A 57,671-nucleotide genomic window follows, 5' to 3' on the forward strand; every position below is an offset into this window, starting at 1 on the left:
ACGAAACGGGAAACCGATATTGGGAACGGGCAGGCTGGTTGAAGAGAGAAGACATTCTGATTTATTCCAAAGGAACTTAGGAAATGAACATTCACCATGCATTTCAAAGACTCTATCATCGTTCATGACGGAGAAGACTACGGAGTATGCGGTATTCCTGCCGGGACAGGCAACATCGGCTTGGATCAACTGTTCCGGACCATTCAGGATATTGAAACACCTTCTGAAGAAGAACTTCTCGTACAGCAAGTTCGCAAACGTCTTATCCTCGAGCGGATCCTGTTCATTTATATGTAAAGAGACCCAATTAAGGAAAGAACCTAAATCTACGACGTATCGGCGGTCGGCTCGATTGGATTCATCGGACTCCTTGCCCCGCATATGGCACGAAGCCTTGTCGGCAGCCGGAACCAATGGCTGCTCCCGGTGGCCGCGGTCATTGGGGCTGATCTTATGCTCCTAGCAGATTGTATTGGCCGTATCATTATTATTCCGCGCGAGGTCCCCGTAGGAGTCATGACGGCCATCATCGGCGCTCCATATTTCATTTACTTACTTCAGAAGGAAAGGAAACGGAGCTTATCTTAACGGGGTGCGGCTTCAAGCCAGGCTTTCATAAAAGGCATTCGGGAAAGGGACGTTGTTTTATGCAACGTCCCTTTTTTGTTTAAGGATCGGTTCCCGTGAAAGCGGTGGCCCGCAGAGCTACCCGCGGTTAAGAACCGGTAGGGAACGAGGTGTTTTTCTTTTGGGCAGGAAATCCCGGGGGCATGCCCTGCATTTAAAGCGCTTACATATTGTGATAGACTACGATTCAAGCGAATGTATAGTGATAATTATGCTTTACATTTTTGAAGATGGAAGGTGAAATCCGTGTGGAAAATGCTTGTGGTAGACGATGACAAGTTTGAGCGGGAAGGCGTAAAGTTTCTGGTTAACAAGTTCGGTTTGGAGCTGGAAATGATTGAGGCGGACGACGGTGAAGCAGCGCTCAATTACATCACAAACCATGAGGTTGATATATTGTTTACGGACATTCGGATGAACGGGATGGATGGGCTTGAATTGGCTGAGAAGGGGAGAGCGCTGTCCAAAACGCTTAAAGTGATTTTTATGAGTGCCTATGGGGAATTTGAATATGCGCAGCGTGCTATTGATGTTAACGCGATCCGTTATATTTTGAAGCCGGTACAGACGGAAGAATTCCTCAGGGTAATATCCCAGGTCATTCAATTGTGCGAAGAGGAGCAGCTGGAGCAATGCCGGCAAGAGCGTATGGAGCATGCTTATCGCAGAGAGATCAGGCACGAAAGACGAAGAATGGTTACGGATCTTATTAACGGTGAAACGGAAGCTGCGGACGGACTTTATGAGCTGGCATGGCCGACGCTAACGCAATCCGGTGTTGATGAAGCCAGAATGATTTTGCTGGATAGCCGCAGTCGTTTTTTTTTGATTGGCTTGATCTTGAATTGGAGCATGATTTGAAGAATGTGATCGGGAGCGAATTTGGGATTATTGATCTGAACGAATTTCAGTGCCTGGTTTTAGTCCCGTTGAGAAACGGAAAAAAGGAAGATCTGCAGCGATTGGGCGAGCGGCTCATCAAGTGGTTCAAAGAGCATTATCTAAGGGAAGTAACGGTTGTTATAGGAGGGGTACTGGATAGGGGAAGCTTGTTTGGGCAGCAATTCAGCGAGATGGAAACGGTACTCGAGAACAAATTTTTCTATGATGACAGCACTGTCCTTTTCAGTCATCTGGCATCTTTCACAAACGAACGGGAAGCGGATTCCATGGACGAAGCTTTAATGGAATTGACAGAGGACATCAAGCGGCGCCGATATGATATTGCGAAGATGCGTCTTGCGCAGTTGTTTGAAATCATGCAAAACAGCGACCGTTTCACGGTTACGTATGTCAAATATTTGAGCACCGATATCGCCAAGACGCTTTTTGAGGCATCCGTGCAAAAGGATCCGGACCAATTTCAGCGGCACCTAGATATGGTCTACAAGACGTCCAAGTTAAGTGACCTGAAGTCGGTCATGCTTGACATCATTTGTTTTAGCGAGCCTGCCGGCGATAACTCCTCTGAAACTATTCGCAAAGCAATCGAAGATGTTGTCCATATCATTGAACATGAGTACAACACGGATCTTTCACTAGACATACTGGCGGAGAGGGTTTATTTGACGCCCAGTTATTTGAGTCATCTTTTCAAACGTAATAAGGGCATCAGCATCATTAAATATTTGACGGTGCATCGTATGGAACAGGCTCGCCGCCTCCTGCTTACGACTAATCGCAAGATTGCGCAGATCAGCCGTGATGTCGGTTATACGAACATTCCTTATTTCAGTTCACTGTTCAAAACACACTATGGCAAAACACCGACTCAGTTCCGGGAGGAAGCTGCTTTATGACACGGTTTATGGAGGCATTGTTTAACAGGCTTCGGTTCAATCAGAAGCTGTTTCTTTCCTACCTGGCTGTCATTATTATTCCGATTTTGGTTCTGGGGATCTATGCTTATCGCCAATCCGAGAAAATGTTAAGGATTCAGGCTGCCGAGAGCATAGAGAGAAACGTGGAGGCCATATCCCAAAGTATCAATAGCGACCTTGAGCAATACAACCATACAATCCGTTCCATTGTGAACAATCGAACCTTTCAGCGGATCGTCCGTAAAGACTATCTTGATCTGGTTAATCTGTCTCGCGATTTAAAGGAGTATCTAAGTCCATATCTATCGATGATGATGATGATGAACAGTGATATCAGCAGGATTACCTTTTATACTCAAAGCGACGTTCCGGAATATGGCGATTCAGTCTTGTCTTATGGACGGGTTAAAAATGAGCCATGGTATCCGGATGCGATCGAGAAAAAAGGCAACCGCTGGCATTTGGACGCCTCTGGAAATCTGTCCGTTACGGAATTGTTTCCTCGATTTTTCTCGGACCCATATAAGAACATATTTTATATGCAATTTCGCAGCGGAAGCTTGTTCAGGAATATTTCGGATCTGGCCAAAGGATATGGCATCACTATCGCTGATGAAAACGATAAGATGCTTTATGTGAACCCCATTGCAGAGGCGAGTCAAGTCGGAAATCTAAAAGGCGTTTCCCCCGAACCAAATACCATCATAGAAATTTCAGGCACTAAGCTATATGTGGTAACAAAGACAATTCCGCAGACGAACTGGACGGTTCGCTGCTTCGTCCCCGTTGACCAGGTGACTCCTAAAGCCGGAACGATTTTGGGAGCCACGCTGATTGTTATCGGTTCATGCATGATCATTTTATTGATCATGATATCGGTTTTCTCTAAAACGATGATCAGACGTATCTACAAGCTGAATTCACTTATGAGACGGGTCGAAAATGGAGAACTGTCTCTGCAGGTGCGGAGCGGCTCGAAAGATGAGATTGGAGAGCTGACAAACCGGTTCGGTAACATGCTTGTTCGCCTAAACGCCCTGATCGAGGAAGTATACGCCAACAAGCTCATTCAAAAGGAAGCGGAGTTAAGGGCATTGCAATCGCAAATCAATCCGCATTTTCTGTATAACACACTGTCTTTTATCAATTGGGAAGCGATTAAAAGCGAACAGTTTAAAATCAGTCATGTAGTGACAGCGCTGTCCCGCTTTTACCGGACATCTCTGAATAGGGGAGATAATATCATATCCGTACGTGACGAGATGGAAAATATCAAATCATATCTCGATATCATGCTTATGATGAGCGACTATGCTTTCGATGTTGTGTTTGATATTAACGAAGAAGTATACGGATACCGGATGCTGAATCTTATTTTGCAGCCACTGGTCGAGAATGCGGTGAAGCATGGAGTTGACTCGATGCAGGGTAGAAGAGGAGTGATCGCAGTCACGGCGAGAGTATTGTCTCGAACGATTGAGTTCACGGTTGAGGATAATGGGCCGGGCATGACGGAAGAAGAGATCGGCCGGCTTGTGAATATGCAATCGTCCGGTTACGGATTGAGAAATGTGAATGATCGGATAAAGTTGTTTTTCGGTGGAGAATACGGCGTTGGAATTGAAAGCGCATTCGGTAAAGGTACCATAATGAAAGTCACGATTCCTCAATTCATGAAAGAGTGAAAAAAAAATGAAGCATTTCAAAAATATCTAATAAATCTTTCCGAAAGGGGACGTGATAAAATCAAAAATATCTTAAATGTATGCGCATACATAAAGGGGGGACACCAATGGAGGAAACGGCTCCGTCAACACGGAGCGGCTTGGGCTTAAGGATTGAAACACGGCGCAAAGTCAAGCAATATCGGGTGCTCTTGCTGATGTTGATTCCCGGAATTCTTTATTACGTTATTTTTCACTATCTCCCTATGTACGGTGTCGTGCTTGCGTTTAAAGAATTCAAAATTACGAAGGGGATTTTGGACAGTCCGTGGGTCGGATTTGATGTTTTTATGAAGGTGTTTTCGGATGATTATTTTTTCACTGTATTGAAGAACACGCTGATCATCAGCCTTTATAAATTAATATTTGGTTTCCCTGTACCCATCCTCTTCGCGTTGCTGCTCAGTGAAATTGCCAGTGCAAGGTTTAAGAAGCTGGTCCAGACCGTCTCTTACTTGCCGCATTTTATTTCATGGGTAGTTATGGCCGGCATTTTTTTTCACGGTCTTCTCTTTAGAGGGACCCGTAAATACAATCATACAGTTTTTTGGAATGGAACCGGTACTATTCTTGGCGGATGATCGCTATTTCCGGTCGATTCTCGTATTAACCAGCATTTTTCAAGGTTTCGGCTGGGGCTCTATCATCTATTTTGCAGCCATTTCAAGCATTGATCCACAGATGTACGAAGCGGCCGTTATCGATGGTGCCGGGCGTTTTAAGCGAATGTTTTATATCTCGATTCCGATGCTTGTGCCAGTGATCGCGATCATGCTTATTTTGTCGATGTCCGGGATCCTGGATGCGGGATTTGACCAGATATTCAACATGTATAATCCAAGGGTAATGAATGTCTCCGATATTATTGATACCTATGTATACCGCAAAGGGCTGGTTGAAATGAATTACAGCTATGCTACCGCCGTAGGGCTGTTCAAATCCATTATCGCTCTCATTTTGATTATAGGCGTCAATCGTCTGGTGAAGATGATCGGTGGCCGGGACCATGCTCTATGGTAGAGGAAAGACGCTTGGGGGGTGTTTGACATCATCAACGTAAAAAAAATCTGCCGGCGACAAAGTGGTGGATGTGTTTCTTTACATTATTGCTGCGGCCATCATGTTTGCTACGATTTATCCATTCTGGACTCAAGTCGTTATTTCGCTGGATGGCGCCGGAGCGGACAGTGCAGCCTACTCCTCGGGTATCATACTGCTCCCGCAGCAATTGTCTTTCGAGAGCTATAAACTGGCCTTTGAGTTTGATGCACTATGGCAAGGATACTGGAACACGTTGGTTCGTACCTGTCTCGGCGTAGCGCTGTCGGTATTGTTCACGTCGTTGACAGCCTATCCATTATCCAAAAAGGACCTGCCTTGGAACCGGATCTTTACGGGGTTCATTCTTTTTACGATGTTGTTTGGCGGCGGCACCATTCCAAACTATCTGCTGATAAAAGAGCTGGGTTTGTACAACTCGGTGTGGGCGCTTGTCATCCCAGGAATGGTAGGTACTTTCAATGTTCTTATCATGCGTAACTTCTTTCGTGCGGTCCCCGAGGAACTTGAAGAGTCCGCCAGAGTCGACGGGGCCGGATATCTCCGCATTTTCACGCAAATCGTGCTGCCGCTATCCAAACCTGTTCTGGCAACTGTCGCTTTATGGGTTGGCGTAGCGCATTGGAATGCCTGGTTCGACAGCATGATTTATATGTCTGATCCGGATAAACAGGTGCTGCAGGTCGTGCTCCGCAAGATCGTTATTCAGAACAACATGACGGATATCAACACGGTTATTCAAAATATAGGAAGCAAGACCGAATTCTCCGGAAGGCGGCTTCAGGCAACCGTGATTATGTTCTCGATTATTCCAATGATCGCTGTCTATCCGTTCATTCAAAAGTATTTTGTCAAAGGGGTATTGGTTGGGGCCGTAAAAGGATAATAACGTCTTTCCGGATTCCTGTATTGAAAATGGGGGAGGGTGTGTATGAAAAATAAACGATTGATGACCGGTATGGTTGCATTTCTGGTGTCGTTTTCACTGTTGGCCGGTTGCGGCCCAAATAGCACCTTGAACGAATCTTCTGAGAAGTCTAACAATAACACAACTGTGGAGCAAGGTGAATCCGAGAAGATAAAGCTGACGTTTTGGGATCTGGATGGTAATGGCGATGGGGCACTCAATTCGGTCGGCATAACAGCGGTGAAGGAGAAATTCGACATTGATGTTGAATTCGTGGCTGCTACCCGCGAAACGTTCACGGAGAAGTTGAATCTGATGATCGCCTCTGGCGACATTCCTGATTGGTGGAAGGAACCATCGTTCTCGGAGTACGATAAATTTTTACAGCAGGAAGTAGCGGCTGAGATTCCACAGGAACTGATTGAAGAGCATATGCCGAGATATGTCAAGTGGTTAAAACGGTATTTGGGCGATGACCCGTACAAGTTCGTTCGACGAGACGGCAAGATCTACGGGCTTCCGGTGCTCTGGGATATCGGAATCGACGGCATGCAGCTTGGTTTTAGGGAAGACTGGCTAAAAAAAGCAGGCATTACAAAAACACCCGAGACAATCGAAGAGATGGAAGCGGCCTTGACAGCTTTCAGAAACGGAGATCCGGACGGAAACGGCAAAAAGGACACTTACGGCATTACGGCTACGGCTGAAAATGCTGCTTCAATGTTCAGCTCGGTATTCGGTGCATACGATGCTTACCCGGGTATTTTCCGTGAAAAGAATGGCAGGATTGTTCGGGGAGATATTGAGCCGGGTGCGAAGCAAGCGCTGGAAGTGTTGAACCGTTGGTATAAAAATGAGCTGATTGACCCGGAATTCGTGGTCAATAAAAGCAATAACGTGGAAGATAAGGTATTGACCGACAAAAATTGGTGCGATCGAGTTTTATTGGTGGGCATTCCTGCCGGGCGATGCGTTCCTTGGCGGGGAGCAATGGTACGACAAGCTGAAGAAAAAGAATCCCGATTTCAATTGGGCTATTACTGGGGGCGTTAAGGGTCCGGAAGGAAAATACGGCCTGTCCCAATACCATCCGAGCTATGCTTCAGGCGTCATGTTTGGCAAGCATTTGGAGAATGACCGCGAGAAGCTGATTAAATACTTGCAGGTGTTTGAAGCCACTCAGTTCGAACCCGAAATATATGAAAAGCTGAACTTCGGAGAAAAAGGAAAGACATACCAGATAAACGATAAGGGAACCATCGAATTCATTGCGCCTTATGATGACGAGAAAGAACGTAAGCGTGCCGGATTGGGAAACTACTCAATGGCGGGTTCGTTCAATGACTATGATTTTCAAACCTCATATACGACAGATAAAGATTTGCGCCAGCTGGCGAAAGACACGAGGGCGAAAGGGACGCGCAATATTGACATTTTGGCCCCGTTCAACAAGCCGGTCTTTAATGAAAATAAGGACAAATTGTCGCAGTTTACGCTCCAAAACTACATCGATTTTATTGCGGGACGGAAATCGCTTGACGAGTTCGATAAATTTGTTTCCGAATGGAGAACCATGGGCGGAGATAGTGTGCTGGAAGAAGCACAGCGCGTATATGACGAGAATTTGAAAAAATAAGGAGCAGGTGAAGGATGATTCAATTTTGCACGAAGAATCTGGAAGTGCGAATAGACGATCATAGCCGATTATCCGATTTACTATGTGCTGCTACGGGGAAATCGTATATTTCCGGTGAGGAATGCTCCCCTTTTATACGCATTGCCGTAGACGGTCATATCGAAGAGCCGGAATGCGTCACCTATAGCGAGCATACCGGCATCATGATTTTCGATTTTATGAATAGCGAAATACGCATTGAAGTGGCTTCCAAGGTGCAGGAAAGCTATCTGACATTTGAGGTTGTCCGAATTACGGGCGACGAACCGGATGTTTTGCTGTGGGGACCTTATGAGACGAGTATGGCCGAATCGATTGGGGAGTCGGTTGGCGTCGTTCTTGACGGGGATTATGCAATCGGCATCCAGGCGCTCAATGAAAAAACGATAGGCGGATTCCCGGTTGATTTAAGTTTAAACGCAATTTCTGAACATCCTTATCCGGATGCCAAGGTAGGCTATGATGTCAGCGCGGCGTGGCCGACTCCTGATGGCAGTTTGCTGCAGGCTTATTCAAGAAATCGGACAAAGGATGAGAGAAGAACGGTCTGGGGGACGCCTGATATCCCGGTCATGGCATTGTCGGGGCCGGATGCCCTGTTGACAGGGACGAAGATTGCGCTGTTCGGTTGTCCTGCAGGGCATGTTTTGGAGACCATCGAGTCGATAGAAATTGGCGAAAATCTGCCTCATCCAACGATTGACGGCGTCTGGGCGAAATTATCGCCGGATGCGAAGCAATCATACTTGATCACCGACTTTTCCGAATCAACCATAGTGGAAGCTATTGCTTTTGCGAAGCAATCCGGGCTAAAAGGCTTGTATCATCCTGATCCGTTTGGAAATTGGGGTCATTTTGAATTAAAGAAAGCCTCGTTTCCGAACGGGGATGCGGGTTTGAAAGCTTGCGTGGAAGAAGCGCAGCGAGAGGGTGTGATCGTAGGTGTTCATACGCTCACTAATTTTACCACCCTGAACGATCCTTATGTAACGCCTAAGCCGGATTTGCGTCTGCAATTGGCGGGAAGCGCGAAGCTGACAGCTCCAGCCGAAGCCGGCGATGTGGAGATTGAAGTGGAGGATCCGCGGCCTTTCTGCCTTCAATTATTCCGTAGGACGATTGTGATTGGTGACGAGCTGGTTGAGTATGACTCAGTGACAGAGCGTGCGCCATGGCGGCTTCTGGGCTGCCGTCGAGGCGTAAACGGCACGACGGCGTCTTCGCACGGGACTGGGACGATCGTCGGAAGGCTGTGGGACCATCCATACGATGTGTTTTTCCCGAATATAGAACTGCAAGACGTGTACTGCGATCGATTGGGTGAATTGTTCCGGTCAACGGGCTTACGGCAAATTTCGTTCGACGGACTGGAGGGGGTGTATGCGACAGGTCATGAAGGTTATGCCGTAAACCGGTTTATCAAGCGTTGTTATGATGGATGGGATCGCGAAGTCATCAACGATGCCAGCATCGTTGTGAGCAATTATGCCTGGCATGTGCATACCCGTTTTAATTGGGGGGAGCCATGGGGGGCTGCCACGCGCGAGGGCCAATTGGATCTTCGCCTGCATAATCAGCGCTATTTCGCCCGCAACTTCATCCCTGCTATGCTTGGCTGGTTTTTGATTCGATCCGCATCAGACAAATTTGAAGCGACGATGCCGGATGAGATTGAATGGGTTCTGTCAAAAGCGGCAGGGTTCGATGCCGGAATCGCCTTGGTTGCCGATATGGCGGTGTTGAAGCGCAACGGCAATGCCGGCGAGCTGCTCGCTGTCGTTCGCGAGTGGGAGCAGGCGAGAAGGGCTCGGGCGTTTAATCCTGAACAGCGGGAACGGATGAAAGATCCTGCTGGAGATTGGCATTTGGAGCCGGCGGGCGAAGACCGTTGGATGCTGTATCCGGTTGATATCTCGCAACCATTCATTTGCAGTCCGGTAGAACAGCAGCCCGGACAACCGGGCGGGGCGGATTGGGGGTTCTACAACCGCCATGGGGAACAGCGCTTGCGGTTCTCCATGCGCGTAGAGCCGTCCTATGGCAACATGCGGGGACTGGTCAAGCGGCCGACGTTCTACATGAACGGCAGTTATATGACGTTCGAGACGGAAGTTGAAGCGGGCCAGTATCTGGTCTGTGAAGGAGACCGAATCGGACGTATATTCGACTCGAACTGGAATCTTGTTAAAATGGTGGAGGCTGTGTCGGAACCTCCAATGTTAAAAAAGGGCGGGCAGACGGTATCATTCAACTGCAGGTTCGAGGGTGAACCGAAACCAAGCGTAGCTGTCAAGCTGTTTACGCGGGGAACCCCGGAAACCGCTCAGAGCGGACAGCTAGGGTAGATCCGGCAGCTGTACGACTGGTTTCATCAATTTATTAAACAGACTCATGTTAAACATATTATTTAGCCGACGAGGGTCGTTTCCTGAAAAGGGCGGCTCTCGTTCAGCAAATAGAGGGGACGTCCAGGGCCAATTGACCTTTGGGAGGTCCCCTCTATTTCATGATCGGTTAGCGATAAATAGGAGGAAATTGCCGTACGGAACTTTTGAACATGGCTTGTGAAACGGCCTATCTTCTCGGCCGGAGTAACAAATTTCTTGACAGCCCAAGCTGCAAACGCCTTGGAGACAAGCTCAAGACGGGAAACCGAACGATCGCAACTGTACGATAATCCAACAACTTCACACGAAAGTGTAATGATGATGAAATGGCAAATGCTATAATATATTTCACACCGATACCTGGAAAATAAGTGGTAAACAAAAGAAAACAGTGACCGGCGCGGGCTGCTGCGGATAATCTTTTTATACCTGAATCAATTTCACAACTCATGAAAACGATAAAATTGAAACTATATAGAGAAAAATTAAATTGTTTTGGTCTATATATAGTCTTGATTGAAACAGCTAAAGGTATTATGAAATTGATTCACCTTGGCATGAAAAAAAATTTATTTGTGCAAATTTTGAAAACGCTTTCTTTTGAGGGGGGTGATGGGCAGCTTTTTTTCGAACCAAACTGGGGGCTTGCCAAGAGTCAAACGGAAGCAAGTATTCTAATCAAAGAGAGGGGCTTGTGTAATGTTCAAAGAAAAAAAGTGGATGCCATTGTTCTCGATTTTATTGGCATTCGTCCTTTTGTTAACGGCTTGCGGTGGCGGCAGCAAAGAACCTGCCGGCGAACCGGAGCCCAATACATCCGTCAAGGAACCAGAGCCCAAACCAAAGACCGACGAAGAAAAGGAACCCGATCCCGAGCCGAAAGCGGCGATTGATATGAAGGGCAAGCCGGTTCGCGTCGTCTCTTGGGGTTATGCAGGAGGCGAGGAAGGAACCGAAGCGGGCGAGAAACGAATTGAGCTAGAGAAGGAGCTGGAGAAAAAAATACAACACGAAGTTTCAATTTGAACAGATACCTTGGGACGGCATCCAAGATAAAGTGACTGCCTCGATCATTGCCGGGGAGCCGATAGCGGACGTTTTCCTGCTTGACCGGTACCGGGCGATTCCGACGATGGTGCAGAAAGATTTCCTTCAGCCGGTGGATGATATTTTGGATCTCGATAGCGGCAGATGGCCGGAGAATCTCCCTGAACTAGGCGGGTTTGACGGTAAAATATACGGCTTTGCGACTTCTTTCGGAGGCGGAGGAGGCATCTATTACAACAAGAAGATTCTGAAAAATGAAGGTCTTCCCGACCCTCAGGAACTTCAAGAGAAAGGCGAATGGACCTGGGATGCCTTCCTCGATATAGCGAAAAAAGCGACGAAGGATACGAACGGGGACGGGAAGCTGGATCAATACGGCTTGGCGATCAATTCCTCTAACTTTGTTCCGGCATTTATCGCCTCCAATAACGCGGATGTAACCAAACTGGTTGATGGCAAGCTGACTTTTGACGGTGATAGCGAGAATGCCATGGAAGCGCTTCACTTTATAAGCGATTTGAGCAATGTCCACAAGATAGTCAAGCCGAACCAATCCGGCAGTTGGGACGATTATATTACCTCGTTCAATGAAGGAAACATTGCCCTGCGTTACGGCGAAGGCTGGGAAGGCGGGGGCATTCAGGAGCATTTGGGCAAAGATTACGGATTCGTCTTTATTCCGAAAGGCCCGAAAGCGACCGAACATTCCAACGTCACCTCCCTATCGCTATGGTTTGTCCCGAAAGGAGCCAACCCGGATGCCGTTCGCGTATACGTGGAGTACCTGTTCGGGTACATGGCTCCCGAAGGCGAAGTGGACGAATGGGTTGAGCAGCAGTTTGCCGATGAAAAGAGCCTCCGGAATTATATGGAGATGGGAAAATTCATGAAATCGAAAGATTATGACGGCATCCCGGATTTCGGGCCGAAAATCAGCGGAGCATGGGACAACATCATTGCGGGCAAGGAGACTCCGGAAACAGCCATGAAGAGTTTACGCCCGGTGTTGGAAGGGCTTCTGAACGCAGCTCAAAAGTAAAATTTTGTGCAAGTGAAGCCGGCGGCATAGGGGATCGATCCATAGCGATCTCCCATGCCGCCGGAAGATCAAGAGGGGAGATGCGGATGAGCAACAGATTCGATACAAGGCAGCGCATCAAGCTCATCGTATGCGCGGCCGTAGGGTTCATTGCCGTTGCGTTCTATATGATGTCCGGAGGCCAATCTTCATCGCAATCGGAAACGCATGGGCAGGGGAGAGCGGTCTCCGGGTTCATCGCCGCCGCAGATGAAAAAGGTTACGCCCGTTATCTCGAACGTCATGCCCGGGCGGAACTTCCCGCCGTCCATATCCGGGTTGAAGCGGAGCGTCATTTGGCCGGACGGAATCAGCCTGTTAAGCCGATAGCTTATGAGGGAGCGGACGGTTCCGCCGTTCTATCCGATGAGGCAGGGGACATCACTTGGGAGGTCGATGTCAAACACGGCGGGTTGTATAACATATCGGTTCGGTATTATCCCGTAGAAGGAAGGAGCGAAGCGATCGAGCGGTCGCTGCTCATCGATGGGAAGACGCCGTTTGCTGAAGCGGATAGACTTCTCTTCCCGCGAATATGGGGGAGTAAGAGCGATGCGATCCGCCAAGATGCCCAGGGAAACGATCTCAGGCCATCCCAGGTGGAGATCCCGTCTTGGCAGGAGCTTGTACTGACGGATATGGACGGCTATTACGATGAACCGTTCCGTTTTTATTTTTCAAAGGGAAAGCATACGATCACGATGAAATCGGTGCGCGAACCGATGCTGATCGATCATCTGGAACTGCAGCCGGTCCGGAAGGTGCTTTCGTATGAAGAGCAACGGGAGCTTTACAAGCAAAAAGGTCATGAAAGCCCGCCGGGCGCGATGATCAAAATTCAGGGGGAAGACGCCGACTTCAAGTCGAGTCCTACGCTTTATCCGCTGGCAGACCGGTCGGGCCCCGCCACCGAACCCTATGATCTGCGAAACATCCGGTTGAATACGATCGGCGGAAATAACTGGCGAATCCCCGGACAATCCATCACTTGGATGTTCGAAGCGCCGGAAGACGGCCTCTACAAGATGGGCATCAAATATAGGCAGAACTTGGTCCAATCGCTTGAAGTCACGCGAAAGCTGACCATTGACGGCCAGGTGCCTTTCGCGGAAGCCAATAAGGTATCCTTCAAGCCGGGAGGAGATTGGCAAATGCTGCAGCCCGGCAGTAAGGATAACGAGCCGTATTTGTTTTACCTGACCAAGGGCAAGCACCGGCTGACGCTCGAGGTCACGCTCGGCGAAATGACGCCGCTTCTAGCCGGCGTCGAAACGACCATATTGGAATTAAACCAGTTGTACCGCAAAATCATCATGATCACCGGAGCTTCCCCGGATCCGTACCGGGACTATGAACTGCAAAAACAGATCCCTGAACTGCAGCAGGTGTTTCAGGAGCAGAGCAGGCAGCTGCACGGCGTCATTGCCGGAATGGAGCAGTTATCCGGCGGAAAAAGCGAACGTACCGCCGTTCTGAACACGACGGCTTTCCAGCTGGATGACCTGGCTGCCAACCCGGAATCGATCGTAAAGCGACTGGAAGCTTTCAAATCCAATATTGTCGCTTTAGGGACATGGATGCTGACGGCGAAGGAGCAGCCGCTCGAAATCGATTATCTCGTCATTGCCTCGGAGAATCACTCTCTTCCGAAACCTGACGTATCTTGGCTAGCGAACGCGGGCCACGGGATCAAATCGTTCGGCACGTCCTTTTTCGTAGACTACGGCAGCGTCGGGACGGCCGAACGCAGCGAAGAAGCCGTCGAGGTATGGATTACGGGAGGCAGGGATCAGGCCCAGCTGGTCAAAACGATGATCGATACCTCGTTTACGCCGCAGACCGGCATCCCCGTCCACGTTCAGCTGGTTGACCCGGCGGTCCTGCTTCCGGCTACGCTGGCGGGGTCGGGACCGGATGTGGCGCTCCAATCCAGCAATGTCGTCAACTTTGCCATGCGGAATGCCCTTCAGGATTTGTCCGTATTCGATACGTTCCCGGAAGTGAAAAAAACGTTTCATGGACAGTGCGTTCGTGCCGTTCGAGTACGAAGGGGGCACTTATGCCATTCCGGAGCAGCAAACCTTTCCGATGTTGTTCTACCGCAAGGATATTTTGGAAGAAATCGGCGTAAAACCTCCCCAGACCTGGGAAGATCTGTACGCATTGATTCCGGTGCTGAACAAACGGCAGATGAACATTGCCCTGACGCCCAATTTGACGATGGACGTTTTGCTGTACCAAAACGGCGGTTCCTATTATAAGGATGGCGGCAAGTCATCGGCGCTCGACGCGGAGGAGGCCTTGTCGGCATTTAAGCGGTGGACGGATCTGTACACGAATTACAAGGCGCCGCAGCAGTTCGATTTCATCAACCGTTTCCGGATCGGCGAGATGCCTGTCGGGATCGCGGATTACACTACATATAATTCACTGGCTGTCTTTGCCCCGGAAATTCGCGGACTGTGGGAGTTTATTCCGGTTCCGGGCATGAAAGGCCCGGATGGGAACATTCATCGCGAGGCAACCTCCGTCACGCTGGGTTCCGTTATGTTCAAGACGGCGAAAAACAAGGAAAATGCCTGGGCATTTATCGATTGGTGGACCGGCAAAGAGGCTCAGCTGACGTACGGCCGCGAAATGGAAGCCCTGATGGGGGCGGCCGCCCGATACCCGACGGCAAATCTGGAAGCGCTGCGGGAGCTTCCGTGGCCGGAGAAGGATTACCGGCAACTGATTCAGCAGTTGGAATGGGTAAGAGGGGTTCCTGACGTACCCGGCGGATATTTCACGCAGCGCCATTTGAACAACGCGTTTTTCAAGGTGCTGAACGAAGGCGCCAACCCGCGCGAAACGTTAAAAGATTACGTCCGGACCATCAATCAGGAAATAACGGTGAAACGCCGCGAGTTTCAATTGCCGACAGACTAGAGAGGAGGGGGCGACATAGGCGTCCTGAATAAACAACCGGGGACGGCGGCAGGGGGGCTTGCACCGGAACGAAAGCCCCGCGCGGGCAGGTGGTTACGCGAGCTTCGAGCGAACCGGCAGGATTACTTCATGCTGGCGCCGTACTTTATCATCTTTTTCACGTTTACGGTCCTGCCCGTCGTCATGTCATTAACGCTCAGCCTGACGGATTTCAACATGCTGGAGTTTCCGAATTGGGTGGGTTTAAGCAATTATGCGCGCTTGTTTATAACGGATGAAGTATTTTTTGATCGCCGTCAAAAACACGATTTTGCTGGCGACGATCACCGGTCCGATCAGCTACATCGCCTGTTTCGTCCTGGCCTGGCTGATCAATGAAATGTCGCCGAAAATCCGCGCGTTCGTCACGCTCGTATTCTATGCCCCGTCATTGTCGGGCAATGCCTTCATCGTATGGAAGCTTCTGTTTGCAAACGATTCTTATGGCTATGTGAACGCCTTCTTGATGGAAAACCGCATCATTCTCGAGCCGATCCTTTGGCTCTCAAGTCCGAAATACATCTTGATCATATTGATACTTGTGCAGCTCTGGTTGAGCCTCGGAACGAGCTTTCTGGCTTTCATCGCGGGCTTGCAGGGACTGGACAAAACGCTGTTCGAAGCCGGCGCGATCGACGGCATCCGCAACCGTTGGCAGGAACTGTGGTACATCACGCTGCCGTCCATGCGGCCGCAGCTGATGTTCGGCGCGGTGATCCAAATTACGGCGTCGTTTGCGATTGCCGAGGTGTCCACGCAAATTGCCGGTTTTCCGAGCATTCAGTATGCGGGCCATACCATTGTCACCCACCTGGACGACTTTGGCGGCATTCGTTACGAAATGGGCTACGCGTCGGCCATTGCCACGGTCCTTTTTGTCATCATGCTCGGTTCCAACCTGCTCGTCCAAAAGCTTCTGAGGAAGGTGGGTGAATAAGGTGGCAACGATACGCTTGCATCGTAAAAGGATACGGAACCGTTCACGGATTGTCGACCTGCTGTTGTTTGTGGTCTTGGCGTCGGCCGGCGTATTCATGGCAATGCCGCTGGTGTTCGTCATCAGCAACGCTTTCAAGCCGTTGGATGAAATTTTTCTATTCCCTCCAAAATTCTTTGTACGTTATCCGACCCTGGATAACTTCGTAACCTTGTATCATTTAATGTCTTCTTTCTGGGTGCCGTATACGCGTTACATCTTCAACACGATATTCATTGCCGTTGTTGGAACCGCGGGCCATGTCATGCTGGCGTCCATGGCGGCATATCCGCTCGCCAAACGAAAGTTTCGGGGACGAAGCACCCTGTTTACGATCGTTGTGCTGTCCCTGATGTTTTCCGGCCATGTCACGGCCATTCCCAATTACATGACGATGTCCTGGCTGGGACTGCTCGACACCTACTGGGCCGTCATCATTCCTGCGCTCGGCTCATCGCTCGGCCTGTTTCTTATGAAGCAATTCATGGAGCAGATGGTGCCGGATACTTTGCTTGAGGCGGCCCGTATCGACGGCTGCAGCGAGTACCGGATATTCTGGGGCATCGCCATGCCGATCGTCAAGCCGGCATGGCTGACGTTGATCATCTTTTCCTTTCAGGGGCTTTGGGGTTCTGGCGGCACCGGCAAAATATATATCTACAGCGAGCAGCTCAAAACGATCGATTATGCGCTAGATCAAATATTGGCGGGCGGTATCGTGCGAACGGGACCTTCGATGGCGGCTTCATTGTTAATGATCTCGGTTCCGATTGCGATCTTCATCATTTCGCAGAGCAACGTCATCCAAACGATGTCGACTTCCGGCATGAAGGATTAGAGGGGGGCGAGAGAATGAAACGCTTATGGACGACCTTCATCGTCTTGCTTGCCATTTCCGTCGCAGGCTCGACCGCTTCAGCCGCCGCGGCCCCTTATTTCGGCTATAACTATTCCTCGACCGGAGAGGCTGTTCCGGCCCCTCTGCCATACCTGCCGGTAAAAACAATCTATGGCGGGGACGTTTCGGCGGGTGCGTTCAACAATCCGGAGGACGTGTTTGTTTCTGCGGACCGGCATATCTATGTTGCCGATACCGGCAACAACCGCATCGTGATCCTGAACGGCGATTGGCAGCTTGTTCGCATTATCGATTCGTTTCGCCGGGAAGGCAAGCGGGATGCGTTCAACGGCCCGAAAGGCGTATTTGTCGACAAAGACGGCCATCTTTATGTGGCCGATACGAACCATGCGCGCGTGGTGGAGCTGAATGAGCGGGACGAATTCGTCAGGCTGATCGGGCCTCCCAAGTCTGACGTAATCCGAAAGGATTTTAAATTCGTGCCGACGAAACTGGCGCTTGATCATGCCAAACGCCTGTTCGTGATCAGCCAAGGGGTTTTTGACGGGATCGTCGAGTTTGACGCTAAGGGAGGGTTTACCGGCTTTTTCGGTAAAAATCCCGTCCGCTTTACGGCTGCCGAGTTGTTCTGGAAGCAAATTTCTACGGAAGCGCAGCGTCAGCAGATGGCGCTCTTCGTTCCGATCGAATTCAATAATCTGGCGATCGACGGCGAGCAGTTTATCTATGCGACGGCCACAGAAAACAGTTTATCCATGGAACAAGTCAAACGCTTGAATCCTTCGGGCATCGACGTGCTGCGGCAGGATGGGCCGATGCCGGTCATGGGCGATCTGCGGGTGACCAAAATGGGCAGCTTTCGGGGCAGCTCAACGATGACTTCGATAACCGTGGACGACAACGGCGTTTACTTGGCCCTGGATTCCAAGCGAGGGAGGATATTCGCCTACGATCATGACGGCAACTTGCTGTTCCAGTTTGGTCAAATCGGTGACCGGGCCGGAACGTTCCGGGCTCCCGTCGAAGTGGAATGGTTGGGGCGAAACGTTGTCGTGCTGGACCGAGCGCTGAATAGGCTTACTCTGTTCAAGCCGACAAGATACGGTTCGTTGCTTCTTGACGCGGCAGCCTCCTACTACCACGGCAAAGAAGAGGAGGCTGCGCGTTTATGGGGCGAAGTGAACAAGCTTAATAACAACTTGGAGCTCGCGCATGTCGGCATCGGCAGGTCCCACTTGGAACAGGGGGAATACGAAACGGCGATGGCCAGCTTTAAGCTTGGAGATTCGCGTACCTATTATTCCAAGGCGTTTGAAGGATACCGGAAGACATTTTTATGGAATAATTTCACCTATTTATTTGTCGGATTAGCAGCTCTCGCAGCTATCATTGCGGCAAGCAGAAGATGGATGCCAAGAACGGCTACGGACGATTACGGTCCGGTTCGCACGGCTTTTGTCACGACGGTGAGGCCCTTCAAAATGTTCTGGGAATTGAAATATGAGGGAAAAGGGAAGTTGTGGATGGCGCTATCCATCGTCGGGCTGGCCGGTTTCCTGTTTGTGCTCAAGGCTTTTTACTCCGGTTATATCGTATCCGAGCCGGAAATCGACGAAATGAACAGCTTGAAGGAGTTGGCTTTCATCGTCATCCCGTTTTTCGTCTGGTGCATAGCCAATTGGTTCCTCACCACCCTGATGGACGGCGAAGGCAAGTTCCGCGAGATTGTGATCGCGAGCGGCTATGCCATGATGCCGCTGCTGATTGTATATGTGCCGCAGCTGGCGCTCAGCTGGGTCATCACCCGGCAGGAGTTTGCATTTTATGCGCTTCTCGAAACGGTTGGCATGCTGTGGTTTGTCGGGCTGCTGTTCGCAGCCACGATGACGGTGCACCAATACACGCCGTTCAAAACGGTGATTACGATGATTTTAACGGTCATCGTGATCGGCATCATTATATTTCTGGCGCTGCTGCTGTTCAGCCTGATTCAGCAGTTAGCCATTTTCGCGTCGACGGTATATCAGGAACTTACACTATGGTTGTAAAAAAGGGGGAGGAGCCGTGAGAATTTCGGGAAAACGGTTGGCCCTGCCTGCGGCAGCCGCAGCGCTGCTGCTCCTCGCTGCCGCAATATGGATGACGCTGCCGCCCGGCTCTGCCGATCCGGCGGCCGTCATCAGCGAAGCGGAAAGCCGCCTGAACGAAAGTATGGCGGCGATGGCAAGCGACAAGGCAAAGACGCCCTGGACGGAAGAAAAGGGGAAAGTGCCGCCCGGCATGGAAAAAGCGGCGGAGAGCGAACAATTGACGCTGTACATGAACCGAAATACGACCGAATTCGCCGTCAGGCACAAACCGAGCGGCAAGCTGTGGTATTCCAATCCGCCAAACCGCGGAGAGGATACGATCGCTGCCGGAAGAAACAAGAAACGATTGTCGGCCTTGTTTTCCTTGTCCTATTTGACGAGTTCGGGACAAGAGCAGGAGCTTGACAGCTATTCGGACAGCGTTGAGCTCGGACAGTTCAAAACGGAAGCGATCGAGAGCGGCTTTCGGGTAACGTATACGGTCGGTGAAATCGCCCGCGGAATCGAATCCATTCCGAAGCTGATTTCGAAGGAGCGCTTTGAAGAGAAGATCGTGAAGCCGTTATCCGATCCCAAAGCGGTGAAAGACATCAAGAAACGTTTCAAATACGATCCCGAACGCGAGGTATTCGCTAGAAGGGAAATGTCGGAACTTGCCGTGGGGACGGTGCTGGACATCCTGGATCAAGTCGGCTACGGGGAAGAGGACCTGGCCTACGACAATGCAGAAAACGGCTTGGATAACGAAATCAGGCCGGACCATGCCCAATTTGCGATACCGGTTGAAATTCGTCTGGAGCAGGATCAGCTGGCGGTCCGCGTGGACGCCGCCGCGATAAAACAGACCGGAACGGCACCGATTCACACGATCACGCTGCTAGAATTTTTTGGGGCGGCCGATTCCTCGGAATCCGGCTACATGCTCGTTCCGGACGGATCGGGGGCGCTAATCCGCTTGAACAATGGAAAGACGATCGAGCCGGCTTACCATGCTTCGGTTTATGGCGAAGACCGTTCCATTACGGCAGATGAGAGGCTGGCGGACAACGAGCCGGTGCGGCTGCCCGTTTTCGGATTAAAGCTTGGCGGGGCTGCATGGCTCGGGATCATCGAGAAGGGAGATGGAATCGCTTCCATCAAAGCCGATGTGAGCGGAAGGCTGAACACGTACAATTATGCGTCTCCGGTGTTTACCTTAACCAGCAAGGATCGTGTCGTCATTATAGGCGGATCGGTGACGAGCTCGAATCCCGTTCATCAGAAGAAGCCTTACTCGGGCGACATCGTGGTCCGATATGGTTTCCTTGGGGGCGAAGATGCCGATTATTCGGGGATGGCGAAGTTATACCGCGGTTATTTGGCGGATAAGTACGATTTACGGAAGCTTGAAGCGGGGAAGGATGTCCCTTTCATACTGGAGCTTGTCGGAGGCGCCGAAACCCGCAAATCCTTGCTGGGCGTCCCCTATGATACCATCGTGCCGTTGACGACCTATGGTCAAGCGAAGGATTTGGTCGAACAGTTGAAGGAACATCGGGTGAATAGGATCAAGCTGCGTTATACCGGCTGGTTCAACGGGGGAGTCAATCATAGCTCCGCATCGCGAATCAGCCTGGATCAAGCGGTCGGAGGGGAGAAGTCATTCAGGCGGTTCGAAGAGTTTTTGCGCAGTCAGGATATCGGTTTTTATCCCGATGCGGCGTTCTTGAATGTTTATGAGAACGGATCGGGGTTCCGGTCTTCTCGTGATGCTATCAAGGGCATGTCTCAAAAGACAGCCCGTCAGTTCGACGTGGATATGCCGACTTTTTTTAATGTTTGCGGAAATGTTCTCTCATTACCCGTTGTCTCCGGTCCGGCTTCCGGCCGTTATCGACGGTTTTGTTGCGGATGCCAAACCGCTTGGCATCCGCGGATTATCCCTTCGCGACCTGGGCGATGTACTTTACTCGGATTTCGATGACCAGAAGCCGGTCAACCGGGAGCAGAGCCGGATCATAGCCGAGTGGCAGTTTGCGGAGCTGGCTGAGGCGTTTCCCGATTTGATGGTGAGCGGAGGCAACGCCTATTCGCTGCCCTACGCGAAAACGATCGTGAACGCCCCCGCAAGCGCCAACGGCTTCAACATTGAAGATGAAACGGTGCCGTTTTATCAGCTTGTCCTGCACGGTTATGCCGACATCGCCGGCAAGCCGTTCAATCAGGCGGACGATCAATTCAGTCGCGCCAACATTTTGAAGGCGATCGAGACGGGAACCAATGTCTACTATCGATGGACCGCGAAACTGCCTCCGGAATTATCGTCTTCCGAGGGACGTCTATTCTACGCCAATCATTATGCCGATTGGTTTGATGAAGCCGTCAAGGCGTTCGAAGAAGTAAACGAAGTTTTGCGGCCGGTCCGGCATCTGACGATCGACAAGCATGAACGGCTTGCCGAGGGCGTATATCGGACCGTGTACGAGGACGGAACTGCGATCATCGTCAATTATAATGACAAACCGGTTACTATGAAGGACATCACCGTGGAAGCTGAAAGCTATTGGATTGGAGGAACATAACATGCGCCGGTTTCAGTTCACCTTATCGCGCAAGAAAGCGTTGATGGGAATATTGTTTACGCTGCCGTGGCTGATCGGCTTCATTTTTCTGTTCGCCGTTCCTTTGCTTCAATCGCTGCAATACAGCTTTCACAGCCTCAAGCTGGGAGAAGGCGGGTTGGAGCTGGACTTCGTGGGCGCCGGCAATTTCAAGCACGCCTTCTATGTTCATGCCTCGTTCAACCGCGTGCTGACCGAATCGGTCGTGGGGATGATCGTGAATGTGCCGCTCATTATTTTCTTCAGCTTGTTCGTCGCCACGATACTGAATCAGAAGTTCCGCGGCCGTGCGTTGGCCCGCATGATTTTTTTTCCTGCCGGTCATCGTCTCCACCGGGGTCATCTCCAGTCTGGGCTGGGCGGACACGATGTCTCAGGCGATCGGCGCGACGCTTTCGGGCGGAGAAGGAAGCTCCGGTACGCTGAGCAACTTCCAGTTGAAGTATTTTCTATATGATATGGGCCTGAATCCCCTGATCGTCAACTATTTGGCGGATGCGGTGTCCCGGATCTATGACATTATCAGCTCGTCCGGGGTGCAAATCCTTATTTTCCTGGCGGGACTCCAATCGATTTCTCCTTCTTTGTACGAGGCATCGCGAATCGAGGGGGCTACCGGATATGAGAACTTTTGGAAGATTACTTTTCCCATGATGACTCCGCTGATCCTGACAAATACGATTTACACCATCATCGACTCGTTTCTGAACAGCCGAATGACCCATTTGCTTAAAGAAACCTCGTTTAAACTGTTCGAGTTCGGCTTGGGCGCGGCCATGTCGTGGATCTATTTCGGCGTGATTGCCCTCATGGTGTTATTGATTGCGGCCTTCTTATCAAGAAAGGCGTTTTATTACGATGCTTAATCGGTTCGTACAAGGGGTCGGTCACTCGAAAAAAGGAATCCGGGACCCCGGAATGCAAGGAGGTTGCACATGTCCGCACTGAAAGTTGCAAGGATAAAGGCATGGTCATGGAAGGTGTTTCGCGCTGTCCTGCTTACGGGAATCGGTTATGTTATCCTGTATCCGATCCTGTTGAAAGTTTCGCTTGGGCTGCGGGGGAAGGAAGACATTTATGATCAAACGATCATTTGGTTTCCAAAGCACGCGACACTCGACAACATGTGGTTTGTCATCGAGAAGATGAAATATTGGGATGCGCTGCTCAACACGATTGGCATATCGGCCATGGCCGCGCTCCTGCAAACGGCTTCGTGCGCGCTGGCCGGGTACGGCTTTGCCCGCTTGAAATATAAGGGCCAGGGCATCCTGTTTTTTCTCGTCATTTTCACGATCATCGTTCCGCCTCAAACGGTCATGATCCCCACGTATTTGCACTTCCGGTATTTTGACCTCTTCGGTCTAGTGGAGCTTGTAACCGGCAGACCGGGGGTCAACCTGCTGGACAGCAAGTGGCCGTTCATCCTGTCATCCATTACGGCTACAGGACTAAAAAAACGGATTGTACATTTATATCTTCCGGCAGTTTTTCCGATCGCTTCCGAATGAGCTTGAAGAAGCCGCCCTGGTGGACGGAGCAGGGGTATTCAAGACATTTTACCGGGTGATGCTGCCCAATGCGCTCCCCGCCATCGTTACCGTTGTGCTGTTCTCATTCGTCTGGCAGTACAATGATTCGTTCTATGTGTCCATGTATCTGACCGAAACCAAAGTCTTATCGATGCAGCTTGCGGCTTTGCCGGGTCTGCTTGCCGGAAATTCCCCGGATTATATGCTGACCTCGATTCGCTTGAACGCCGGAACGGTGCTGGTGATCATCCCCATCGTCATTTTCTACTTGCTGCTGCAGAAGCATTTCGTCGAAAGCGTGGAGCGGTCCGGCATCGTCGGTTAATCAACGGCTTGAACAGGAGGTAATTGTAATTTATGAAAACGAACATCAACGCGAACATGCGAAACTTGGCTGCTGGCCTGCCTTACCGTATTGAGTCGCTCGCAGGCATCGAAGTGGATCCCGATTGCCGGTTGACCGATGGCCGCAAGGCCAATCCCGCCATCGGCGATCCGGGCTGGGTCCGTTTTTCGGGAGGTGCCACACGCGGCATTGTGTTTGATTTTGCGGCCGAAAAATCGATCGGAAGCGTAAGCGCGCGTTTTTTGCAGCATACGGAGCATAAGGTTTTCTTCCCTTGCACCGTTTCCGTGTACGCTTCAAACGACGGGGAGAAGTGGGGGCTTGTCGCCCATATCCCATCGAAAACCCCGCTGTGGGAGCCCGGGCCTCCAAAAGAAGAGGTCTACACATGGGATGGCTCGAAAAACCGTTTGGGGAACGGAGAAGACGCACCGAAAATGGTCTTCGCCCGTTATATCAAACTGACTTTTACCGCCGATCTGAACATTATGCTGGACGGGATCGAGATATGGGGAGTGGATGAGCGGACCCCTCAATCAGGCGAAGGGTTCCAAGTAAATTCTGCCTATCTGCCTCCCGGCCCGCATACCGGCGGCATCGAAAATTTGATGCTGCTGTACAACGGCTGGTATGAAGAAGGCAAGGGAAAATGGACCAAAGAGAACATCATTCCGTACATCGGCTATGTCGATGAAAGTGGAGAGCCGCAAGACCGGATGTTTGACGGCATTCTGTACCTGGGCCTGATCGCTCCGTCCGGGTTGAGCTACGAAACGGGCACGGCGAAGATCGTTCCCGAATGGAGCTGGTATCTGGATAAAACATTCGGTCAGGACGGCGACATGGCTGCATTGAACGAAGCGGCACGGGAAGTCGGGCGCAAGCTGAACAACCGGGAGTTTAAGGTGAAGACCGTGCTGATGATCCCGAATCCCGGCGAGCTGTCCGCCGTTTATTCGGTGGTAGAAGGAGAACTGACTTCACAAGCAGCGGAGCATTTAAACGAAGAGACGGAACTCGCAAACAAAAAGCTGCTGGTGGACTGGTACATGGATCAAGCGATGTCGAGATGGAAGGAGGGGCATTATGAACATCTGGAATTGACCGGAATGTACTGGCTCAGCGAAGGAATCAGTTACACGATCGGGCATGAAGAAGAGTTTATCCGTTATATGGGCGGCGTCGTTCACGAGCGGGGGCTCAAATTTTTCTGGATTCCGTTCTTTTACGGCAACCGCGCTTTCGATTGGAAACGGCTCGGATTCGATGCCGCCGTGCTTCAGCCGAACCACTTTTTTTAACGATACGAAGGAGGTGAGGATTCAGGACGCTGCCGAACTGGCGAAACTTTACGGAATGGGGGTGGAAATGGAGTGCGATGAGCGGATGAACCGCGATCCTGCCATGCGGCAGAAGTATAAGGATTATTTGAACGGGGGGGGTGGATCATGGATATATGAAGGACGCCTTCAAAGCTTATTACCAGGGCAACGCGGCGCTGTTGGACAGCGCTCGAAGCAAAGATCCGGGAGTGCGCCAGCTGTATGACTGGATGTATCAATTCATAAAGGGAACGTATGAGAAGCAGCTTTAAGCACCAAGGCAAAAAAAAGCCGGTAGGATCCATCAAAATACGGTATGCGGAGGTTGAAGGAAATGGGGAGAATTTGGAATAAGGGACTCAAATTGCTGCTTGGGCTTGCTGCCGTCACGCTGGTCACGAACATGCCCGTCGTTCAGGCTGGCCAGGACGAGCCGGAGCCCCGGAATTTGGTCTCGGGACTAAGCTATACGATGTCGGAGAGCCCTTACGAAGATTACCCCGATTCTGATCGGGAATTAACGGACGGCATTTATGATAAGAGCCTTACCTTTTCCGATCCCGCCTGGCAAGGCCATCTGAGAGGAAAAACGAGAGAGGTGATCTTTGATCTGGGAGAGTTGAAATCCATCGGCGGGATCAAGACGCATTTCATGCAGCATTCGGAATTCGGCATTTTTTACCCCAATACCGTATCGATGTACGTTTCGACGGATGGCGAGAAATGGGGGACGCTCGCCCATGTCAATACGAAGCTTCCGATCTGGGAGCAGGGACCGGCTACCGAGCAGTATTACAATTGGGATGGCGTTACCGACGGGGTACCGTCCAAAGGACATCCCAAGGCCACCATGGCGCAGGCCCGGTACGTGAAAGTGACCTTCGTCGTGGGGACCTTTGTTTTCCTTGACGAAATCGAAGTATGGGGCGTTGACGGCAAAGCCAAAGGATCGGCCCCCATACCGGTCGACGAGCCTGCATACGCGGAGGCCGGCAAAGCCAGCGGCGGCATTGACAATCTGATGCTGCTTTACAACGGCTGGTATGAAAAAGGCCAAGGGGATTGGACGAAGGAGAACATCATCCCGTACATCAGTTATGTGAATGAACAGGGCGAGCCGCAGGATTGGTTGTATGACGGCGTTTTTGTATTTGGGCTTAACGAGTAAGGACGGGCATAGCAATTTCGGCCTGGGGACAGCCCATCTGGCGGATTGGCAATGGTACTTGGACAAAACATTCGCGCCTGGAGGCGATCTGCATCAATTGAACGAAGCCACGAAGGAGGCGGGCGTGAAGCTAGGGGACCCTAAGCATAAAACCAAGGTCGTATTGATGATTCCTCATCCCGGCAAAGACCTTAGCGATTTCGGCGACGTGGACGGAGACGGCGTGTCCGAAAACATGGTTTCCGGCGAAGTGGGCGACGAAGCGGCATTAACCAACCGCAAGAAGGCCGTGAACTGGTACATGAATGAACTTCGTGCACGTTGGAATGCATCCGATTTTCCTCGCCTGGAGCTGACGGGAATGTATTGGCTGGCTGAGCATGCAGGGGATGGTTACGATAAGCAGTTAATCCGCTACGCAAGCGATCTTGTCCACGATGAGAAAAAGCATTTCTTCTGGATTCCCAACTTCTTCGGGAACCAAAACTACGCCTGGGAGGAATTGGGCTTCGATATCGCTGCCCTGCAGCCCAACCATTTCTTTGACGAATCGCCGATCGAACGGCTGGAAACGGCTGCAGATTTGTCCAAAACATATCACATGGGCGTCGAGATGGAGTTTGACGAACGAATGAACCAGGATCCCGCTTTTCGTAAGAGGTACATCGAGTACTTGAATGGCGGCATCGATTACGGTTACATGAGGGGAGCTTTTAAAGCCTATTACCAAGGCAACACGGGGCTGCTGGACAGCGCTAGAAGCGAAGATCCGGCGGTGAGGCAGCTTTACGATTGGATGTATCAATTCATAAAAGGGACTTATGTGAAGCAGACTCCATAACCGTCTCGGGAGGTCTATCTCACAAGCAGGCATTGTCAACATGGAAATAGCAAACCGGCCAAGGTCATTTCTTGGCCGGTTAGTTTTTTTGGATGCCGGCGACTTTTTGATTCATCTGCGAGAAGGTTCAGGCTTCGTCATTTGTTCGGGCGTATCTATCCTAACACCGGGGCATCCTAAAGATATACATTTGACATGACACTTTAAGGTGTTATATTGTTGAATAACACCTTTAGGTGTTACAAAGAAATGGAGGTTTTAGAATGGAACCCAAAGAAACGCTGCAGGAGGTTCGTCAGACCATTGTCGTGAAAGCCCCGATCGATAAAGTGTGGAAAGCCGTATCTACCTCGGAAGGAATTGCAGCATGGTGGATGCCGAACGATCTGAAGCCCGTCCTCGGACAGAAATTTACGCTATTCACCGGCCAATACGGCGATTCGCCATGTCAGGTGACGGAGCTCGACCCTCCTTACCGGCTTGGTTTTGACTGGGATGAGGATTGGCATGTCGTGTTTGAATTGAAAGAGATGGGAGAAGAAACGGAATTCACGGTCATCCATTCCGGATGGAAGACGGAGAAACATTCCAAAATCCGCGGAATCATGGAGCAGGGCTGGGCCCAAATTACGGTAAGGCTCGCATCATATATCGAGGATTGATAAGTGACTCCTGCAGAATCCAGTCCCGACGTATTCCAGGCGATCGCCGATCCGACCCGGCGTCGGATTCTTGCAGTGGTTGCCGACAAGGAAATGTCGATTGCTGCCATTGCGGAATGTTTTCCGTTGAGCCGAACCGCGATTAACAAGCATCTGCATGTCCTTGCAGAGACGGGGCTTGTCACCAGAAACAAAGTAGGACGCGAAACCCGCTATAAGCTTCGGCCGGACCCGTTATTCGAACTGGATCAATGGCTGTCCTTTTTCGAGAAATATTGGTCGCATAAGCTGTCCGCCCTGGCGGAATACGTGGAATCGGACGACGCTGAATGATCCGTCTGCGATGAGTTCTCCAAACACAACTATCTTGAAACGAGACCCGTCCCGATTATGGATTTCATCCCGAGACGGGTCTTAAGTTTCGGACGGCAGCTGATTGAGCCTATTGGACTTCGAGGAAATTCAGCCGTAAAAACATAAAAACAGGTCATTAAATCACTAAAGATCGGGAGCGGCTCGCTCCGTTTTTTTTGTCATGCTCATAACATAAACTTCCGATATACATCCCCGGATCGATATGACCGACCTCTATACATAGCTCAACCAGTTGATGAACGCCATAGAACTGCTTACGGTTGCGGTCATGGATGCTTGACAGAGCCTCCAGCGTAACCTTTTTCGCCTTTTCGATGCTTTGATGCTCTACGGCCCGTACGATTTCTTTCATATTTTCCAAAAAATAAACGGTCTTTCGCAATGTGCGTATGAGCAAAATTTGCCTGACGTGCATGGGGGTAAACAACCTATATCCATTCTCGGAATCACGTTCCGGCGCAATGAGGCCTTCCTTTTCCCAGTGCCGGATGGCGGAGGCTTGCACATCGGTAAGATCGGCAACTTCTCCAATCGTCATGCGGTTTTTCAGCCTTTTATTCGGGATCAGCGGTAACTCCGGTTGCTGGAGCAAAGCAAGAGTCTGATCGGCAACGATTTTTTCCTGATGCAAACGCGCCTGCTCTTGATTTACAAGCCAGAAGGCTCCGTTCATGTCGCCCTTTTGAATCAAGCGGAGGACTTCACAAGTAATTCCGACGCCAAATCCGGAGAACATGGCCCGAAGGCAGCGGAAATAAGCCAAATGGACCTTGGTATAAAGGCGGTAACCGTTCTCTGAACGCTCGGGTGCGGGGATAACTTCCCAAGATTCGTAATGACGCAGAGCGCTTGTACTAATATGCAGTTCCCTGGCAATTTCGATCGGCTTGTAATATCGCAAATCCCATCCCTCCTCCTGAATTAGATTTTTACTATATCAAAGGCTTTTTCGCAAAGCAAACACTGCATAAAAACCTTCAAGAAACGTGATAGACTTTTTTTAATTATCTATGCTGTAATTGGAACCTAAAAATATTAAACCTTCTCATTTGCATGAGTGTTATAAAATATTTGGTGCAAGCCGAAAATTCCGATCAACGGCACGGCTGGACAGGGGCTAATCCTTCCGGTGTTCGCACTCGCTGAAGTTTCGGATTTAACGTCGGAAAGCAAACTAATGTCATGAAAAACGGGAGGATTGTGGATGAACCATAACGTAATTGAAATCCGGGGGGCCCGGGAGAACAATTTGAAAAATGTAACGCTCCGCATCCCGAAGCACAAGCTGGTCGTTCTGACCGGCCCTTCGGGCTCGGGCAAATCGACGCTGGCGCTGGACACGCTCCAGCGCGAGTGCCAGCGGCAGTACATGGAATCGATGGGGATGACCTCGGATACCCTTGCCAAGCCGAAGGTGGATTCCATCGTCGGATTGTCTCCTTCGATCAGCGTGGGACAGCATGTCACCAACCGGAATCCGCGGTCCACGGTTGGTACGGTCACGGATATTCATACGTACCTTCGGGTGATTTACGAGAAGCTGGGAGAGCGTGACTGCCCGCGCTGCGGCCGGCGTTTTTGTGCCCGGACCGGACACGGAGGTTGCCGGAGCGACCACCCCGAATGACGGTGAGGACGACCGGAGAGATTCCGTTCGCTGTCCTCACTGCGATGGATGGATGCCGCGTTTGACGCGAAGGCATTTCTCCTATAACACGCCTGAAGGTGCTTGCGATACCTGCGCCGGTCTCGGACATACGGTTACGCTGAATCAGGGCGCCGTATTCGACGAAGAACGAAGCCTGCTCGAAGGCTGCGTCACGATATGGCATGACATGCTCAACAAGTACAACGCGTCGATCCTGAAAGCGGCGGCGAAACATTACGGAATCGATTTTGATCCCGACCGACCGCTCAAGCATTATGATGCCATTCAGCGGAGTCTCCTGCTATACGGAGTGGAAAACGAGGAATTTTCCGCGTATTTTCCCGGGGTAAAACCGCCGAAATCGGTAACGGGAGGCAAATTCGAGGGTGTCGTGACCGGCATTTGGAGGCGTTATAAGGAGAAAGGAAGCGAATCGGGCGAGGCGGCACTCTTTCAGGAGCATACTTGCGAGTCATGCGGCGGTGCCAGGCTGAAGGAGGAAATCCGCAGCGTGACGGTCGGCGGCGCTTCCATTGCCGACATTTCCGGATGGGCGCTGCAGGATGCTTTCCTTTGGCTGGAGAGGCTGATGGGGGAGCTTCAACCGGAAGCGAAGGAGCAGGTCGAGACATTGCTGCATGATTTGACCGTTCGAATGAAACGAATCGTCGACGTCGGGCTAGGCTACCTGTCCCTGAGCCGTCAGTCGGTTACGCTCTCCGGCGGAGAGGCACAGCGGCTCCGGCTTGCTTCCATTCTCGGCTCGGGACTTACCGGCGTGCTGTATATCCTCGACGAACCGACAGCCGGCCTGCATCCGCGCGATACCGCCGGGCTGATTCACGTCTTGAAGCAGCTGCGGGATATGGGAAATACGGTTTTGGTCATCGAGCATGACGTTGAGATGATGCGCGCCGCGGATCATGTAATCGATATGGGGCCCGGCGCGGGCATCTTCGGCGGGCGCATTGTCGGCGAAGGAACGCTTCCGGAGCTGATGGACAGTCCGGAATCGGTCACGGGCGCTTTTCTGCGGGAGGCGGCTACAGGCGGCAGGCCAAAGGAACGGCGACCGGGGAACGGTCGGTTTCTGAACGTTCGAGACGCTTACGAACGAAACCTGAAACATATCGATGCGGCATTTCCGCTGGGCTGCCTGGTTGCCGTCACTGGGGTTTCCGGCTCCGGCAAGTCCACGCTGCTGTTTGACCTCGTGGGCGCAGGCGGACACGACGATCTGCAGCGGCATGGCTGCGGAAGCCTGACCGGCTTCAATGCCGTCGACAACATCGTGACGGTCGACCAGTCGCCGATCGCCCGCATGAGCCGCTCGAATGTCGCAACCTATTCCGACGTCTTTACGGCCATGCGGAATCTTTACGCCGGTTTGCCGGAAGCGAAACGGGCCGGACTGACCCCGAAGCATTTCTCGTTCAATACGCCGGGCGGGCGCTGCGAACATTGCCAGGGGCTTGGAGCCGTGCCGATGGACATGTTTTTCCTGCCCGGTCTCGAGGTTCGATGTCCGGTTTGCCGGGGTAAACGGTTCAAAGAAGAGGTGCTGCGCGTCACTTATAACGGGCTGTCGATATCAGACTTGCTTGATTTGACCATCGAGGAGAGTCTGCCGCTGCTCCAGGGCCAGCCCAAAATGGCCGCTCCAATCGCTTTGCTGGCCGAGGTGGGGCTGGGCTATCTCCATTGGGGACAATCGGTCCGTACGCTGTCCGGCGGGGAGGGACAGCGGCTCCGCCTGGCCAAGGAGCTGAGCGGAAAATCGAAACGGCACACCCTGTATTTGCTGGATGAACCGTCAACCGGACTCCATCCGCGTGACACGAGGCAGCTGCTGGTGCTGCTGAACAGGCTGGTGGATGCCGGCAATACCGTCATCGTCGTGGAGCATAATCTCGATGTCATCCGTGAATGCGATTGGGTGGTCGACATCGGCCCCGAAGGCGGCGATGCAGGCGGGGAAATCGTTGCGGTGGGCACCCCTGGAAGCCGTCGCGGCCGTCGAGGCTTCCCATACCGGCCGTTTCCTGCGGGAAGTGTTGTTGCAGGTTTAAATCAAAGGAGGTGTCCAAAAGTAGATTTTTCTACTGGAGGACCGTTTCCTTTTCTTTTACGCGCAAAAAATTCACGGACCGGGGCTAAACTTGCTTCGGTCCGTGACATTTATGAAGAGATAAGAAAGTATAAACAACATCAGAGGTTAGCCATCCTTATCTCGCAAGAAAAACTTCCGCTAAACGCGCTGTCTTCTGAGACAACGGCTTTTCGATTTTGCATCCGAAGTTTACGCTATCCGGCTTTTTAAGCCGGATAATATATCGTCATGCTTAAGCGGGTCATGGTTTCTCCCGAATTATGATACGAGTGGGGAACATCGGCCTTGAATCGGATCGAATCCCCGCTTGCTATCGTATAATCCGCGTCATTTACGCGAATCGTTAATTCCCCGTCGAAAACAGTGATAAATTCCTCGGTTCCTTCCAGGTGTGAATCCGAACTGACAAACCCGCCTTCGTCGATCTCAACCGAATACATTTCAAATCGGGCCTTCTCTTGGAAGGGAAAGTGGGGATACACCCTATATTTTCCGTTGTCTTCACGTATGGTTTGGATTTCGCTTCGTAAAACAACTTTTGTATCCGGCTGCGGATGATGGATGAGCGTAGTAAAAGAGATTTTTAAACCATTGGCTATTTTCCAAATCGTCGTGAGTGTCGGACTCGACTCTCCTCTTTCGATTTGGCCGATCATCGTTTTGCTGACTCCCGTTAATTCAGCGACTTTTTCCAAACTTAATTTCTTGCTTTCCCTGACGGCTTTTAGATTTTTAGCTAAAATATGATGAATTTCTTCCATAAAAAAACACCTCGACCCTGTGTACAATATAACGATCAAAAAATATACAATAAAACGTATTACGTTATATTGTTCTTTTTGGACATTATAACATACATTTGGAGAGAGGTGGCCGGTATGCCAGTTACATCATTTTTGCTGTATGTGTTTGTTACAAGCTTTACTCCGGGTCCCAACAATATCATGGCGATGCTGTTTGCCAACAAATTCGGTTTAAAAAGGACGCTCGGATTTTGTTGGGGCGTGAGTGCGGGTTTTTTTTATCATCATGCTGCTGTGCAGCTATTTTAATCTATTTCTCCACAATTTTATTCCGAAGATCGAATGGGGCATGAAGATCCTGGGTGCGGCCTATATGCTGTACCTGGCTTTCAAAATGCTCTCGAGCAGCAAAAATAACGGCCAAAACAAAGAAACGGACAAGAATAACCGTTTTATAACCGGGATGTTGTTACAATTTGTAAACCCGAAGGCGATTTTGTACGGGATTACCGTCGTAGCTACCTTTGTCATGCCTTATCACTCTTCAAACGCCAGCCTGATTTTGTATTCATTCTTTTTGGGGCTTGTCGGCTTCTTCAGTACCTTCAGCTGGAGCATGTTCGGTTCCGTTTTCCAAAAGTTTCTGTCGAGGCACAGAAGCGGGTTTAATCTCGTGATGGCCCTACTGCTGGTTTATAGCGCTATTTCGATATTCTGGTGACGGAAATTTTCTCTAAAGATCGAAATATCATGTTTGTCCCGCTGACTTCATGTACTTGGGAAACTTAAGATTTTTTATCTTAATGAAATAAAAATAGACTTTTTAGGGTACCTCGTACGTTATATAAGGCAAGCAAAATACAACTGGAGGTTTATAAAAATGAAGAAAACAAAAATGTAAAAGAAAAATTACTCTTTTGGGGGCAGGTGTCATTTGTGCAGCGGCAATCCTCACACCTCAAGTTTCGCTGGCAAAACAAGCAACCTCAGTTCCGCAAGCGGTAACGAAGCACACATGAAAAAACGTCACCCAAATTGGAAATTGGGCAAAAATTCAACGTACCCGAACTTAAATTAAAGAAAAATACGTATGTGCTTGATTATAAAATTTCTGATGTTCAGGGCGATTCTGTTGCTGACAAAGTAATACTGGTAGGCACAAAAGAAAAGATTGATGGGAAACTGGATGCGTATGCCAGCGACTTATCGATCATCGTGCAAGATGGAAAAACCAAGAAGTACCAGAAACATGCTTGGTTGATTAAAGACAAAGATGGTTCCTTGAGCGGGGAATTCGGAAGGGAACCAAGCTTGATTGTTGGCGACTATACGGGTGACAAAGTGGATGATATCATTGTTACGGCTCCTCAAGGAGGGAATGGGGGATTCGTAGATCATCTTGTCTTGTCATGGCAAGAAAATAAACTTAAGGTTGTTTTTGCGGATAATCAGGCCACTGTAAAATAATAAAAAGCATTAGTTCGTCTCAAATTTCGTAAATTATAATTATAACACCACAAAACTCGATTTCCCTAAATAGGGGCATCGAGTTTTTTTATTTTGAGCAGATGGCCCATAGGATTGAAAAGTCTAAGCAAAAAAAACTCAGCAATTCCGTTGCTGCGCAAGCTTTTGCTTTAACGTAAATAGACTTTTTGGGTACCTCGCACGTCTTATTTATGAGAGGCATGAGAATGATGCGCGCGTATCAAAGGAGAGTTTCTATGAATAACAAGTTAGACAAAAAACTTACTCGTTTTATTACGGAAAACAAGGAGGATTTGTATCTTTTTGCATTCAGTTATGTAAAGAATGCTGAAGACGCGTTGGATATTGTCCAGGACTCCATTCATAAGGCTTTGTTATCTTCAGGAACCTTAAAATCCGAAGGGTCGATGAAAAGCTGGTTTTACAGGATCGTAATGAATACCTCGCTCGATTTCCTAAGAAAACATAAGAGAATTCAACTTGTAGACGATCAGACGCTTGAATCGCACATCCCATCAAATGAAGATGTCTACCATGACATTGACCTGGAGAAGGCTTTGGACGAATTACCCTGTGCCTTTCGGACCGTTGTGATACTTAGATATTTTGAAGACATGAAGATTGAGGAAATTGCGGAAGTGCTTAACGAAAACATCAGTACCGTAAAATCAAGATTGTATAAGGCCCTTCGTAAACTTCGAATTCGAATGAACAACGAAACGTTGGAGGAGGTCAAGTAAAATGAATGAACAGTTGGAACAATTGAAACGAAATTACAAGAATGTGCCCATCCCTGATGAATTGGATTTTGTCGTGAAGAAAGCTCTAAAGCAGAAAAAGAAAAAAACATTCGAACATAATGAAAAGTCTTGCTGCCGTCGGGGCAGCCGCTATTCTGTTTATAACAGGGATTAATACTAGTCCTGCCTTTGCAAAAGCTTTAACAGAAGTTCCCGTGGTTGGCTCGCTTGTCAAGGTACTAACTTTTATAGAATTTAAAGTAGATGACGGAACTGCCAAGGCCAATATCAAAGTTCCTGCCATTACGAACATGGAAAATAAAACGCTGGAAGCCGCCCTAAATGACAAATACCTTGAGGAAAATAAAAAGCTGTATAACGGTTTTAAAGAAGAAATGGAGGAATTAAAGAAAAAATGGCGGAGGGCATGTAGGCGTTAAAAAGCGATTATGTTATCAAAACCGATAATGAACAGATCCTTGTTGTGGGCAGATATGTTGTTAATACGGTAGGCTCATCCTCGACAACCTTTAAATACGACACGGTTGACAAGAAAAACCAACTATTAATTACCCTACCGAGTTTATTTCAAGATGATAGCTATATCAGTCTGATCAGCGAAAATATTAAGGAACAGATGAGACAGCAGATGAAGGAAGACCCCGATAAGACTTATTGGTTAGACGATGAATTTGGTTTTGAAACCATTGCTAAAGATCAGTCCTTCTATATAAACAATGAAGGAAAACTTGTCATCTCCTTTGATAAATACGAAGTCGCTCCGGGGTATATGGGCGTGGCGGAATTTGTTATACCGACCGATGTGATTGCAGATGCACTAGTTAGTAATGAATATATAAAATAAAAATCGAAATCGAGCAGAAGGCGTACGAAAATCGGGCCGAGGGTATCGTATGATTGCTATGTTTACTTTCGGTCCGACGTACATGTTTCGGATTCGTCGTACAAGTTTTTCAATGAGTCAACCGCCGGGCTATGTTGAAAACCTTATCGAGATTGAAAGGGCAGAATACAGATGTATAGCATAGGGTTTATTACGGTACGGATACGAGAGCGTTTGCCTTGCTCATTGGCGCGGCGCTCGCCATGGTTTGGCCGAGCTGCCAGCTTACTGTAAAGGCTGCGCCGCGAGCACGCCTGATTCTTGATTGCATCGGGGGAGCGGCTCTGATGACGATTGTCGTCATGATCGGGCTTACCGATCAGTACGATAGCTTTCTTTACCGGGGCGGATTCGTGCTTTTATCCGTCGTCACGGCTGTAGTCGTAGCGGTTCTCGCCCATCCCGTAAGCCGGTTGGGCAAAGCGTTGGGTTGGAGACCCCTGCGGTGGCTTGGCGTTCGTTCTTACGGCATCTATCTATGGCATTATCCGGTTATTATACTAACTCGTCCTGAAGTAAACACGGGGGAGACCAGTATTATACGTAGCATATTACAGGTTGGAATTAGCATTGTGCTCGCCGCATTATCGTGGCGGTTTATCGAGGAGCCCATTCGAAACGGCGGGTTCGGGAACGCATGGAGGCAGGTCCAGAGGTGGGGATCCATGCCGATCCTTGGTAGAATTGCTTCCGTATGCATGATGCTCGTACTGACGATTTGCGTTATCGGCATGACTAGTTTTGCATCCGATACGAAACCAGGCTCGGATTCGCATGAACGCAGCGACCTCCAAACAGACAGGACAATACCTCCAGGGAACATACTGAAACCAAACGGCTCGAAACAGCCATATGGGACTCTAAAGCCGGATGCGGGACGGGGAGTGACCGCGATTGGCGACTCGGTCATGCTCGATATTACCCCTTATCTACAAGAGCATCTCCCCGGTATTACGATCGACGGCAAGGTGGGCCGACAGATGTCCCAGGCAAGGGACGTTATTGATCAGCATAAGTCGAAGGGGAAGTTAGGTGACGTTGTCATCATCGCACTCGGCACGAATGGTACGTTCTCGGAGAAGACAATCTTTACGCTTCTGGATTCGCTAGAAAACGTTCAGCATTCTGCTCGTAAACATTCGCGTGCCGCGTCCGTGGGAACACGATGTTAACTCGACCTTGGAGGAGACAGCGAAGCAGTTCTCCAACGTGAAGCTTGTCGATTGGTACATGGTTAGCGCCGGCAAAGACTCATATTTCTCAAGGGACGGCGTACATCTTTCCGAAGAAGGCGCGAAGGCATATGCTGCACTGGTGGCAGAGGCAATAAAGCCTTAACCAAGAACTCGGAGAAAACTTTTCTGTTAACTTAGTACACTAATTAGATGTGAGCTTCTGCCATGGATCATTAATACTAGCCGCGACTTTTTTGTCGTGCTCGCACTAATTTGAACATATTTTGGAACCTCATCACAGCAGCTATGGAGTTTGCAACACACTAAAAGGTGCCGAATTTTATTTTGACCTGAATGTTAGTCAGTTTGGATTCCATTGACTCTTAATTTTCATAGGAATAAGCTGCCCGTTTTCCAAAATTTTTTTGTCGAGGCACAGAAGCGGGTTTGATCTCATGATGGCTTTGTTATTGGTGTACAGTGCCATTTCGATCCTATGGTGACGGTAATCTTCTCTAACTATCATACTTTCATGTATAATATGGAAAATCACCTAAGAGGCTAACTGCGATATCGTACTGTTGGCCTCTTGTCGTTTTAAGGCAATGCGGATTTGAGATTAGGGATCCGGGTCGAGCACCGAACCCATGATAACGGAAAGCGAGGGATTCTTTATGGCAAAAGGGAAAGCCGATGCCCAAGAACAAGTGCAAGACTATATGAGCAGGCTCGAGCATCCTCTGAAAAAGGAGATTGAGGAGGTCAGAACCATCATCCGAAACGCTGATGGGCGGCTGACCGAACATATCAAGTGGAACGCTCCGAGTTATTGCATAGACGGCGAAGACCGCATCACTTTTAATCTGCAGGGCAAAGGGTTTTTCCGTCTTATTTTTCATCGGGGAGCCAAGGTTAAAGAAAGCGCGGACAAGGAACCTTTGTTTGAAGACTCCACGGGGTTGCTGGAATGGGTTGCCGGCGACAGGGGCATCGTCAAGTTGAAGGATATGGAAGACGTGAATGCCAAAAGAGATAAGCTTACGCAACTCATAACAAAATGGATCGAAGTAACGGGCCAAAGCTGAAGTGCTGAAGGCGGGGGCTCGAATGTTTTCGTTGAAAGCAGCCTGGATCAGATCATGAATAATCCGGACGCTGCCATCCACAGCAACCCGCACGAGTATATTTCATGGAAAAAAAGAATGCATACGAATCGTTACAACGAAGGAGGACCTATGAATAACGGACCATTTCAATCGATGATCACGAACGCGGATGAATTGACGGATCTGTACGGAAAACCGAGTCAACTGGTGAATGACAAAGTCATTCATCGGTTGGATGAACACTGCAGGGATTTTATCGCCAAGAGTCCGCTTTTGTACATAGCCACATCGGACGAATCCGGAAATTGCGACGTGTCTCCCCGGGGAGATCACCCGGGATTTGTGCGGGTGTTGGATGATAGGCATCTGGTTATACCGGAGCGGCCGGGCAATCGCCGGTTTGATTCGATGCAGAATATTTTGAGCAATCCGAAGATCGGGATCATATTTGTTATACCGGGCTTAAAAGAAACGCTTCGGATTAACGGCAGTGCCGTTATTATGAAAGATGAACCCATATTGGACCAGCTCCAAGTCCAGGGGAAAAAGCCTTGGTTCGGCATAGGGGTCAAAGCCGAAGAATGTTTCATCCACTGTGCCAAAGCATTTCTGCGTTCCCGGGTATGGGAGCCGGATTCCTGGCCGGCGCCGTCACGGCTTCCGAAGGTTTCGAAAATATTAGCGGATCACGCCAATCAAGAAAATTTTACGGAAGAAGCGGTCAGCCAAGCGTTAAAAGAAAGCTACGAAAAACGGCTGTATTGAGCCGAAAAGGAAAATTATTGCATCCTCAAGCAATTTTAAAGTTTTCTCATAAATAACCGGTATGCTCATACAGCAAAATGTTTAATGAAGAAAGGCCCCTTAACCTTCGATATCGTCGAAGGTTAAGGGGCCTTTGACATGCGGGGGATTCCCTAATCTACCAAATGCGCGAGTATCGCCCGATATGCCGTTACCGCCTCATCGTCATGCACGTTGAAGACGGTTGGATCTACGCCGGTCTTTACGATGACGGCGTTTTCCCGTCGATTGATGTAGATGTGCTGCCCGTAGATGCCGCGGGCCATCACCTCCGAGCCGTCGCTTCCGCGAGGCGTCCACCATTGATACTGATAACCGAAGAACTCATCGGCTTGTCCCGCCATGAGATCCTTCCGATCGGGAATGATCGATTCGTTCATCCACCGTTCCGATACGATGCGGCGCCCGTTCCAGGTTCCCTGATGCAGCACCAATCGGCCGATTTTCGCATAGTCCCGCAAGGCGGCGTTTACAAAGGTGAACGCAATCTCATTGCCGTGAAGGTCGGTGTTCCAGTACGCATCGTATTCCATGCCAAGCGGCTGCCACAGCTTTTCCTCCAAATAGGCGGAAGGCTTCTTTCCTGTCGTTCGCTCCAACAGCATGCATAATACCTGCGTATCGATGCTTTTATATTGGAATTGTCCCGGCGGCTGCAAGCGGGTCAGTTTCCGGACAAATTGCGTAATCGGCATGGCCGACTCCCCAAAGACGTCTTGCAAAAAGGTGTAAATCTCCGCATCGGGGTCTGCGTAATCCTCGTTGAAACGGACGCCGGAAGACATTTGCAGCACATCTTTTATTCTCGCGCCGTCATATCCGCTTCCGGCCAGCTCCGGCAAATAACGCGTTACCGGGTCTAACACATTTTCCATAGCCCCTTCGTCGAAAGCGATGCCCATCAAGAGGGAAACGATCGACTTGGCAACCGACATCGACATCGCGGTCGATTGCCGCCCATATCCGCTATAGTAACGCTCGGTTGCTATCGTGTCGTCCTTAATGACGAGCCATCCGGTGGCATGGACCTTGTCCATATATTGCTGGACGGTGGAAGTCTGACCGCCGTAGTTATAGCGGACAATGCCCAGATCCCGATCCTCCTCTGAGAACCGGAACTTATCCGACGGCGCGTGAATATCGCGTTTTGGCAAAATATGATCCATATGGCCGAAATTCCAGGCGATATGATCTTCATGAAGCAGCGTTTCCAGCTTGGCCAGATCGTGCTGAGGCGAGGCAGCCATCGTTTGCGTGTTTGTGCTCATGTATGTATTCAATCCTCCTGTTATTTTGCTAATGCAGGGACACTCTCATTATTGTACCTCAACGGGCAGTTTTTAGGTAAATGGAGGAAGTTTCTTTAGCGCAATCGGAACGATTCAGGGTATGTTAGGTTGTTGAAAACCAGTATATCTAACTTTTTGACATATATATATTGCATTTTGGAATGTAATGGATATAATAAACAGGAGGGATTTACCAGTCATCAAGAGAAAGGAGGCTTAATATGAAGTGGCTGAACAGGCGCAAGGTTGAAGATGAGCGCATCGTTAACATGAAGAACAAAATCTACAAAGAAGCTTACCTATTGATCGTGAGCATCTGCATGATTTCGGTTATAGTGAAAAGTTTTACGCTAAGCGATTGGACGTCGTCATTGCCGGAGATTGCCATTATCCTTGCCGGGAGTCTGTACGCCGGTATTCGAATCGTGCTTCTCGGCATCTATTCGGACGAGGTTGAAGTCCACGACAGCAGCAGCAAAATTAAGTTCAATACGCGTATCATGCTCTGGGGGATAGGGAGCGGAATATTTTTGGCGCTGTTTTTCGGTATCCGGAGTGCAATCCTGTTTGGAGACGGCAGCTTAACAACGGGGCTGCGGTATTTCTTTTTGGTCAGTCTCATATCGCTTTTGATCTATATTCCACTTTTTGCGGGCGTCCTCGTGTTGTCCCATCAACTGGCCAATAAAGCGAGTCAGAAGATTTCCCGGAAAGATCAACTGGATTCATGAGTAAGGGGCGGGTAATTTTCCATGAAAAATATCAAAATGAAAATGGCCCGGGTAGAAAAGGACCTTTCCCAGGAAGAATTAGCGCAACTCGTGGGCGTCTCCAGGCAAACGATCGGTTTAATTGAACTGGGAAAATACAATCCCAGCCTTAGCCTCTGCATTGCCATATGCAAAACATTGTCTCGGACGTTAAATGATCTGTTTTGGGATGAGGAATAGACGATTTGACCGTATGACGGTAACCTTAATAGGGGGAAATAACAAATGTTAAAACAAAAGACAGGAAAGATATTAACCGCGTGCATGTTAACGGCTTCGATCATTGGGGGTATCGTGTTTACAAGCAGCAGCGCTTATGCCGCATCAGAAGCCGTACAAGGCAAGGTTTCGGAAGTCCGGACATCCAAGGACGCCATAACGGAATGGGAGTCTTGGATGAAAGACCATGCCTACAAGCTGGAGTCCATCCAACCTGTCGGCACCAAGGGAGGGGAAGGGCAGTTCAAGGATTTGGAGATGCTGAAGCCCTTGCTGCATGATAAGCGCATTGTTTTTCTGGGAGAAAGCTCTCACGGCGTAGGCGAATTCAATTTGGCGAAGACCCGTCTGGTCCAATTTTTGCATCAGGAAATGGGATACAATGTGCTCGCTTTCGAGAGCGGATTGGGCAATGCTTCGATTGCCTATGGCACATCGGGTACGCAAAATGCGGAACAGACGATGAAGGATTCCATCTTTGGCGTGTGGTGGAGCAAAGAGATATTGCCGTTATTCGAATACATAAAAACAACACAAGCTTCGGAACAGCCGCTGGCGCTTACCGGCTTTGACATGCAGTTCCAGTCCCCGCTCCTTGACGGAAAATGGCTGAAGGACGATAAGCTGGCACAGCGTCTGCAAGACGCGGAAAAAAAAGCTTTCCGAGTATGCCAATGGAACGGATCTTAAAGCTTACCGATCAGAGAAGGCTCAGTTGATTCAAGTGTACAAGGATGTGCTTCAAGCTACGAAATCCGAATCAAGCCAAGGACTTTTGAAAAAAAAACTATCCGAACAATCCCAAGCTGCCCGTTCTTTTGGAGCGAAGCCTGAATGACCGGATCTCCGTGGCGCAGGAATACGTGGAAATATCCATTCAATCGAATGCGGGAATGGGCGAGGGGGATTATACCTGGTTCCTGAAGTCCATGGAATGGCGCGATAAGGCGATGCTGGACAATCTGATTTGGCTTGCGACAGACGTGTATCCGACTGAAAAATTTATCGTCTGGGCGCATAATGATCATATCCGAAAAGCGCAGAGCGAAGTGATGGGTTCTCCGTATCCCGTGAAATTGATGGGCGAAATGCTTCCGGATGAATGGAAAAAATACAGCTACGTGCTGGGACTGTACGCCGCCGGCGGAAAGACGTCCGACAATTCCGGAAAAACGCATGACGTTCTCCCGCTGGAGCCCGGATCGGTTGAGTCCATTATCTCTGCCGCCGGATCGCCTTACACCTTCATTGATTTGCGTTACCGCAACAATGAACGGGGGAACTCCTGGATGTTTGAACCGCGATATTCTTACAGTTGGGGCATGATTCCCGAAAGCCTGGTTCCGCGTGATCAATATGACGGCATTCTCCTTCTTGATGATGTGAATCCGCCGCAATATATCAGATCGTCCTCTTCAAAAACTGCCGAATAAGCAATTATCCTTTTATTTCTTAAATTGCTCTTGATCGTGACTGCTCACAAAAGGCAAGGAACAGCTTTTGCTGCTCCTTGCCTTTTGTTAAGATATCAGAAAGTATAAGCTTCGGTTACGCGGCTTCCTGATATCGCAAGAAAAATTTCCTCTAAACGCGGTCTGTCTTCTGAGAATATACGTCGATAGACGTTTTTTCTTAAAATGTGGTATGGAAATATCTATAATAATTGAAAGCGGGGCGTATTTCATGAGCTTGGGATTGTCACACTGTCTGCAAATATTTCCGACTCCCGATATTAGAGCCACAGCGGGCTTTTACGAAAAAATAGGGTTTAGAACGGTTTTTTACCTCGAAGCAGCCGAGCCGCATGCTTGCCTGTACCGGGATGGAGTGGAAATCGTGTTAACGAAGTCCGCTCTGGAAAAGATCGTTCCGAACCGGATGCAGCACGGATATGGATATGATGCTTATTTTATTGCCCATGACCAAAAAGAACTTGAAGAGGAACTCGCAGCTTTGGGGATCACGATCGTACGTCCTTTATCGACAACGGATTATAACAATCGCGAGTTTGTGTTTGAGGACGTGGACGGACGATGGATCGCGGTCGGAAACAAAATGTAACTTCGTTTTCCGTCTTTCAATCGCGATATACGGCATGTTGGCCATCCCTGTTTTTCTTGGACGTGGCTTTGCTTTGCGGCATTCCCTTATAATAGAGATAATATAGGATAAAGCGGATCAAATGATGATGAATAAGGGGATCATGATGTTGACAACGACCAGAGAACGGATATTGGACCGATTACATAAACAGATCGAAAACCGGGAGCATATCATCGGCGTGGCTGCCGGGGCGGGAATATCGGCCAAATACGCCGCGAAAGGCGGGGCCGACCTCATTTTGGCACTGAATTCCGGACGTTTTCGGCAGATGGGGCTCGGCTCCATTGCAGGCTTGATGCCGTATGCGAACTGCAACGATATGGTGATGGAATTCGGGACGAGGGAGATTCTGTCCATCGTCCGGGATACGCCCGTCATATTCGGTTTATGCGGAACCGATCCGTGTCTTGATCTGCCGTCTTATCTGGAGTCCGTCCGGCAAAGCGGTTTTGCCGGGATCATCAATTACCCGACCCTGGGATTAATCGACGGGAAATTTCGGGAAGCGCTTGAAGAAGAGGGAATGTCCTACTTGCAGGAAGTTGAGGCTGTCCGTTTGGCTCATGGGTCAGGCATGTTCACGATGGCCTTTGTTTTTAATGCGGAGCAGGCGGGTTTCATGCTTGAAGCGGGGGCCGATGTCATCTGCGCCCATTTGGGCGTGACCGCAGGGGGTCAGATGGGCACGAAAAAGGTATTTTCCCTGGAAAAAGGGGCGGACATCGCCAGGCAGATTTTTGCCGTGTGCGACAAATCCGGCCGAAAGCCGATCAAGCTGGTTTATGGCGGTCCGGTCCATACCCCGATCGATGTGCAGTATATGTATGATAACACGTCGGTTATGGGATATGTCGGCGGTTCCAGCTTTGAGCGGATCCCGACGGAAGAGGCGATCGTGGAAACGACCCACCGTTTCAAGGCAACGGGTCATCTGGAGCAAGACAAGCAGCTGATGGACAAGCTTAGCAGGTTGGAAGAGCCGTATGATTATGTCGCTTATGTCAAAGAGTATGTCACGGAGAATTACATGAACAACATTTCGCTCACCGAGCTGGCTGACCGCATTCATGTATCCCGTACGCATTTGAGCGCTCTTTTCAACAAGGAGGTCGGCTGCAGCTTCCCTGAATATATGGCAAAATACCGAATCCATAAAGCGCTCGATATCATGAAGCACAGCAAGCTGCCAATGTCCCGGATCGCGGAGCTGGTCGGCTACCCGGACTATGTCCATTTCAGCAAAACCTTTAAAAAATACGTTGGAGTTTCCCCACAAACTTATCGGCAGCAAACATAAGACAAATATACATAAAGATCGTACAAGGATACGATCCTTTTTTTTATGAAAGCGCTGTAATATGTTCTTGTAGAGATCATACCGGCACTAACGGTCAAGCCGGAAGAGGCTCTCAAAGATGAAGCTGAAGGAGGTTTGAACGGTGAAGACGATTGCCATTGCGGGAACGTTCGATTCCAAGGGCGCAGAGTTTTTGTACGTCAAATCGGTCATTGAAGCCTTGGGATTGAAAACCTTTACGATTCACTGCGGCGTTTTCGAGCCGATGTTTGCGCCGGATATTAATCATATCGAGGTAGCGGAGGCGGCCGGAGTCGATATAAGCGGGATCGCCGAAAGAATGGACCGGGCCGCCGGTACGGAGGCACTGGCCCAAGGGATGGAAAAACTTATTCCCAAGCTGTACGAGGCGGGAAAGTTCGACGGTATTTTGTCTTTTGGGGGTACCGGAGGCACTTCCATCGTAACGGCCGGAATGAGGGCCCTGCCGATCGGCGTTCCCAAGCTGATGGTATCCACCGTCGCATCCGGCAATACGGCTCCATACGTCGGAACAAGCGACATTGTCATGTTTCCGTCCATCGTGGACGTATCAGGCCTCAATTCGTTTTCCACCAAAATATTCACCAATGCCGCCCATGCGATGGCGGGGATGGTTCAGTTCGAGTCAGCGCCGCCGCAGGACAAAAAAGCCTTTAGTTGCGGCGACCATGTTTGGCGTGACCACGCCGTGCATCGATTATGCCAGAGAGCATTTGGAGAAGCATGGCTATGAAGTGCTGGTATTCCATGCCACGGGAACCGGGGGACGGACGATGGAGAGCCTCATCGAAGCCGGTTTTATCGACGGGGTGTTGGACCTGACGACCACGGAATGGTGCGACGAGCTGGTAGGCGGCGTTTTATCCGCAGGTCCTCATCGGCTGGAAGCCGCAGGACGCTGGAAAGTACCTCAAGTGGTATCCACGGGGGCGCTGGATATGGTCAATTTCGGACCTTATGATACGGTGCCAGGAGCTTTCCGGGAACGCAACCTGTACAAACATAATCCTTCGGTCACCTTAATGCGGACCACGGTGGAAGAGAACCGCCGTTTGGGCGAGATACTAGCGGGTAAACTGAATGAAGCGCAGGGGCCGACTGCCCTGATGCTTCCTCTGAAAGGAGTATCCATGCTGGATGTGGAGGGGCAGCCTTTCCGGGGAGCCGAAGAGGACGAAATGCTGTTTAACACGTTAAGAGAGCGGATTAACCGCGAAGCGGTGGAACTGATCGAAATGGATACGGACATTAATGACCGGTCCTTTGCGGTTGCCGCAGCGGATAAGCTGATGGAAATGATGAGACAGCATGAAACAGACGCAAAAAATTGAACACTGGAGGATGAAACATCATGGCGATGAGAACAAGATCTGAGGTATTGGCTAAGTTAAAAGCGGAGGCTGCTGCCGGGAACGTCCTTTTGGGAGCCGGTGCCGGAACGGGAATATCGGCCAAAAGCGCCGAGGCCGGCGGCGTCGATCTGATCATCATATACAATTCGGGACGCTACCGGATGGCCGGCCGCGGATCGCTTGCCGGGTTGATGCCGTACGGCGATGCCAACCAAATCGTGGTGGACATGGGCAACGAGGTGCTTCCTGTCGTAAAGGATACCCCCGTATTGGCGGGAGTCTGCGGCACCGATCCTTTCCGGATCATGGACATCTTTTTAAAGCAGCTGAAGGAGCAGGGCTTTGCAGGGGTTCAGAACTTCCCGACGGTTGGCCTGATTGACGGGGTATTCCGCACGAACCTTGAAGAAACGGGCATGGGGTATGATCTTGAGGTGGAAATGATCCGGAAGGCGCATGAGCTCGATATGCTGACGACGCCGTATGTGTTCGATGCGGATCAGGCGAAGAAAATGGCCGAGGCCGGTGCGGATGTGCTTGTGGCTCATATGGGGCTTACCACCAAAGGAACGATCGGCGCCAAAACCGCATTGACCCTGGATGATTGCGTGGAGAAAATTCAGGCCATTTGCGATGCGGGCAGAGCGGTCAATCCGGACATCATGGTATTGTGTCACGGCGGTCCGATCGCAGAGCCGGAGGATGCCGAGTATGTGCTGTCCCGAACCCAAGGAGTCGAAGGATTTTTCGGCGCTTCCAGCATCGAGCGATTTGCAACGGAGGTTGGCATCAAACAGCAGACGGAAGCTTTTAAGAATATATCCAAATAATCGGTCAGTCCCATATCCCCTTGATGGAAGGCATACCTGTTTGCATCGGTATGTCTTCACATCAAGGGGATTTCTTTATAATATAGGAAGGTATAGGTAAGAGGAGGGCGGCCGTGAATTTATATCATTTTAGCGAAGAAGAGAACATTGAGATTTTTAAGCCGAGGGTTAAAGAAAACCGGAGGGACATGCCTCCGATCGTATGGGCGATTGATGAAGAGCACCAGTTTACTTTTTATTTTCCCAGGGATTGCCCGCGGATCGTATACACCCGGTCCGACGATTTGACGCGGGAGGACGAACGGAGGTTTTTCGGCAATACGGGCGCGGATATTGTGATAACCGTCGAGACGGGCTGGTTCGACCGGATCATGAGCACCACATTATACCGTTATGAGCTTCCCGGGAAGACGTTTGAGCTTTTTGATGCCACAGCCGGCTATTACATATCAAAGGATACGGTTGTGCCGACTGGCAAGCTTGCTATCTCTAACGGGCTTGAGCAATTAATGGCAATGAACATGGATGTACGCTTTACCCCTGATCTGTATCCTCTTCGAGAGGCTGTATTGCAGTCGTCGATCAAGGATTTCGGGATCCATCGATTTGAAAATGCGGTAAAAAGGTAAGGAATGAGGAGAGTCATCCGGCGTGTATACAGACCTTGAACGGTAAGATAGGACAATGGAATGGATATTTTGCCATCGATGATTTCACAATAACGTACTTTACCCCTGACGCTGCTCTCGTGAGCTCGTGAAAATTCGCGTGAAAAATAGAAGAATAATCCTAGAAAAGACTAAGCGTATGGTCCCTTGTGATCCCCTGGTTCTCTTGGTAATCTTTATGAAATCAGATTGATTCCATATCGATTATTTAGGGAATAGGAGTTGTGAGGATGTCCAGAAAACGTTGGTTCGCCGCTTCGATTACGATGGGGATGTTTGTAACAGGCGCTGCAGGCGTTTATGCAGGCAGCAAGCTTCAGGAAATCAAAGCTTTTCTCAACCCTGGGATCGGCATCACCGTGAACGGTAAAGACTTCAAACCGGTTGACGACAAAGGCAAGGCGATCGTGCCGATTACTTATGACAATACCACGTACTTGCCAGTAAGAGCTGTATCGGAAGCACTTCAAGTGCCTGTAAAATATGATTCCGCATCCAACAAAGTCCGGATTGGCAGCGGCGTTTCGACGACGCCTGAACCAGGGGAGACCAAGCCGCCGGCCGCGGCATTTGAAAGACCGAAGTATATCCCGGCCGATTTTCCGTTCCCTAAAGACGCGCAAAAAGTATACCTTCAAGAAAGCGCCGATGGAAAGAAGTCGGTCATGTATATTTACAAGACCAAAGCAGAACTCGCCACATTGGATGAAATGTATAACTCCTATTTGAAGAGCAAAAAGTATAACAACTTGCTCAACTCGTCAAACAAAAACAGTTTGTCGATTATGGGAGACAGCGCCACCGAAAGCGCCATGATATCGAGCGAATCGACCGGATCCAGGGATGCTGATGGTTATATCGAAATTTCCGTCAACTGGAGCGAGTTATAATTGAAATTTGAAGTGAATGACGTGGATATTTTTGGATCCGGGATGACCGAGCTTGTCGATATCAATGTCGATAAGAAAATTGATGATCTGATTGGCAACGTCATTCCGGCAAGTGATGAAATCATCGTTCGTTTTGAGGATATATCCAATAAATCGACGGATTATACTTTAACCAAGAAGCAGAAACAAACGGTAGCAGATATCATCGAATACTATAATTACTTAGATTAATTCGCACAGCCAGAAGACTTTATGCACTAATAACATACATCCCAAAGAGCCGAATTCCCTTAAAGGAATTCAGGCTCTTTGTTGTTTTACAGCCGTATATCCGCCTGTGGATTTTTGCGGAATTTCAAGGGAGAAAGACCGATTATGTTTTTAAACGTCCGGCCGAAATGGGTTAAATTCTCGAAACCGACGCTTTCGGCAACGGCTGATACTTGCAAATTGGATTCTTTCAACAAATGGCAGGCTTGCTTGATCCGAACATGGTTTACATACTCGATCAGGGTAAACCCCGTCGATTCTTTGAAGGTCCGGCTGAGGTGGGAGGGACTGACATGGAACCGGGCAGCGAGATCCTCCAATGTCAGGCGCTCATCATAATGGTGATTGATGAAATGGGCGATATGGGAGATGCGCCGATGAACCCGGTTGGTTGAGGCGTTCATGTATTGACGGCCGCTGTTTAAAATGCGGTGTATGAAAATCAAAAGCTCCGACAGCAGGATTTTGAGGTAGAAATTCGACTCCGGGAAACCGTTTGCCGACTCGGCGGCCATCTTCGCAAAAATGCCTTCGACATAGCCCTGCTCCTGACCCTTTAGCCGGATGGAGCCGGAACCGGACTGGAATGGTGACAGCGGATGAAAAGACGATTCCTCGGTCAACAACCCGCCTAAAAACTCTTCTTTAAAGAGCAGGGCCACTCTTTCAAATGCGGCACCGTTGGGATTGATCAGCCGGTGGCCGTCATTTTTTCGAATGAGCAGCATGGAGCCGCCCACAAGCTGAAACGGCTGGCTTCCGATACAATAATGAAGCTCGCCCGAGACAATATACAGAATTTCATAAGCGTCGTGGTAATGGAACGAAGGAATGCTTGAACGGGATTTGCTCTCTCGGCTGATATAAAAGGGATCGGAATGAAAAAAGTTCATGTCAATCACCTCTCTCGGCAATCCGCAGTTTAATGATGTCCTCATTGTAACCGAAGCCGTTTGAATTGTTAATCAAAATCACAGCAATATATGTTGAAAATGGCGGTTTTTAAATAAGATTCCCCGAGAATCCTTAGGCAAGCATGGGATATATTCAAAAAGCGGGATTCTTAAGAATCCTCAAGCTAAACCGTTCAATTTGAACGGGAAAGGGGCTATCAAAACATGCGAATCAAGAAGAAGAGAGGAAGAAATCCGCAACGAATGTTCATTTTGTTCTTAGCACTTCTATTGATCCCCTGGTCATTCCCGGCAGATTCACATGCCGGCCCCATGGCGGGCAAGCCCGAGCAAGCCTCCGATGAACCGAGGGCAGCGGCCGAAGCCGCAATCGCCGAATGGGTCTTCAAGAACAAGGGAGAAGGCGGAATCCATCCTGCAACCGGAGGACAATACCAGTCTTCTTCGATTCTCCAACAGGTCGGAGGGTATTTCGAATACTTCGACGGTAATGCCAAAGACATCAGCTATCAGGGCTGGGACAAAGGCGAGGGCAAGAAGTACTGGTTGGCAACCGTTTCCACGTCTAATTACAAGAATATCAAATTATCTTCGGAACAAAGCTCTTCCGGTTCCGGTCCCAACGATTTTAAAATGCAGGTAAGCACCGACCGCACGGCCTGGACGGATGTTCCGGGCGGAAACGTGCAGATGAATACCGTTTCCAGCTATAATTGTCCGGGACAATCCTGCAAGCTCAACAAAGTCCCGCTGCCGAATGCGGACGACAAGGATCTGCTGTATATCCGCTGGGTGGTTAACTCCAATAAGCCAACCAACCCCAAAGATAATCCCAAAGGCATTGGATCGGGAGGTTCCAGCAAAATTCGGAACATTCGCGTAACCGGGGAACCGATATCCGGGACAACGCCTGAACAGCCTACCATCGACGTATCCTATTTACCGGAACAAGGTGCGGAAAAGGTATCCGTGACGACGCCGATCGAGGTGAAGTTCAACAAACCGATAACGGTGACCGCCAAACAGGACATCACGGTTCGGGATGGACAGAATCAGCCTGCACCCGGTTTGACCGCCGACGTTATCAATCAAACGACTTTGCGCATCGGGCACGGCGGGTTAGGCAAAGGAAAAGTGTACAAAGTTTCCGTGCCCAAAACCGCAGTCCAAGGAAAAGACGGATCCCCTCTGATCCGGGATATCGAGTGGAGCTTTACGACTCAAGAATCCGTGTCCCAGCCTAAACTTATTAACATGACCTTGAACGGCGATCCCAAAACGAGCATGGCTTTTGCATGGTACACGGATACCTCGGCAGAGACGAAAGTCCAGGTTGCCGAAGCTGCAGGGGGAAGCGGAAACGGGTTTCCGCAAGAGGGGGTTCTTGAATTCACCGGATCCTCCGAGGAAATTTCGACTTATATGACCAAGAGCGACAGATCGACCGGCAAGAAGAAAAAGTTTTTCAGCCATAAAGCGACCGCGAACGGATTAAAGCCGGGAACCGAATATGTATTCCGGGTGGGCGACGGCTCGGCATGGAGCTCCGTCGGATCGTTTAAAACCGATGCCGCGACCTCCCAGCCATATCGCTTTATCGTCGGTTCCGACTCGCAAGCCTCAAGCAAATCGGGTTTTGAGCCATGGGCAGATACGTTCAGGAAAGCCTATGAACACATCGGCAACCCCAAGTTTCTGATCAACGCCGGCGATTTGGTCGATAACGGCGACCTGGAGGAGCAGTGGCAGTGGATGCTGGGGCTCGCGCAGGAGTATCTGATGAAGGTGCCGATCGTTCCCGTACTGGGCGGACACGAGGTCTCGGATTGGGACGGGGATGAAACGACGCCGAACAACAACTTCTACAATCACTTCAATCTGCCCCGGAAAGTGGTGGATGCCACGCATGACGGCTCCGTTTATTCTTTTGAATACGGAGACGCGCTCTACATGGTGTACAACTCGCAGTTTGACGGCAAGCTGAAGGAGGACGGCTCCGTCGACTGGGACGACGATCAGCATGAGCAGTTCTGGAACCAGATCGATTGGATGCGGAATACGGTGGCGAAGACCGATAAGAAGTGGAAATTCGTGACGTTCCATAAGGCGCCTTACGCAGCCGGCGATAATTCCGCGAAATGGGAAGGGGAGCGCGTTAAATTCTACAGAAAACACCTGATTCCCGTTTTTGACGAGCTTGGCATCGATATGGTGTTTGAGGCTCACGACCATATGTATATGCGTTCTTTCCAGATGTACGGAGACAAGGTCATCGATCCGAAAAAGCTGGAGAAGGACGAGGCAGGCAACGTTGTCAATCCTCAGGGAACGGTGTATCTGATGTCGAATGCTTTTGGAAACAAGTTTTACCACAAAAACGAACCGTATGACGACTTCTTCGCGGCGGTCAACAAGCAGCCGGAGAAGAAAATGTTTACGGACGTGTCGGTATCGGATCAAATCCTGAAATTCGATGCCTATACGGCTGCTGTCGAAGATGAAGGGAAGAGCGGATACGGAAAAAATGGGCTGAAGGTATACGATCATTACGGCATCAAACGAACGGACACCAAACCGGATCCCGTGGAGGAGGCCAAGGTTAAACTTCAAGGGACCAAGGCTACGTTGACCTGGAAGGCGCCTTCCTCCAGCAAAGAGCAGGTAAGGGGATTCCGGATTTATGAGCAGGATGACAAAGTCGGCAAGCATTGGAGCCTCTACGTCCCGGTGAAGTCGGGAACGTCGCAATACAGCGCCGTTATCGACAAGTTGAATCCGGAGATCCAATATAACCTGGTGATCAAGTCCGTCGGCAGAAGAGACAATTCCAGTCCGGTCACGGCAAGCACATCGGATCAGACCGGGGGGAATGAACCTCCTTCTGTACCGGAGGGTTTGGCAGGCAAAGGGGTATCTCCATTCCAAATCGACCTGACCTGGAAAGCGCCTGCCGGCAAGGCGCCGGAACGTTATGATGTTTACCGCAACGGAACCCGTATTGGATCAACCAAGGAAATGGCCTATAACGATACCGGCCTGAAACCCGATACGGAATATTCGTACAAGGTGAAAGCCGTCAACGCGGGTGGTGCCGAGTCGCTGCCGACGGAAGAAATCCGATTGAAAACGATGCCTTCTTCGCAAGGCACCGCGCCATATAAGCCATTCCCGCAGCATACGGCTTACGCCTCCGGCTCGATCAAGCCGAACCATTTGCAACAATCGCAACTGGATGCAACCGTCACCCGGCTGTACGATGAGTGGAAGCAGAAATACTTGAAGAAGAAGCCGTATCTTCAAACAACGGAGCCGGACCAGTTCTACGTCTGGTATGCCGACGGGGACTGGTTCGAGGAGGAGTATGATAAGGAGCTTGATGTCAAGTATAGAGCGATGACCGTTTCCGAAGCACACGGATACGGGATGCTGATCACCGCCTACATGGCGGGTCACGATCCTAAGGCCAAGGCTTATTTTGACGGATTATATCGTTATTTCAGAGCGCATCCGAGCAAGATCAACCCGGAGCTTATGGCATGGAAACAGGGCGATACAGGAAAAGCCGTCGTGAATGTCAGCGGAGTTGATTCGGCCACGGACGGAGATATGGATATCGCCTACGCCCTGCTCCTTGCCGACCGCCAGTGGGGAAGCGACGGCGAGATCAACTACCTGGCCGAAGCCAAAAAAGTGATCAACGCCATCATGAAGAGCGATGTCAATCACACCGAGTGGACTTTGAAGCTTGCCGACTGGGTAACCGACGACGATGCCAAATACGGCAGCGCAACGCGTCCTTCCGATTTTATGCTTCAGCATTTGAAGGACTTCCGAAACGTGAGCGGCGACGCCAATTGGGACCGCGTCATCGACAAAACCTATTCCGTCAGCGAAGGAATGTACAAAAAAATTCAGTCCGAATGCGGGGCTGCTTCCCGACTTTGTGGTCAAGAAAAACGGCAGTTATGCTCCGGCAGAACCTGAATTCTTGGAGTCCGAAACGGACGGCGATTTCAGCTACAACTCGTCGCGCATTCCTTGGCGGATCGGTACCGACGCTCTCTTGACCGGAGATGCCCGTGCCAAGGAGCAGTTGAACCAAATGACGTCTTGGATCCGCCAGGTGACCGGGGATGATCCAAGCAAAATCCATGGCGGTTACAAGTTGGACGGTTCGAACCCGCTCGTGGATTATACGGATATCGCGTTTTCCTCCCCGATGATGGTCAGCGCGATGATCGACCCGGCCAATCAGGATTGGCTCAACCGTTTGTGGGATCACAATGCCTCGATCTCCACGAGCGATGACGTCTATTTTGGCAATACCCTGCGTCTCTTAACTATGATTGTCGTCTCGGGCAACTGGTGGTCGCCGACCATCGCGGACACCGAAGCGCCGATACAGCCAACCATCGAAAAAGCGGCCGCGGTATCCGGCTCATCCGTAGAACTGAAATGGGCTCCTTCTTTCGATAATGCGGGAATTGCGGAGTATAAGATTTACCGTAACAACTCCGTCATCGGAACGTCGAAGACAACCGATTTCAAGGATAGCGGATTGACGCCGAATACAACATATCATTATTTTATCGTGGCGTACGATACGGCCGGCAACATGTCCAAAATCAGCAATGTAAGGATTGTCTCGACCGGAGGCCATGAATGAAAGCCGGAATGATCAAGCCATGCCGTTCAATCCTGCAGTGAAAGCATGATCTGCCGGCAATCATAACGAGAAGAATAAAGGGCCCGGGGCATCCCGGGCCCTTTATTATCACCCCGGAGAACTTTTTTATCGTCGATTATTTCATTTGTTCATAAAGTACGCAGGCGCGACCGTTATCGGCGCGATCAAGGATGCGGGGTTGATTAACGGCATGTTGACGCACTTCTTCCAACATTCTTGCTAATTTCTAAGAGTTGTTTCCTTTGCCGAAAAGGTTATACTTATCAATAGGTTGATTAGATAGTCATCAGGGGGATATGTACATGGCAATGCGGGAAGAAGATTCATTACAGAAAAAATTGAGGCCAAGGCATATCAGCTTTATGGCTATGGGCGGGGTCATCGGCACCGGGATATTTAAAGGCAGTGCCGAGACGATCAGTCTCGCCGGTCCGGGCGTTATTTTCTCTTATATCTTTGCGGGACTGCTCCTTCTGGTCGTTATGGGAGCGATGACGGAAATGGCCACGGTATATCCGGGCCGCAACATGAAAGACTTTGTCCGGGAAGCCTTTGGAGAGCGGGTTTCTTTTGTCATGGGCTGGATGTATTGTTTCATGTGGCTGTCGGTATGCGTGATTGAAGTGATTGCGGCAGGCAGCTTTCTGCAATACTGGTTTCCGGATGTACCGCTGTGGGTGCTGAGCCTTGGAAGCGCGGCGCTGATCATTTTCATCAACATGATGAGCGTCGGAAGCTTTGGCGAAGTGGAATTCTGGCTTGCAGGGATAAAAATCGCCATGATTATTATTTTTATCGTGCTGGGAAGCTTTCTTATGTTTGGCATAATTCCGAGTGCGGATACCCCGTACCTTCAGAATTTTACCGCTTACGGCGGGTTTTTGCCCAATGGATGGCTCGCCATATTTTCGGCCCTGCTGGTCGTGACCTTTTCGTATGGAGGCTCGGAGCTGATCGGCCTCACGTTAACCGAAACCGAAAATGCGGAGAAAATCCTGCCTAAAGTCGTGCGCAACTTTATTTTAAGGGTGATTTTGTTTTTTACGCTGCCGATCCTGATCATTTGCGGATTGATTCCGTGGAACCAGCTGGGGGGAGAGGCGAGTCCGTTCGTTCAGGTGTTGTCCGCTGCGGGACTGCAGGGAACCGCCCACATTATGAATTTCATATTGGTAACGGCCGTGCTGTCGGCAGCCAACTCCGGCATCTATGGCGCGACGCGCATGATTTACTCCATGGCAGCCGCCGGGGAGGCTCCAAAGAGCCTGGCCAAGACCTCAAACAAAGGTATTCCTCTCAATACGCTGAAACTCTGCGCTGTCATTCTTTTAGCGGGTTCCCTGCTGGGACTGATTGCGCAAGACCAGTTGTTTCGGGTCTTGATGGCTGTTCCGGGCTTTGTTGTTGTACTGGTTTGGATCTGCATTTGTCTTTCGCAGCTCAAGCTTCGCAAGGCTTATCCGGCGCAGCCCAGCTTTAAAGTATGGGGATTCCCCTATGTAACCGCCCTTACTGCGCTTTGCCTATCGGTTATCTCGATCCTGTTTCTGGCAGATGGACAGAACCGGGTCAGCATCAGCGTATGTCTGTCCGTCCTGCTGATATTGGTTGTCTGGTCTTTCATGAAATTCAGGACCGGGAGCAAAAACGGATAACCGATCGGATCCCGGACTCAACGGATGCGGCGAATGAAGCCGTCTCAACGGGCAAAACGGATGATGTACTGCCATCCGTTATTAAGCCGTCATGCACAATTCCAAAGACATGACAACTGGCGGTACGGAGAAACGGCGGCACGGGAACGAATCCTCTGCCGCCTTTTATTTAACATAGGCTTAGCGATTGGGTTCAGTTGATTATCCCCCCATCCCTTTTTTTTATTAAAAATTTCTAAGGAGATAAAGATGACCGATCTCATTATCGTTGTGTACCCTACAACAGCCTCTGGAAAGATGAATTCAAGGAGATTGGCGGGGCTATAAGGAATGCAATGGGCGGTACTGCGGTTCGTATCGACCATATCGGCTCGACGTCTGTTCCCGGTCTGGATGCAAAGCCTGTAATCGACGTTCAAATCTCCGTGAAATCTTTGGAGTCGATGAATTATCGGCGGATGCTGGATAAACTCGGCTATCATTACCGTTCGGACAATCCCGATCTCAGCAAGCGATATTTTAGAGAAAGCGGAGGCATGCGCAGAACGCATATACATGTGCGGGAAGCCGGAAGCTGGTCGGAGCAGCTTCATCTGCTGTTTAGGGATTATTTGCGCGCACACCCCGAGGATTGCCGCTTGTATGCGGATACGAAATACAGATTGATGAACCTATACGGCAATCAGCGTAAAAAGTATGTGGAGGAGAAATCGCCCGTCGTCTGGGAAATCATGAAAAGGGCGCATACATGGAGCCAGGCGGTCGGATGGAGGGCGGGTGAATCCGATATCTAGACTTCAAAGTTTATTGCTTGTTCCCTTGTTTGCAATATCCTATTGGATCGGTTATGGAGTCTATGCATGCGTTTTATGGCTGGGATGGGGACAGGCGGTAAGTCAAGGGGATAACGATTCGTTGCTTTTTTTGGTCCGGGCTGGCTTATAGTGTCGTACTGATTCCTTTATGCCTGCTTACATGTTTTCTGATACATAAACGATGTCGTTTCGTCAAGAGCAAAGGTTGGGGTCTCTTAATATATCCACTGACGTGCAGCCTTTTTTTGTATTTTCCCAACGGGGATGATCCTCGTCGTCTTTGGAGGCGGGAGGCTGATTTCCTCGGAAGCGCTGTTGTTCAATGTTTTTTTTTGGCGCGTCCGCTGCAACTTTTGGCTTGGGATACGGATTGATTGGAGCGTTCATGCCCAGGGGGAGCAATAAGGAACGGAAGCTTTAAGAACGATTGGTTTTGTTTCTATTTCATAAATAACTATAATTGAGGATAAGACGCTTGGAATTTTTTCTCCAATCTCCTTGATGTCGATTCAAATCATGAGGAGCTGAAACGCGAGTGACTAGAGTAAGGTTGGACTTACAGCTTATTCTGCAGACGGCTGCGGAATTGGCGGATACCAACGGATTGGATGAGGTGACCCTTGCTTCGCTTGCCAAGGAGCTTGGTATTCGGTCGCCTTCCTTGTACAACCATGTGAACGGGCTGCCCGGATTGCGACAAAAGCTTGCCCTCTACGGAATGAAAATGCTGACCGAAGCGCTTACGTTTGCGGCTGTAGGCCGTTCGGAAGACGATGCCGTCCATGCGATTGCTAATGCCTACATCCGGTTTGTCCGGGAACATCCCGGTCTATACGACGCCGTGGTCCGAGCTGCGGATTGGGACGATGAAGAAACGGATGCGGCTGCCCGCCAGCCGGTCGAGCTTCTGGTTCGGGTGCTTGGCGGTTACGGATTGAAAGGGGATGCGGCGGTCCATACCGTGAGAGGGCTGCACAGCATGCTGCATGGTTTTGCCTCGCTGGAGCAGACCGGGAACTTCAATATTCCGATCGACCGGGACGAAAGCCTGAGGATGCTCATCGATTTTTTTTCTGAAAGGCATACGCTC

The 57,671-nt window shown here is 50.0% G+C and carries 54 protein-coding genes and 7 pseudogenes (2 of these 61 cut by a window edge); 57 read left to right on the top strand and 4 right to left on the bottom strand.

Going from position 1 to position 57,671, the window contains the following annotated elements:
* The 31 genes and pseudogenes from XI25_RS23810 to XI25_RS23920 form a co-directional block, all read left to right on the top strand.
* Positions 1–80, top strand: partial view of a GNAT family N-acetyltransferase gene (locus XI25_RS23810; RefSeq protein WP_046680569.1) — the final stretch only. Its footprint begins 337 nt before the window's first position; only the last 80 of its 417 coding nucleotides appear in the window; its start codon lies off the left edge, out of view; the stop codon is at positions 78–80.
* A gap of 16 nt (positions 81–96) precedes the next feature.
* Positions 97–297 (top strand): hypothetical protein, encoded by a 201-nt coding sequence (locus tag XI25_RS35215; protein ID WP_046680570.1) that lies wholly within the window; start codon positions 97–99, stop codon positions 295–297.
* Between the two features lie 36 nt (positions 298–333).
* Positions 334–588 (top strand): annotated as a pseudogene (locus tag XI25_RS32470) (iron chelate uptake ABC transporter family permease subunit); the annotation flags it as partial.
* A 294-nt stretch (positions 589–882) separates the two neighbouring features.
* The gene (locus tag XI25_RS31590) at positions 883–1,488 is read left to right on the top strand and encodes a response regulator (protein ID WP_235440209.1); all 606 of its coding nucleotides are present in this window, start codon (positions 883–885) and stop codon (positions 1,486–1,488) included.
* 5 nt (positions 1,489–1,493) lie between these two features.
* The gene (locus XI25_RS23825; protein WP_235440211.1) at positions 1,494–2,426 is read left to right on the top strand and encodes a helix-turn-helix transcriptional regulator; all 933 of its coding nucleotides are present in this window, start codon (positions 1,494–1,496) and stop codon (positions 2,424–2,426) included.
* Positions 2,423–4,132 (top strand): cache domain-containing sensor histidine kinase, encoded by a 1,710-nt coding sequence (locus XI25_RS31595; RefSeq protein ID WP_052759731.1) that lies wholly within the window; start codon positions 2,423–2,425, stop codon positions 4,130–4,132. Before XI25_RS23825 ends, XI25_RS31595 begins: the two co-directional genes overlap by 4 nt.
* 107 nt (positions 4,133–4,239) lie before the next feature.
* Positions 4,240–4,752 (top strand): hypothetical protein, encoded by a 513-nt coding sequence (locus XI25_RS35220; protein ID WP_235440139.1) that lies wholly within the window; start codon positions 4,240–4,242, stop codon positions 4,750–4,752.
* Positions 4,742–5,191: an ABC transporter permease subunit gene (locus XI25_RS35225; RefSeq protein WP_235440140.1), complete on the top strand. Its 450-nt coding sequence runs from the start codon at positions 4,742–4,744 to the stop codon at positions 5,189–5,191. The genes XI25_RS35220 and XI25_RS35225 overlap by 11 nt, the downstream gene beginning before the upstream one ends.
* A gap of 64 nt (positions 5,192–5,255) precedes the next feature.
* Positions 5,256–6,116, top strand: coding sequence for a carbohydrate ABC transporter permease (locus tag XI25_RS23840; RefSeq protein WP_052759732.1), 861 nt, complete (start codon positions 5,256–5,258; stop codon positions 6,114–6,116).
* A 45-nt stretch (positions 6,117–6,161) separates the two neighbouring features.
* The gene (locus XI25_RS23845; RefSeq protein ID WP_046680573.1) at positions 6,162–7,190 is read left to right on the top strand and encodes an extracellular solute-binding protein; all 1,029 of its coding nucleotides are present in this window, start codon (positions 6,162–6,164) and stop codon (positions 7,188–7,190) included.
* A gap of 58 nt (positions 7,191–7,248) precedes the next feature.
* Positions 7,249–7,773, top strand: a complete 525-nt coding sequence (locus XI25_RS23850; RefSeq protein WP_046680574.1) for a hypothetical protein — start codon at positions 7,249–7,251, stop codon at positions 7,771–7,773.
* A 14-nt stretch (positions 7,774–7,787) separates the two neighbouring features.
* Entirely contained in the window at positions 7,788–10,157 is a 2,370-nt protein-coding gene (locus tag XI25_RS23855) for a hypothetical protein (protein WP_052759733.1), read from the top strand.
* Positions 10,158–10,898: 741 nt separating this feature from the next.
* The gene (locus tag XI25_RS23860) at positions 10,899–11,225 is read left to right on the top strand and encodes a hypothetical protein (RefSeq protein WP_046680575.1); all 327 of its coding nucleotides are present in this window, start codon (positions 10,899–10,901) and stop codon (positions 11,223–11,225) included.
* A gap of 31 nt (positions 11,226–11,256) precedes the next feature.
* Positions 11,257–12,285 (top strand): extracellular solute-binding protein, encoded by a 1,029-nt coding sequence (locus XI25_RS23865; RefSeq protein ID WP_046680576.1) that lies wholly within the window; start codon positions 11,257–11,259, stop codon positions 12,283–12,285.
* A 2,055-nt stretch (positions 12,286–14,340) separates the two neighbouring features.
* Positions 14,341–15,252, top strand: coding sequence for an ABC transporter substrate-binding protein (locus XI25_RS35230; protein WP_235440146.1), 912 nt, complete (start codon positions 14,341–14,343; stop codon positions 15,250–15,252).
* 24 nt (positions 15,253–15,276) lie between these two features.
* Positions 15,277–16,228, top strand: a pseudogene (locus tag XI25_RS23875) (carbohydrate ABC transporter permease).
* On the top strand, positions 16,221–17,105 hold the full coding sequence (locus XI25_RS23880) for a carbohydrate ABC transporter permease (RefSeq protein ID WP_235440148.1): 885 nt from the start codon (positions 16,221–16,223) through the stop codon (positions 17,103–17,105). Before XI25_RS23875 ends, XI25_RS23880 begins: the two are co-directional and overlap by 8 nt.
* Before the next feature lie 14 nt (positions 17,106–17,119).
* Entirely contained in the window at positions 17,120–19,174 is a 2,055-nt protein-coding gene (locus XI25_RS23885; RefSeq protein WP_052759734.1) for a YIP1 family protein, read from the top strand.
* A gap of 16 nt (positions 19,175–19,190) precedes the next feature.
* On the top strand, positions 19,191–21,179 hold the full coding sequence (locus XI25_RS35905; protein ID WP_046680578.1) for a DUF5696 domain-containing protein: 1,989 nt from the start codon (positions 19,191–19,193) through the stop codon (positions 21,177–21,179).
* Positions 21,061–21,777, top strand: coding sequence for a DUF5696 domain-containing protein (locus XI25_RS35910; protein ID WP_160308952.1), 717 nt, complete (start codon positions 21,061–21,063; stop codon positions 21,775–21,777). The genes XI25_RS35905 and XI25_RS35910 overlap by 119 nt, the downstream gene beginning before the upstream one ends.
* Before the next feature lies 1 nt (position 21,778).
* Entirely contained in the window at positions 21,779–22,273 is a 495-nt protein-coding gene (locus tag XI25_RS36515) for a carbohydrate ABC transporter permease (RefSeq protein ID WP_327204847.1), read from the top strand.
* Positions 22,185–22,682, top strand: a complete 498-nt coding sequence (locus tag XI25_RS36520) for a carbohydrate ABC transporter permease (protein ID WP_327204848.1) — start codon at positions 22,185–22,187, stop codon at positions 22,680–22,682. Before XI25_RS36515 ends, XI25_RS36520 begins: the two co-directional genes overlap by 89 nt.
* A 69-nt stretch (positions 22,683–22,751) precedes the next feature.
* Positions 22,752–23,327 carry a hypothetical protein gene (locus tag XI25_RS36525; protein WP_327204849.1) on the top strand — a complete coding sequence of 192 codons (576 nt, stop codon included), beginning with the start codon at positions 22,752–22,754 and terminating at the stop codon, positions 23,325–23,327.
* Complete coding sequence (locus XI25_RS36530) at positions 23,281–23,673, top strand: carbohydrate ABC transporter permease (protein ID WP_327204850.1); 393 nt, start codon at positions 23,281–23,283, stop codon at positions 23,671–23,673. The genes XI25_RS36525 and XI25_RS36530 overlap by 47 nt, the downstream gene beginning before the upstream one ends.
* 32 nt (positions 23,674–23,705) lie before the next feature.
* Entirely contained in the window at positions 23,706–24,995 is a 1,290-nt protein-coding gene (locus XI25_RS35915; protein WP_046680579.1) for a DUF4855 domain-containing protein, read from the top strand.
* A pseudogene (locus tag XI25_RS37020) lies at positions 24,961–25,119 on the top strand (DUF4855 domain-containing protein); the annotation flags it as partial. The gene XI25_RS35915 and the pseudogene XI25_RS37020, both read left to right, overlap by 35 nt.
* Positions 25,120–25,135: 16 nt before the next feature.
* On the top strand, positions 25,136–25,288 hold the full coding sequence (locus XI25_RS35920) for a DUF4855 domain-containing protein (RefSeq protein WP_268794563.1): 153 nt from the start codon (positions 25,136–25,138) through the stop codon (positions 25,286–25,288).
* A 62-nt stretch (positions 25,289–25,350) separates the two neighbouring features.
* Complete coding sequence (locus tag XI25_RS33070) at positions 25,351–26,184, top strand: DUF4855 domain-containing protein (protein ID WP_052759735.1); 834 nt, start codon at positions 25,351–25,353, stop codon at positions 26,182–26,184.
* Entirely contained in the window at positions 26,150–27,025 is an 876-nt protein-coding gene (locus XI25_RS33075) for a DUF4855 domain-containing protein (RefSeq protein WP_052759736.1), read from the top strand. The genes XI25_RS33070 and XI25_RS33075 overlap by 35 nt, the downstream gene beginning before the upstream one ends.
* 263 nt (positions 27,026–27,288) lie before the next feature.
* Positions 27,289–27,687 carry an SRPBCC family protein gene (locus tag XI25_RS23915; RefSeq protein ID WP_046680580.1) on the top strand — a complete coding sequence of 133 codons (399 nt, stop codon included), beginning with the start codon at positions 27,289–27,291 and terminating at the stop codon, positions 27,685–27,687.
* A 3-nt stretch (positions 27,688–27,690) separates the two neighbouring features.
* Positions 27,691–28,020 carry an ArsR/SmtB family transcription factor gene (locus XI25_RS23920; RefSeq protein WP_046680581.1) on the top strand — a complete coding sequence of 110 codons (330 nt, stop codon included), beginning with the start codon at positions 27,691–27,693 and terminating at the stop codon, positions 28,018–28,020.
* Positions 28,021–28,177: 157 nt separating this feature from the next.
* On the opposite strand, the gene XI25_RS23925 is transcribed toward XI25_RS23920, so the two are convergent.
* Complete coding sequence (locus XI25_RS23925) at positions 28,178–28,963, bottom strand: TioE family transcriptional regulator (protein WP_046680582.1); 786 nt, start codon at positions 28,961–28,963, stop codon at positions 28,178–28,180.
* A 303-nt stretch (positions 28,964–29,266) separates the two neighbouring features.
* On the opposite strand from XI25_RS23925, the pseudogene uvrA reads away from it, so the two are divergent.
* Positions 29,267–31,779: pseudogene (uvrA, locus tag XI25_RS23930) on the top strand (excinuclease ABC subunit UvrA).
* 247 nt (positions 31,780–32,026) lie between these two features.
* Here the strand turns inward: uvrA and XI25_RS23935 are convergent.
* Complete coding sequence (locus XI25_RS23935) at positions 32,027–32,581, bottom strand: helix-turn-helix domain-containing protein (protein ID WP_046680583.1); 555 nt, start codon at positions 32,579–32,581, stop codon at positions 32,027–32,029.
* 117 nt (positions 32,582–32,698) lie between these two features.
* On the opposite strand from XI25_RS23935, the pseudogene XI25_RS23940 reads away from it, so the two are divergent.
* The 8 genes and pseudogenes from XI25_RS23940 to XI25_RS23975 all read left to right on the top strand — a co-directional run bounded on the left by XI25_RS23940 (position 32,699) and on the right by XI25_RS23975 (position 38,741).
* Positions 32,699–33,284, top strand: a pseudogene (locus XI25_RS23940) (LysE family transporter).
* Between the two features lie 314 nt (positions 33,285–33,598).
* A complete protein-coding gene (locus XI25_RS23945) occupies positions 33,599–34,030 on the top strand; it encodes a hypothetical protein (protein WP_082112484.1) in 432 nt (143 codons plus the stop codon).
* Between the two features lie 257 nt (positions 34,031–34,287).
* Complete coding sequence (locus XI25_RS23950) at positions 34,288–34,791, top strand: RNA polymerase sigma factor (protein ID WP_046680584.1); 504 nt, start codon at positions 34,288–34,290, stop codon at positions 34,789–34,791.
* A 1-nt stretch (position 34,792) separates the two neighbouring features.
* A pseudogene (locus XI25_RS37025) lies at positions 34,793–35,656 on the top strand (RsiV family protein).
* A 218-nt stretch (positions 35,657–35,874) separates the two neighbouring features.
* Positions 35,875–36,867: an acyltransferase family protein gene (locus tag XI25_RS23960; protein WP_052759737.1), complete on the top strand. Its 993-nt coding sequence runs from the start codon at positions 35,875–35,877 to the stop codon at positions 36,865–36,867.
* A gap of 7 nt (positions 36,868–36,874) precedes the next feature.
* On the top strand, positions 36,875–37,033 hold the full coding sequence (locus tag XI25_RS33805; protein WP_200901477.1) for a hypothetical protein: 159 nt from the start codon (positions 36,875–36,877) through the stop codon (positions 37,031–37,033).
* 511 nt (positions 37,034–37,544) lie between these two features.
* A complete protein-coding gene (locus XI25_RS23970; protein WP_052759748.1) occupies positions 37,545–37,955 on the top strand; it encodes a DUF1801 domain-containing protein in 411 nt (136 codons plus the stop codon).
* 150 nt (positions 37,956–38,105) lie between these two features.
* A complete protein-coding gene (locus XI25_RS23975) occupies positions 38,106–38,741 on the top strand; it encodes a pyridoxamine 5'-phosphate oxidase family protein (protein WP_046680638.1) in 636 nt (211 codons plus the stop codon).
* Positions 38,742–38,893: 152 nt separating this feature from the next.
* On the opposite strand, the gene XI25_RS23980 is transcribed toward XI25_RS23975, so the two are convergent.
* A complete protein-coding gene (locus XI25_RS23980) occupies positions 38,894–40,048 on the bottom strand; it encodes a serine hydrolase domain-containing protein (protein ID WP_046680587.1) in 1,155 nt (384 codons plus the stop codon).
* A 242-nt stretch (positions 40,049–40,290) separates the two neighbouring features.
* On the opposite strand from XI25_RS23980, the gene XI25_RS23985 reads away from it, so the two are divergent.
* The 12 genes from XI25_RS23985 (at position 40,291) to XI25_RS24035 (ending at position 48,471) form a co-directional block, all read left to right on the top strand.
* On the top strand, positions 40,291–40,800 hold the full coding sequence (locus XI25_RS23985) for a DUF6773 family protein (protein ID WP_046680588.1): 510 nt from the start codon (positions 40,291–40,293) through the stop codon (positions 40,798–40,800).
* A 21-nt stretch (positions 40,801–40,821) separates the two neighbouring features.
* Positions 40,822–41,019 carry a helix-turn-helix transcriptional regulator gene (locus XI25_RS23990; protein WP_046680589.1) on the top strand — a complete coding sequence of 66 codons (198 nt, stop codon included), beginning with the start codon at positions 40,822–40,824 and terminating at the stop codon, positions 41,017–41,019.
* A gap of 45 nt (positions 41,020–41,064) precedes the next feature.
* On the top strand, positions 41,065–41,748 hold the full coding sequence (locus XI25_RS35245; RefSeq protein ID WP_152669212.1) for an erythromycin esterase family protein: 684 nt from the start codon (positions 41,065–41,067) through the stop codon (positions 41,746–41,748).
* Between the two features lie 128 nt (positions 41,749–41,876).
* A complete protein-coding gene (locus XI25_RS35250) occupies positions 41,877–42,491 on the top strand; it encodes an erythromycin esterase family protein (protein WP_235440149.1) in 615 nt (204 codons plus the stop codon).
* A gap of 250 nt (positions 42,492–42,741) precedes the next feature.
* A complete protein-coding gene (locus tag XI25_RS24005) occupies positions 42,742–43,119 on the top strand; it encodes a VOC family protein (protein WP_046680590.1) in 378 nt (125 codons plus the stop codon).
* A gap of 121 nt (positions 43,120–43,240) precedes the next feature.
* Positions 43,241–44,458 (top strand): phosphoenolpyruvate hydrolase family protein, encoded by a 1,218-nt coding sequence (locus tag XI25_RS24010; protein ID WP_082112485.1) that lies wholly within the window; start codon positions 43,241–43,243, stop codon positions 44,456–44,458.
* Between the two features lie 142 nt (positions 44,459–44,600).
* Positions 44,601–45,233, top strand: a complete 633-nt coding sequence (locus XI25_RS37030) for a Tm-1-like ATP-binding domain-containing protein (protein ID WP_442950431.1) — start codon at positions 44,601–44,603, stop codon at positions 45,231–45,233.
* Positions 45,178–45,831, top strand: coding sequence for a hypothetical protein (locus XI25_RS37035; RefSeq protein WP_442950432.1), 654 nt, complete (start codon positions 45,178–45,180; stop codon positions 45,829–45,831). Before XI25_RS37030 ends, XI25_RS37035 begins: the two co-directional genes overlap by 56 nt.
* A gap of 20 nt (positions 45,832–45,851) precedes the next feature.
* Positions 45,852–46,682 carry a phosphoenolpyruvate hydrolase family protein gene (locus XI25_RS24020; protein WP_046680591.1) on the top strand — a complete coding sequence of 277 codons (831 nt, stop codon included), beginning with the start codon at positions 45,852–45,854 and terminating at the stop codon, positions 46,680–46,682.
* Between the two features lie 113 nt (positions 46,683–46,795).
* The gene (locus XI25_RS24025; protein ID WP_046680592.1) at positions 46,796–47,311 is read left to right on the top strand and encodes a DUF6886 family protein; all 516 of its coding nucleotides are present in this window, start codon (positions 46,796–46,798) and stop codon (positions 47,309–47,311) included.
* A 269-nt stretch (positions 47,312–47,580) separates the two neighbouring features.
* Entirely contained in the window at positions 47,581–48,240 is a 660-nt protein-coding gene (locus XI25_RS31615; protein ID WP_052759738.1) for a stalk domain-containing protein, read from the top strand.
* Entirely contained in the window at positions 48,241–48,471 is a 231-nt protein-coding gene (locus XI25_RS24035) for a hypothetical protein (RefSeq protein ID WP_046680593.1), read from the top strand.
* 86 nt (positions 48,472–48,557) lie between these two features.
* Here XI25_RS24035 and XI25_RS24040 read toward each other — a convergent pair whose 3' ends face one another.
* Positions 48,558–49,403, bottom strand: coding sequence for an AraC family transcriptional regulator (locus XI25_RS24040; RefSeq protein ID WP_046680594.1), 846 nt, complete (start codon positions 49,401–49,403; stop codon positions 48,558–48,560).
* 225 nt (positions 49,404–49,628) lie between these two features.
* Between XI25_RS24040 and XI25_RS31620 the strand changes: the two genes are divergently transcribed.
* The 5 genes and pseudogenes from XI25_RS31620 to XI25_RS24065 all read left to right on the top strand — a co-directional run.
* Entirely contained in the window at positions 49,629–53,408 is a 3,780-nt protein-coding gene (locus tag XI25_RS31620; RefSeq protein WP_235440150.1) for a glycosyl hydrolase family 8, read from the top strand.
* 4 nt (positions 53,409–53,412) lie between these two features.
* Positions 53,413–54,090 (top strand): fibronectin type III domain-containing protein, encoded by a 678-nt coding sequence (locus tag XI25_RS35255; protein WP_235440152.1) that lies wholly within the window; start codon positions 53,413–53,415, stop codon positions 54,088–54,090.
* A gap of 323 nt (positions 54,091–54,413) precedes the next feature.
* The gene (locus XI25_RS24055) at positions 54,414–55,766 is read left to right on the top strand and encodes an amino acid permease (protein WP_046680595.1); all 1,353 of its coding nucleotides are present in this window, start codon (positions 54,414–54,416) and stop codon (positions 55,764–55,766) included.
* Between the two features lie 281 nt (positions 55,767–56,047).
* Positions 56,048–56,560 (top strand): annotated as a pseudogene (locus tag XI25_RS24060) (GrpB family protein); the annotation flags it as partial.
* Between the two features lie 556 nt (positions 56,561–57,116).
* On the top strand, positions 57,117–57,671 hold the 5' portion of the coding sequence (locus XI25_RS24065) for a TetR/AcrR family transcriptional regulator (RefSeq protein WP_046680597.1). The gene runs 12 nt beyond the window's last position; 555 of the gene's 567 nt are visible here — the first part of the coding sequence; its start codon is at positions 57,117–57,119; its stop codon lies beyond the right edge, outside the window.

The organism is Paenibacillus sp. DMB20, assembly GCF_000987955.1.
Lineage (GTDB): Bacteria > Bacillota > Bacilli > Paenibacillales > Paenibacillaceae > Paenibacillus_AQ.

Excerpts from the sequence above, each read along its gene's own strand:
- XI25_RS35215 (WP_046680570.1), top strand. The coding sequence starts at position 97 with ATGCATTTCAAAGACTCTATCATCGTTCATGACGGAGAAGACTACGGA.
- XI25_RS31590 (WP_235440209.1), top strand. The coding sequence starts at position 883 with ATGCTTGTGGTAGACGATGACAAGTTTGAGCGGGAAGGCGTAAAGTTT.
- XI25_RS31595 (WP_052759731.1), top strand. The coding sequence starts at position 2,423 with ATGACACGGTTTATGGAGGCATTGTTTAACAGGCTTCGGTTCAATCAG.
- XI25_RS35220 (WP_235440139.1), top strand. The coding sequence starts at position 4,240 with ATGGAGGAAACGGCTCCGTCAACACGGAGCGGCTTGGGCTTAAGGATT.
- XI25_RS23845 (WP_046680573.1), top strand. The coding sequence starts at position 6,162 with ATGAAAAATAAACGATTGATGACCGGTATGGTTGCATTTCTGGTGTCG.
- XI25_RS23850 (WP_046680574.1), top strand. The coding sequence starts at position 7,249 with ATGTTTGGCAAGCATTTGGAGAATGACCGCGAGAAGCTGATTAAATAC.
- XI25_RS23855 (WP_052759733.1), top strand. The coding sequence starts at position 7,788 with ATGATTCAATTTTGCACGAAGAATCTGGAAGTGCGAATAGACGATCAT.
- XI25_RS23860 (WP_046680575.1), top strand. The coding sequence starts at position 10,899 with ATGTTCAAAGAAAAAAAGTGGATGCCATTGTTCTCGATTTTATTGGCA.
- XI25_RS35230 (WP_235440146.1), top strand. The coding sequence starts at position 14,341 with ATGGACAGTGCGTTCGTGCCGTTCGAGTACGAAGGGGGCACTTATGCC.
- XI25_RS23885 (WP_052759734.1), top strand. The coding sequence starts at position 17,120 with ATGAAACGCTTATGGACGACCTTCATCGTCTTGCTTGCCATTTCCGTC.
- XI25_RS36515 (WP_327204847.1), top strand. The coding sequence starts at position 21,779 with ATGCGCCGGTTTCAGTTCACCTTATCGCGCAAGAAAGCGTTGATGGGA.
- XI25_RS36520 (WP_327204848.1), top strand. The coding sequence starts at position 22,185 with ATGTCTCAGGCGATCGGCGCGACGCTTTCGGGCGGAGAAGGAAGCTCC.
- XI25_RS36525 (WP_327204849.1), top strand. The coding sequence starts at position 22,752 with ATGTCCGCACTGAAAGTTGCAAGGATAAAGGCATGGTCATGGAAGGTG.
- XI25_RS35915 (WP_046680579.1), top strand. The coding sequence starts at position 23,706 with ATGAAAACGAACATCAACGCGAACATGCGAAACTTGGCTGCTGGCCTG.
- XI25_RS33070 (WP_052759735.1), top strand. The coding sequence starts at position 25,351 with ATGGGGAGAATTTGGAATAAGGGACTCAAATTGCTGCTTGGGCTTGCT.
- XI25_RS33075 (WP_052759736.1), top strand. The coding sequence starts at position 26,150 with ATGACGGCGTTTTTGTATTTGGGCTTAACGAGTAAGGACGGGCATAGC.
- XI25_RS23915 (WP_046680580.1), top strand. The coding sequence starts at position 27,289 with ATGGAACCCAAAGAAACGCTGCAGGAGGTTCGTCAGACCATTGTCGTG.
- XI25_RS23935 (WP_046680583.1), bottom strand. The coding sequence starts at position 32,581 with ATGGAAGAAATTCATCATATTTTAGCTAAAAATCTAAAAGCCGTCAGG.
- XI25_RS23950 (WP_046680584.1), top strand. The coding sequence starts at position 34,288 with ATGAATAACAAGTTAGACAAAAAACTTACTCGTTTTATTACGGAAAAC.
- XI25_RS23970 (WP_052759748.1), top strand. The coding sequence starts at position 37,545 with ATGGCAAAAGGGAAAGCCGATGCCCAAGAACAAGTGCAAGACTATATG.
- XI25_RS23975 (WP_046680638.1), top strand. The coding sequence starts at position 38,106 with ATGAATAACGGACCATTTCAATCGATGATCACGAACGCGGATGAATTG.
- XI25_RS23980 (WP_046680587.1), bottom strand. The coding sequence starts at position 40,048 with ATGAGCACAAACACGCAAACGATGGCTGCCTCGCCTCAGCACGATCTG.
- XI25_RS23985 (WP_046680588.1), top strand. The coding sequence starts at position 40,291 with ATGAAGTGGCTGAACAGGCGCAAGGTTGAAGATGAGCGCATCGTTAAC.
- XI25_RS23990 (WP_046680589.1), top strand. The coding sequence starts at position 40,822 with ATGAAAAATATCAAAATGAAAATGGCCCGGGTAGAAAAGGACCTTTCC.
- XI25_RS35245 (WP_152669212.1), top strand. The coding sequence starts at position 41,065 with ATGTTAAAACAAAAGACAGGAAAGATATTAACCGCGTGCATGTTAACG.
- XI25_RS24005 (WP_046680590.1), top strand. The coding sequence starts at position 42,742 with ATGAGCTTGGGATTGTCACACTGTCTGCAAATATTTCCGACTCCCGAT.
- XI25_RS24010 (WP_082112485.1), top strand. The coding sequence starts at position 43,241 with ATGATGATGAATAAGGGGATCATGATGTTGACAACGACCAGAGAACGG.
- XI25_RS24020 (WP_046680591.1), top strand. The coding sequence starts at position 45,852 with ATGGCGATGAGAACAAGATCTGAGGTATTGGCTAAGTTAAAAGCGGAG.
- XI25_RS31615 (WP_052759738.1), top strand. The coding sequence starts at position 47,581 with ATGTCCAGAAAACGTTGGTTCGCCGCTTCGATTACGATGGGGATGTTT.
- XI25_RS24040 (WP_046680594.1), bottom strand. The coding sequence starts at position 49,403 with ATGAACTTTTTTCATTCCGATCCCTTTTATATCAGCCGAGAGAGCAAA.
- XI25_RS31620 (WP_235440150.1), top strand. The coding sequence starts at position 49,629 with ATGCGAATCAAGAAGAAGAGAGGAAGAAATCCGCAACGAATGTTCATT.
- XI25_RS24055 (WP_046680595.1), top strand. The coding sequence starts at position 54,414 with ATGGCAATGCGGGAAGAAGATTCATTACAGAAAAAATTGAGGCCAAGG.